The organism is Ancylobacter pratisalsi (assembly GCF_010669125.1).
GTDB classification, from domain to species: Bacteria; Pseudomonadota; Alphaproteobacteria; order Rhizobiales; family Xanthobacteraceae; genus Ancylobacter; species Ancylobacter pratisalsi.
Window position 1 is genome coordinate 1,902,827 of the sequence record NZ_CP048630.1, and the last position, 56,164, is coordinate 1,958,990.

The 56,164-nt window shown below is 66.8% G+C and carries 57 protein-coding genes (2 of these 57 cut by a window edge); 36 read left to right on the plus strand and 21 right to left on the minus strand.

From position 1 onward, the window contains the following. From dnaJ to G3A50_RS09045, 6 genes are all read right to left on the minus strand, one after another. Positions 1-728, minus strand: the 5' portion of a protein-coding gene (gene dnaJ, locus G3A50_RS09020) for a molecular chaperone DnaJ (RefSeq protein ID WP_163074926.1). Its footprint begins 418 nt before the window's first position; only the first 728 of its 1,146 coding nucleotides appear in the window; it begins with the start codon at positions 726-728; its stop codon lies beyond the left edge, outside the window. A gap of 190 nt (positions 729-918) precedes the next feature. Continuing rightward, positions 919-2,817, minus strand: a complete 1,899-nt coding sequence (gene dnaK / locus G3A50_RS09025; RefSeq protein ID WP_163074927.1) for a molecular chaperone DnaK — start codon at positions 2,815-2,817, stop codon at positions 919-921. Positions 2,818-3,089: 272 nt separating this feature from the next. Then, on the minus strand, positions 3,090-4,322 hold the full coding sequence (locus G3A50_RS09030) for an HlyD family secretion protein (RefSeq protein ID WP_163074928.1): 1,233 nt from the start codon (positions 4,320-4,322) through the stop codon (positions 3,090-3,092). Positions 4,323-4,325: 3 nt separating this feature from the next. After that, positions 4,326-4,739 (minus strand): hypothetical protein, encoded by a 414-nt coding sequence (locus tag G3A50_RS09035; protein WP_246252282.1) that lies wholly within the window; start codon positions 4,737-4,739, stop codon positions 4,326-4,328. A gap of 150 nt (positions 4,740-4,889) precedes the next feature. Then, on the minus strand, positions 4,890-5,813 hold the full coding sequence (locus tag G3A50_RS09040; protein ID WP_163074929.1) for a sugar phosphate isomerase/epimerase family protein: 924 nt from the start codon (positions 5,811-5,813) through the stop codon (positions 4,890-4,892). Between the two features lie 169 nt (positions 5,814-5,982). Continuing rightward, complete coding sequence (locus tag G3A50_RS09045) at positions 5,983-6,369, minus strand: VOC family protein (RefSeq protein WP_163074930.1); 387 nt, start codon at positions 6,367-6,369, stop codon at positions 5,983-5,985. Positions 6,370-6,588: 219 nt separating this feature from the next. Here G3A50_RS09045 and G3A50_RS09050 point away from each other — a divergent pair, with 219 nt between their 5' ends. The 3 genes from G3A50_RS09050 to G3A50_RS09060 all read left to right on the plus strand — a co-directional run bounded on the left by G3A50_RS09050 (position 6,589) and on the right by G3A50_RS09060 (position 9,521). After that, entirely contained in the window at positions 6,589-7,278 is a 690-nt protein-coding gene (locus G3A50_RS09050) for a glutathione S-transferase family protein (protein WP_163074931.1), read from the plus strand. Then, positions 7,254-8,435, plus strand: coding sequence for a tRNA epoxyqueuosine(34) reductase QueG (gene queG / locus G3A50_RS09055; RefSeq protein ID WP_163074932.1), 1,182 nt, complete (start codon positions 7,254-7,256; stop codon positions 8,433-8,435). The genes G3A50_RS09050 and queG overlap by 25 nt, the downstream gene beginning before the upstream one ends. A gap of 195 nt (positions 8,436-8,630) precedes the next feature. Beyond that, positions 8,631-9,521: an NAD-dependent epimerase/dehydratase family protein gene (locus G3A50_RS09060; protein ID WP_163074933.1), complete on the plus strand. Its 891-nt coding sequence runs from the start codon at positions 8,631-8,633 to the stop codon at positions 9,519-9,521. Positions 9,522-9,542: 21 nt separating this feature from the next. Here the strand turns inward: G3A50_RS09060 and G3A50_RS09065 are convergent, their stop codons facing one another. After that, positions 9,543-10,259: a TetR/AcrR family transcriptional regulator gene (locus tag G3A50_RS09065; RefSeq protein ID WP_163074934.1), complete on the minus strand. Its 717-nt coding sequence runs from the start codon at positions 10,257-10,259 to the stop codon at positions 9,543-9,545. Between the two features lie 655 nt (positions 10,260-10,914). Between G3A50_RS09065 and G3A50_RS09070 the strand changes: the two genes are divergently transcribed. Both G3A50_RS09070 and G3A50_RS09075 read left to right on the plus strand, forming a co-directional pair. Then, positions 10,915-12,792: a potassium transporter Kup gene (locus G3A50_RS09070; RefSeq protein WP_163074935.1), complete on the plus strand. Its 1,878-nt coding sequence runs from the start codon at positions 10,915-10,917 to the stop codon at positions 12,790-12,792. Positions 12,793-13,036: 244 nt separating this feature from the next. Next, positions 13,037-14,122 (plus strand): putative bifunctional lysylphosphatidylglycerol flippase/synthetase, encoded by a 1,086-nt coding sequence (locus G3A50_RS09075; RefSeq protein WP_163074936.1) that lies wholly within the window; start codon positions 13,037-13,039, stop codon positions 14,120-14,122. A 61-nt stretch (positions 14,123-14,183) separates the two neighbouring features. On the opposite strand, the gene G3A50_RS09080 is transcribed toward G3A50_RS09075, so the two are convergent. Both G3A50_RS09080 and ppk2 read right to left on the minus strand, forming a co-directional pair. After that, positions 14,184-14,927, minus strand: coding sequence for a hypothetical protein (locus G3A50_RS09080; protein ID WP_163074937.1), 744 nt, complete (start codon positions 14,925-14,927; stop codon positions 14,184-14,186). Positions 14,928-14,934: 7 nt separating this feature from the next. Continuing rightward, positions 14,935-15,963 carry a polyphosphate kinase 2 gene (gene ppk2 / locus G3A50_RS09085; protein ID WP_163074938.1) on the minus strand — a complete coding sequence of 343 codons (1,029 nt, stop codon included), beginning with the start codon at positions 15,961-15,963 and terminating at the stop codon, positions 14,935-14,937. Between the two features lie 200 nt (positions 15,964-16,163). On the opposite strand from ppk2, the gene G3A50_RS09090 reads away from it, so the two are divergent. The 7 genes from G3A50_RS09090 to phoB all read left to right on the plus strand — a co-directional run bounded on the left by G3A50_RS09090 (position 16,164) and on the right by phoB (position 23,027). Next, positions 16,164-17,483, plus strand: coding sequence for an ATP-binding protein (locus G3A50_RS09090; protein WP_163074939.1), 1,320 nt, complete (start codon positions 16,164-16,166; stop codon positions 17,481-17,483). Positions 17,484-17,636: 153 nt separating this feature from the next. Beyond that, complete coding sequence (pstS, locus tag G3A50_RS09095; protein ID WP_163074940.1) at positions 17,637-18,677, plus strand: phosphate ABC transporter substrate-binding protein PstS; 1,041 nt, start codon at positions 17,637-17,639, stop codon at positions 18,675-18,677. Positions 18,678-18,895: 218 nt separating this feature from the next. Continuing rightward, positions 18,896-19,873 (plus strand): phosphate ABC transporter permease subunit PstC, encoded by a 978-nt coding sequence (pstC, locus tag G3A50_RS09100; protein ID WP_163074941.1) that lies wholly within the window; start codon positions 18,896-18,898, stop codon positions 19,871-19,873. A 17-nt stretch (positions 19,874-19,890) separates the two neighbouring features. Next, entirely contained in the window at positions 19,891-20,724 is an 834-nt protein-coding gene (gene pstA, locus G3A50_RS09105) for a phosphate ABC transporter permease PstA (RefSeq protein WP_163074942.1), read from the plus strand. Between the two features lie 8 nt (positions 20,725-20,732). Next, on the plus strand, positions 20,733-21,554 hold the full coding sequence (pstB, locus tag G3A50_RS09110) for a phosphate ABC transporter ATP-binding protein PstB (protein WP_163074943.1): 822 nt from the start codon (positions 20,733-20,735) through the stop codon (positions 21,552-21,554). 22 nt (positions 21,555-21,576) lie between these two features. Further along, on the plus strand, positions 21,577-22,290 hold the full coding sequence (gene phoU, locus G3A50_RS09115) for a phosphate signaling complex protein PhoU (protein ID WP_163074944.1): 714 nt from the start codon (positions 21,577-21,579) through the stop codon (positions 22,288-22,290). A gap of 35 nt (positions 22,291-22,325) precedes the next feature. After that, complete coding sequence (gene phoB, locus G3A50_RS09120; protein WP_163074945.1) at positions 22,326-23,027, plus strand: phosphate regulon transcriptional regulator PhoB; 702 nt, start codon at positions 22,326-22,328, stop codon at positions 23,025-23,027. A 25-nt stretch (positions 23,028-23,052) separates the two neighbouring features. On the opposite strand, the gene G3A50_RS09125 is transcribed toward phoB, so the two are convergent. Beyond that, positions 23,053-23,817: an SDR family oxidoreductase gene (locus G3A50_RS09125; protein WP_163074946.1), complete on the minus strand. Its 765-nt coding sequence runs from the start codon at positions 23,815-23,817 to the stop codon at positions 23,053-23,055. 128 nt (positions 23,818-23,945) lie between these two features. On the opposite strand from G3A50_RS09125, the gene G3A50_RS09130 reads away from it, so the two are divergent. Continuing rightward, the gene (locus tag G3A50_RS09130; protein WP_163074947.1) at positions 23,946-24,848 is read left to right on the plus strand and encodes a LysR family transcriptional regulator; all 903 of its coding nucleotides are present in this window, start codon (positions 23,946-23,948) and stop codon (positions 24,846-24,848) included. Positions 24,849-24,851: 3 nt separating this feature from the next. Here the strand turns inward: G3A50_RS09130 and G3A50_RS09135 are convergent, their stop codons facing one another. Beyond that, positions 24,852-26,249, minus strand: a complete 1,398-nt coding sequence (locus G3A50_RS09135; protein ID WP_163074948.1) for a polyhydroxyalkanoate depolymerase — start codon at positions 26,247-26,249, stop codon at positions 24,852-24,854. A 243-nt stretch (positions 26,250-26,492) separates the two neighbouring features. Here G3A50_RS09135 and G3A50_RS09140 point away from each other — a divergent pair, with 243 nt between their 5' ends. Beyond that, positions 26,493-27,878 carry an ActS/PrrB/RegB family redox-sensitive histidine kinase gene (locus tag G3A50_RS09140; protein WP_425483460.1) on the plus strand — a complete coding sequence of 462 codons (1,386 nt, stop codon included), beginning with the start codon at positions 26,493-26,495 and terminating at the stop codon, positions 27,876-27,878. 118 nt (positions 27,879-27,996) lie between these two features. Beyond that, positions 27,997-28,545 (plus strand): ActR/PrrA/RegA family redox response regulator transcription factor, encoded by a 549-nt coding sequence (locus G3A50_RS09145; RefSeq protein WP_163074949.1) that lies wholly within the window; start codon positions 27,997-27,999, stop codon positions 28,543-28,545. Between the two features lie 68 nt (positions 28,546-28,613). Here G3A50_RS09145 and G3A50_RS09150 read toward each other — a convergent pair whose 3' ends face one another. Further along, complete coding sequence (locus tag G3A50_RS09150) at positions 28,614-29,612, minus strand: adenosine kinase (RefSeq protein WP_163074950.1); 999 nt, start codon at positions 29,610-29,612, stop codon at positions 28,614-28,616. A gap of 155 nt (positions 29,613-29,767) precedes the next feature. On the opposite strand from G3A50_RS09150, the gene murJ reads away from it, so the two are divergent. The 9 genes from murJ to olsA all read left to right on the plus strand — a co-directional run bounded on the left by murJ (position 29,768) and on the right by olsA (position 37,629). Next, positions 29,768-31,309, plus strand: a complete 1,542-nt coding sequence (gene murJ / locus G3A50_RS09155; protein ID WP_163074951.1) for a murein biosynthesis integral membrane protein MurJ — start codon at positions 29,768-29,770, stop codon at positions 31,307-31,309. 118 nt (positions 31,310-31,427) lie between these two features. Beyond that, positions 31,428-32,486, plus strand: a complete 1,059-nt coding sequence (gene trpS, locus G3A50_RS09160; RefSeq protein ID WP_163074952.1) for a tryptophan--tRNA ligase — start codon at positions 31,428-31,430, stop codon at positions 32,484-32,486. A 150-nt stretch (positions 32,487-32,636) separates the two neighbouring features. After that, positions 32,637-33,134 (plus strand): universal stress protein, encoded by a 498-nt coding sequence (locus G3A50_RS09165; protein WP_163074953.1) that lies wholly within the window; start codon positions 32,637-32,639, stop codon positions 33,132-33,134. 160 nt (positions 33,135-33,294) lie between these two features. Beyond that, positions 33,295-34,248 (plus strand): glutathione S-transferase family protein, encoded by a 954-nt coding sequence (locus G3A50_RS09170; RefSeq protein ID WP_163074954.1) that lies wholly within the window; start codon positions 33,295-33,297, stop codon positions 34,246-34,248. A 112-nt stretch (positions 34,249-34,360) separates the two neighbouring features. After that, a complete protein-coding gene (locus tag G3A50_RS09175; RefSeq protein ID WP_163074955.1) occupies positions 34,361-34,915 on the plus strand; it encodes a NifU family protein in 555 nt (184 codons plus the stop codon). A gap of 137 nt (positions 34,916-35,052) precedes the next feature. Continuing rightward, positions 35,053-35,736: a tRNA (adenosine(37)-N6)-threonylcarbamoyltransferase complex dimerization subunit type 1 TsaB gene (gene tsaB, locus G3A50_RS09180; protein WP_163074956.1), complete on the plus strand. Its 684-nt coding sequence runs from the start codon at positions 35,053-35,055 to the stop codon at positions 35,734-35,736. Between the two features lie 67 nt (positions 35,737-35,803). Continuing rightward, positions 35,804-36,298 (plus strand): ribosomal protein S18-alanine N-acetyltransferase, encoded by a 495-nt coding sequence (rimI, locus tag G3A50_RS09185; RefSeq protein WP_163074957.1) that lies wholly within the window; start codon positions 35,804-35,806, stop codon positions 36,296-36,298. A gap of 95 nt (positions 36,299-36,393) precedes the next feature. Next, a complete protein-coding gene (locus G3A50_RS09190) occupies positions 36,394-36,858 on the plus strand; it encodes a Fur family transcriptional regulator (protein ID WP_163074958.1) in 465 nt (154 codons plus the stop codon). 3 nt (positions 36,859-36,861) lie between these two features. Next, positions 36,862-37,629 (plus strand): lyso-ornithine lipid O-acyltransferase, encoded by a 768-nt coding sequence (gene olsA / locus G3A50_RS09195; protein WP_163074959.1) that lies wholly within the window; start codon positions 36,862-36,864, stop codon positions 37,627-37,629. 70 nt (positions 37,630-37,699) lie between these two features. Here olsA and G3A50_RS09200 read toward each other — a convergent pair whose 3' ends face one another. Then, complete coding sequence (locus G3A50_RS09200) at positions 37,700-37,891, minus strand: hypothetical protein (protein WP_163074960.1); 192 nt, start codon at positions 37,889-37,891, stop codon at positions 37,700-37,702. 3 nt (positions 37,892-37,894) lie between these two features. Here G3A50_RS09200 and miaB point away from each other — a divergent pair, with 3 nt between their 5' ends. The 11 genes from miaB (at position 37,895) to G3A50_RS09255 (ending at position 49,420) form a co-directional block, all read left to right on the plus strand. Continuing rightward, positions 37,895-39,319 (plus strand): tRNA (N6-isopentenyl adenosine(37)-C2)-methylthiotransferase MiaB, encoded by a 1,425-nt coding sequence (miaB, locus tag G3A50_RS09205; protein WP_163074961.1) that lies wholly within the window; start codon positions 37,895-37,897, stop codon positions 39,317-39,319. A 116-nt stretch (positions 39,320-39,435) separates the two neighbouring features. Beyond that, a complete protein-coding gene (locus G3A50_RS09210; RefSeq protein ID WP_246252285.1) occupies positions 39,436-40,464 on the plus strand; it encodes a PhoH family protein in 1,029 nt (342 codons plus the stop codon). Continuing rightward, entirely contained in the window at positions 40,461-40,979 is a 519-nt protein-coding gene (ybeY, locus tag G3A50_RS09215; RefSeq protein ID WP_163074963.1) for an rRNA maturation RNase YbeY, read from the plus strand. The genes G3A50_RS09210 and ybeY overlap by 4 nt, the downstream gene beginning before the upstream one ends. A gap of 5 nt (positions 40,980-40,984) precedes the next feature. Beyond that, positions 40,985-42,271, plus strand: a complete 1,287-nt coding sequence (locus tag G3A50_RS09220; protein ID WP_163074964.1) for a hemolysin family protein — start codon at positions 40,985-40,987, stop codon at positions 42,269-42,271. Positions 42,272-42,289: 18 nt separating this feature from the next. Further along, positions 42,290-43,888 carry an apolipoprotein N-acyltransferase gene (gene lnt / locus G3A50_RS09225; RefSeq protein WP_163074965.1) on the plus strand — a complete coding sequence of 533 codons (1,599 nt, stop codon included), beginning with the start codon at positions 42,290-42,292 and terminating at the stop codon, positions 43,886-43,888. A gap of 110 nt (positions 43,889-43,998) precedes the next feature. Beyond that, positions 43,999-44,409: a helix-turn-helix domain-containing protein gene (locus tag G3A50_RS09230; protein WP_163077475.1), complete on the plus strand. Its 411-nt coding sequence runs from the start codon at positions 43,999-44,001 to the stop codon at positions 44,407-44,409. 132 nt (positions 44,410-44,541) lie between these two features. Next, positions 44,542-45,735: a methionine adenosyltransferase gene (metK, locus tag G3A50_RS09235; protein WP_163074966.1), complete on the plus strand. Its 1,194-nt coding sequence runs from the start codon at positions 44,542-44,544 to the stop codon at positions 45,733-45,735. 80 nt (positions 45,736-45,815) lie between these two features. Next, entirely contained in the window at positions 45,816-46,562 is a 747-nt protein-coding gene (gene trmB / locus G3A50_RS09240) for a tRNA (guanosine(46)-N7)-methyltransferase TrmB (protein WP_210255256.1), read from the plus strand. Positions 46,563-46,657: 95 nt separating this feature from the next. Continuing rightward, positions 46,658-47,005, plus strand: a complete 348-nt coding sequence (locus G3A50_RS09245) for a hypothetical protein (protein ID WP_163074968.1) — start codon at positions 46,658-46,660, stop codon at positions 47,003-47,005. Further along, positions 47,005-47,448 carry a phage holin family protein gene (locus tag G3A50_RS09250; RefSeq protein WP_163074969.1) on the plus strand — a complete coding sequence of 148 codons (444 nt, stop codon included), beginning with the start codon at positions 47,005-47,007 and terminating at the stop codon, positions 47,446-47,448. The genes G3A50_RS09245 and G3A50_RS09250 overlap by 1 nt, the downstream gene beginning before the upstream one ends. 196 nt (positions 47,449-47,644) lie before the next feature. Then, positions 47,645-49,420, plus strand: coding sequence for a tetratricopeptide repeat protein (locus G3A50_RS09255; RefSeq protein ID WP_210255297.1), 1,776 nt, complete (start codon positions 47,645-47,647; stop codon positions 49,418-49,420). 19 nt (positions 49,421-49,439) lie between these two features. Here the strand turns inward: G3A50_RS09255 and G3A50_RS09260 are convergent, their stop codons facing one another. From G3A50_RS09260 to G3A50_RS09275, 4 genes are all read right to left on the minus strand, one after another. Further along, positions 49,440-49,865 (minus strand): DoxX family protein, encoded by a 426-nt coding sequence (locus G3A50_RS09260; RefSeq protein ID WP_163074970.1) that lies wholly within the window; start codon positions 49,863-49,865, stop codon positions 49,440-49,442. Between the two features lie 239 nt (positions 49,866-50,104). Then, on the minus strand, positions 50,105-50,590 hold the full coding sequence (locus G3A50_RS09265) for a hypothetical protein (protein ID WP_246252291.1): 486 nt from the start codon (positions 50,588-50,590) through the stop codon (positions 50,105-50,107). A gap of 191 nt (positions 50,591-50,781) precedes the next feature. Further along, the gene (locus G3A50_RS09270) at positions 50,782-52,008 is read right to left on the minus strand and encodes an MFS transporter (RefSeq protein ID WP_163074972.1); all 1,227 of its coding nucleotides are present in this window, start codon (positions 52,006-52,008) and stop codon (positions 50,782-50,784) included. Positions 52,009-52,123: 115 nt separating this feature from the next. Continuing rightward, positions 52,124-53,110 carry a LysR family transcriptional regulator gene (locus G3A50_RS09275; RefSeq protein WP_163074973.1) on the minus strand — a complete coding sequence of 329 codons (987 nt, stop codon included), beginning with the start codon at positions 53,108-53,110 and terminating at the stop codon, positions 52,124-52,126. A gap of 118 nt (positions 53,111-53,228) precedes the next feature. On the opposite strand from G3A50_RS09275, the gene G3A50_RS09280 reads away from it, so the two are divergent. Then, on the plus strand, positions 53,229-53,903 hold the full coding sequence (locus G3A50_RS09280; protein WP_163074974.1) for a L,D-transpeptidase: 675 nt from the start codon (positions 53,229-53,231) through the stop codon (positions 53,901-53,903). Between the two features lie 42 nt (positions 53,904-53,945). On the opposite strand, the gene G3A50_RS09285 is transcribed toward G3A50_RS09280, so the two are convergent. The 4 genes in view from G3A50_RS09285 to ygfZ are tightly spaced (at most 21 nt apart) and all read right to left on the minus strand, a layout consistent with a single transcriptional unit that may run on beyond the window. After that, positions 53,946-54,452 carry a tyrosine phosphatase family protein gene (locus G3A50_RS09285; RefSeq protein ID WP_163077479.1) on the minus strand — a complete coding sequence of 169 codons (507 nt, stop codon included), beginning with the start codon at positions 54,450-54,452 and terminating at the stop codon, positions 53,946-53,948. 16 nt (positions 54,453-54,468) lie between these two features. Further along, entirely contained in the window at positions 54,469-55,131 is a 663-nt protein-coding gene (locus tag G3A50_RS09290; RefSeq protein WP_163074975.1) for a YfbR-like 5'-deoxynucleotidase, read from the minus strand. 21 nt (positions 55,132-55,152) lie between these two features. After that, positions 55,153-55,737 (minus strand): DNA-3-methyladenine glycosylase I, encoded by a 585-nt coding sequence (locus tag G3A50_RS09295; protein ID WP_163074976.1) that lies wholly within the window; start codon positions 55,735-55,737, stop codon positions 55,153-55,155. Continuing rightward, a protein-coding gene (ygfZ, locus tag G3A50_RS09300; protein ID WP_163074977.1) for a CAF17-like 4Fe-4S cluster assembly/insertion protein YgfZ crosses the window boundary here: on the minus strand, positions 55,734-56,164 show its 3' portion. It continues 421 nt past the right edge of the window; only the last 431 of its 852 coding nucleotides appear in the window; its start codon lies off the right edge, out of view; its stop codon occupies positions 55,734-55,736. Before ygfZ ends, G3A50_RS09295 begins: the two co-directional genes overlap by 4 nt.

Below are 56,164 nucleotides of genomic sequence, written 5' to 3' on the forward strand. Positions count from 1 at the left end.
CCCGCCTCGCCCTCATTGCCGAGCCGGATGCGGGTGCCGTCCTCGACACCCGGCGGGATCGCGACCTGGAGCGTGCGCTCACGGGTGGTGCGGCCCGCGCCGGCGCAGCTCGGGCATGGATCCTCGATCACCTGGCCACGGCCCTGGCAGGCCGGGCAGGTGCGTTCCAGCGTGAAGAAGCCCTGCGCTTGGCGGATGCGGCCCGAGCCCGAGCAGGTGCGGCAGGCGCTGGGCTGGGTGCCCGGCTTGGCGCCGGAGCCCGAGCAGGTCTCGCACACCACGCTGGTGGGCAGGTGGATGGTCGCGTCCTTGCCGTTGAACGCTTCCTCCAGCGTGATCTCCATATTGTAGCGCAGGTCTGCCCCGCGCTCGCGCCCGCGTGCACCGCCGCCGCCACCGCCGCGCCGGCCGCCCATGCCGAAGAGATCGTCGAAAATGTCGGAGAAGGTCGAGGCGAAATCGGAGCCGAAGCCGGGGCCCGCGCCGCCACCGCCCATGCCGCCGTCAAAGGCCGCGTGGCCGAAGCGGTCATAGGCCGCCCGCCGCTGCGGGTCCTTGAGAATGTCGTAGGCCTGGCTGATTTCCTTGAAACGCGCCTCCGCCTCCCCGTTTCCGGGATTCTTGTCGGGGTGCCATTTCATCGCCAGCTTGCGGTAGGAGCTCTTCAGCTCGCCGTCATTGCAGGTCTTGCTGACCTCGAGGATCTCGTAAAAGTCGCGCTTCGACATGAGTCGTTCGGCCGCCCAGCGTTCGGACCGCCTTGCGCCCGGCGCGGAATGCACGGGCACGCGGTCAGGGTAGGCAGATCATGCAGGAATCTTGCCGCCCAAGCCGCGGCGGTCCACGCATCGATCCGAAATGCCAAAAAAGATTCCGCCCCCGGAACAGGTTCCGGGGGCGGGGTTAACGCGAAGCCGGTCAGGCCGACTTCTTCTTGTCGTCGTCGACCTCGGTGAACTCGGCGTCCACCACGTCGTCCTTCGGCGCCTCGCCGGCATCGCCGCCCTCGCCCTGCTGCGAGGCATACATCGCCTCGCCGAGCTTGAGCGAGGCCTGCGCCAGCGTGTTGGTCTTGGCGGCGATGGCTTCGCCATCTTCGCCTTCCAGCGCCGCTTTCAGCTCGGTGAGCGCGGTCTCGATGGCTTCCTTCTCGGGCGCGCCGACCTTGTCGCCGTGCTCGGAAAGCGCCTTCTCGGTCGAGTGGACCAGCGCCTCACCATGGTTCTTGGCTTCCACCAGGGCACGACGCTTCTTGTCGTCCTCGGCGTGGGCCTCGGCGTCCTTCACCATCTTCTCGATGTCGGAATCCGAGAGGCCGCCGGAGGCCTGGATGCGGATCTGCTGTTCCTTGCCGGTGCCCTTGTCCTTGGCGGACACGTTGACGAGGCCGTTGGCGTCGATGTCGAAGGCGACCTCGATCTGCGGCACGCCACGCGGCGCCGGGGGAATGCCGACGAGATCGAACTGGCCCAGGATCTTGTTGTCCTGCGCCATCTCGCGCTCGCCCTGGAACACGCGGATCGTCACCGCGGTCTGCCCGTCCTCGGCCGTGGAGAACACCTGGCTCTTCTTGGTCGGGATGGTGGTGTTGCGGTCGATCAGGCGGGTAAACACGCCGCCCAGCGTCTCGATGCCGAGCGAAAGCGGGGTCACGTCGAGCAGCAGCACGTCCTTCACGTCGCCCGCCAGCACGCCGGCCTGGATGGCGGCGCCGATCGCGACCACTTCATCCGGGTTGACGCCCTTGTGGGGCTCCTTGCCGAAGAACTGCTTCACGACTTCCTGCACCTTCGGCATGCGGGTCATGCCGCCGACCAGCACGACTTCGTCGATCTGACCGGCCGAAAGGCCCGCATCCTTGAGCGCCTTCTTGCAGGGCTCGACTGTGCGCTGGATCAGGTCGTCGACCAGCGCCTCGAACTTGGCGCGGGTGAGCTTCATCGTCAGATGCTTCGGACCCGAGGCATCGGCGGTGATGAAGGGCAGGTTGATCTCGGTCTGGGTCGCGGAGGAAAGCTCGATCTTGGCCTTCTCGGCCGCTTCCTTGAGGCGCTGAAGGGCGAGCTTGTCGCTGCGCAGGTCGATGCCCTGCTCCTTCTTGAACTCGTCGGCAAGATAGTTGACGAGCCGCATGTCGAAGTCTTCGCCGCCCAGGAACGTGTCGCCGTTCGTGGACTTCACCTCGAACACGCCGTCGCCGATCTCGAGGATCGAGACGTCGAAGGTGCCGCCGCCGAGGTCATAAACCGCGATAGTGCCGGCCGACTTCTTGTCGAGGCCATAGGCGAGCGCGGCAGCCGTCGGCTCGTTGATGATGCGCAGCACCTCGAGACCGGCAATCTTGCCGGCGTCCTTGGTGGCCTGACGCTGGGCGTCGTTGAAATAGGCCGGGACGGTGATGACCGCCTTGTCGACCTTGGCGCCGAGATAGGCCTCCGCGGTCTCCTTCATCTTCTGCAGAGTGAAGGCGGAGATCTGCGAGGGCGAATATTTCTTGCCGTCCGACTCGAGCCAGGCGTCGCCATTGTCACCCTTTGCGATGGCGTAGGGGACGAGCTTCTTGTCCTTCTCGATAATCGGGTCTTCGTAGCGACGGCCGATGAGCCGCTTCACCGCGAAGAAGGTACGCTCGGGGTTGGTGACCGCCTGGCGTTTGGCCGGCTGGCCGACAAGGCGCTCGCCATCCTCGGTAAACGCGACGATGGACGGCGTCGTGCGTGCGCCCTCCGCGTTCTCGATCACCTTCGGCGTGGTGCCTTCCATGACGGCCACGCACGAGTTCGTCGTACCGAGGTCGATGCCGATAACTTTAGACATATTGTTTCTCCTTCCGGCAGGCCGGCCGGACCTTCTTGAAGCACCCGGAGAGGAACGATTTGGCCGCAGCCACCCCGTCCCCCCGGACCGGCCCCCAAACAATAGGGCACGGCGCTATCCGCACCGTTCGTGGCCGATATAGGGGGCGCCCGTTTCCGCCGCAAGAAGGAGGCGACGGTTAAAAGCGGGAGGCAGGGGCTGGTTTTCGCCCATCCCCCGGATTCACCCGGTTTTCGCCGGTCCTGCGCGCGTCCGCACCCTCCCCGCCCGGCTCAGTGGCCGGTGAACACCAGGGTCTGGATCGGCAGGATCACCGCCTGCAACCGCAGCAGCAGCGCGTGGACCACCGCGACCGTGTCCACGACGTGAAGGTAGACCGCCTGCAAGCCCCCGACCTCTCCCGACTCCAGCCGTTCATGATTGCTGGAATAGGCGTTGGCGATGCAGCTTGAGCCCGGCGGCACGCCGGCAAGCCCGCCTTCATAAAGCGGTTCGAGGAAGACGGTGATGGTGCCCGGCTGGCCCACCTGCTGGGTGTCCTGAAGCTGGTCGAGGGCGCGCAGCTGGCCGGCGGCAATGAAATCCTGCACGCCGGTCACCACCATCGGAATCACGGTGAGCGGCTTGGAGATGCACACCGCCTCGGCGACCATTCCCACCTTCATCACCTGCGCTTCGATCTGGCCGAAGCCGGCGACCAGACGCTCGCGCCCCGCCCCGTCGGGAATGAGAACGCCGGCCGGCCGCAGCATGGGGTTGACCACGTCGCCGGGGCGCAGCGTGAACTGCTCGACCCGTCCGTCCGTGCCAGCGCGGATGGTGGTCTTGTCGAGAACGACCTGGGCCTGCGCCAGCGCGGCCTCGGCACTCGCCTTCTGCGCCGGCAGCAGCACATCGGCGCGGGCCTCGACCGACTGCTTGGTGGCGAGCGCCGCATCCACGCCGCCCTGGCGGCCGTCGACCACGACCTGCAGCCGCTCGATCTCGCGCGCCGACACGACGCCGGCATTGCGCCGCTGCAGTTCAAGCTTGGTCTCCAGCTCGTCCCGCGCCTGCTGCAGCGCCTGCTCGGCCTGCCGGACCTGACCGGCGCTCACCGCGATATCCGCCTGTGCCGACACCATGGCGGCGTCGATCTCGGTGATGCGCGCCCGCGCGGTCTCCACTTCGGCCTGCTGGGCGGCGCTGTCGAGCCGGAAGATCGGCTCACCCGCGCTCACATGGTCGCTGGTGCTCACAAACACCTCGGCGACCCGCCCGCCGGTTTCCGGGGCGATCGGCACGGCGCGGAAATAGGCCGTCACGTTGTTGGTCGAGGGGTGATTGTAGAAAATCACCGTGATCAGGCCGATGGTCAGCATCAGGCAGGTGGTGATGCCCCAGCGCAGCTCGAACCACACCGAATAGAGCGTGATCTCCCGCCCGAACCGCTTGTTCTGGACATAGCGGCGGTAGAGGTAATCGGGGAACACCGTGACCAGCGAGCACAGCAGCAGCTCAAGCATGGCTCAGCCCTCCCGATCCGGCACCGGCCCGTGAGCCGCGCGCGGCCCCGCCTCCGGCCGCTCGCGCTCCCCGTCTCCCGGCGCCATCCGTTCGGCGGCGCGGGCGATGCGGTTCAGCGGGCTGGCGAAATCGGGAAGGTCGATGAAGGCGAGCAGCAGTGCCGCCACCCAGAACATGTGAATGTGGGTGAACAGCGCGAGCAGGCAGAGCACCGCGACGACTTCCATCTGCAGCTTCTGCGACTTGTGAGCGATGCGCTCGGGCAGCGAGTGCAGAGCGAGGAACAGCACGCCAGCCAGCAGCACGGCGGCGAGCAGCGTGATGATCGCGACCCACAGCAGCACGTCGGTGTCACCCGGCGCGGTGATGAAGAACGGCAGATTCTTCACGGCGACGGCATGCTCGGACGGTGCCACGCGTTCCCCCCGGACACAGCGACCCGGGACGCGACGCTTGCGCGCCCCATCCCAAAGCTATGACACCGGAGCCGGCGCGCTGTCAAAGCCGCTGCGAGCACGCCTTGCCACGGCGCGCAGCCGGCGGGACGAACGGCCTCCGGCCGCCCCTCAGACCGGCGTGCCGGCAGGCTGGAAACGGGCGGCAAGCCGCTTGAGCACCCCGACCTGATCCTCGAGCTCGCGCCAGTGCCGCCCGTCCAGCTCCATGATGGCGAGCGCGCCGGGCGCGGGCCGCACGGCCTCCACCACCGCGTCCCAGTCGATCCCGCCCCAGCCGATCGGCAGGTGCAGGTCGCCCTCGCCGAACGCCACCGCCTCGGCGGAATGGTAGGTCCACAGCGTATCGGGCCGGCCGAAGGAATCGTGCAGGTGGAAATGAGCGACATAAGGCGCGAGCGCCGCGATCTCGGCGATCGGGTCGATCCGCGCGTCGGTGCAGCGAATATAGGCGTGGCTGACGTCGAGCGTCGCCTTCACCGCGTCATGCTCGATCGCGGCCAGCTCGCCGGCGAGCTTGGAAGGCGTCGCGGTCTCGCGGGCGCCGCTGAAGCGGAAGATGTTCTCCACGCACAGCCGCACACCCAGAGCGGCGGCCTTGTCGCCGGCCCGGGCAAGGGCGTCGCGCTGGCGCGAATAGGCCACCTCGACATCGTCGGCAGGGTCGGAGACGAAGCCGGTATGCATGATCAGGTGCTCGGCCCCGACCGCGGCGGCGATCTCGATATTGGCTTCCAGCACCTTCTCATGGCGCGGCAGGCGCTCGGCGATGTCCATCAGATTGATGGCAAGCGTGCCATGGACCGAATAGGCCAGGCGGCGGCCGGAAACGGCGCGCGCCAGATCCGCGACGCGGTTGTTCAGGACCCGGCCATCGACAATGAGGTGCCACGCATAGGCCGGCAGCTCCACCAGATCGACCCCGAGAGCTTCCGCTTCATCCAGGCCGGCGCCGATATCGTCGAATTCGGGGCTGCCTTCGCGAAGTGCGTAGCCGCTGGCGCGAATGGCGGTGACCGGAATGTGCATCTGCATCGATTGGCTTTTCCTGAACGTCGAAAAGAGTGGGAAGCCGGTGCCGCGACTCAGCGGCCCCGCCTTATGCGCGCATTTTATGGCACGCCGATTACAATTCGGCCGAATCCCATGCCACGCCAAGCGCTTAAGGCGCTTCCGGCACCGGCGGAGCCTGCCTTCCCATAGGTCACATATGCGGCGAGATCCATCCCGAAACCGCCCCTTCCGTATCGGCGACCACCGCGATCCGGCCGACGCCCGGCACCTCGAAGGCCGGCCGCAGCACCTCGCCGCCGGCCGCGACCGCCTTTTCCAGCCGGGCATCGAGATCGTCGACCGCGATATAGGAGAACCAGTGCGCGGGCAGCGCCTCGAACGACGGCCCGGCCAGCGGAAACAGGCCGGCGATCCGGGTCTGCCCGAGCCAGGCGACGAAATAGGCGCTGCCGTCCTCCATCGGCATGGGCTCGAAACGCCAGCCCAGCGTCGCGGCGTAGAACGCCATGGCCTTTTCGGGCTCGCGCGAGTTCAGTTCATTCCAGACAAAGATACCGTGCGCAGGATTTGTCGTCATGACAGGCGCCTCGAAGGTCACATGCTCAACCGAGCCGTGGGGTTGATCTTCGCCATCTTAACGATCAGGAAAGCATAGTGCGCGAATTCTGCCGCGTGGCGCCGCCATGGCAAAATCCCGGCGCCTTGATGCCGCCCCGATGGCTTGCGATGTCGCCTCAACCCTTCTAGACCCATGCATCAGGCCGCCCGGCGACGGCCACGGTAACCCCCCCGGAAAATGCAGCTTTATCATCACCCCTTCTGTGCCCATTCCCGGCTTGTGCGCCTCGCTTTCGGCGAGATGGGCATCGATCACCTGCTGATCGAGGAACGAGTCTGGGAACGTCGGCCTGAATTCCTGACGCTGAATCCCGCCGGCACGACGCCGGTTCTGGTGGAAGGCAACGGGCTCGTGGTGCCCGGCGTCGACGTCATTACCGAATATCTCGACGAGACGCGTGGCGCGGTGCTGGGTGATCGCCGCCTGCTGCCGCCCGACAGCCTGGCCCGCATCGAGGTGCGCCGGCTCGCGGGCTGGTTCAACCACAAGTTCTTCACCGAAGTATCCGAGCCGCTGATCCGCGAGAAGGTCTACAAGCGTTACATGCCCCGCGAGCTGGGCGGCGGGCCGCCGGACATGGCGGTCATCCGCGCGGCGCGTTCCAACATCCGCTATCATCTGCACTATATCGGGTGGCTGCTGAAGGCGAGGAACTGGCTTGCGGGCGAACGCATGAGCTATGCCGACCTTGCCGCCGCCGCGCATATTTCCTGCGTCGACTATCTGGGCGACGTGCCCTGGGATGAGGATGAGGGAGCGAAGATCTGGTACGCGCGCATCAAGTCGCGTCCCGCGTTCCGGCCCCTGCTGGCGCTGACCATGGCGGGGATGCCGCCGGCGCCGTGCTACGCGGACCTCGACTTCTAGACCCCGCCGCCGCCAAGGCCCTGCTGCTCGCCCTCGCGCGCGAGGAGGGTTTCGACGCCATGGGCGTCGCCGCGCCCGACGCCATCTCCCATGCCGGCCCGCGGCTGATGGAGTGGATCGCCCTGGGCGCGCATGGCGACATGGACTGGATGCCCCAGACCGCCGATCGCCGCGCCGCACCGGGTAATCTGTGGCCCGACATCCGCTCGGTCGTGATGCTCGGCCTCAATTACGGGCCCGACGAGGACCCGCGCGCGGCCCTGGCGCAGACATCGGGCGGGACCATTTCGGTCTATGCCCGGGGCGATGACTATCACGAGCTGATCAAGGGCAAGCTGAAGCGCATCTGCTCGCGCTTCGTGCCCCGTGCCGGCGGCGCGGTGAAAGTGTTCGTCGATACCGCCCCCCTGATGGAAAAGCCGCTCGCGGAGGCCGCCGGGCTCGGCTGGCAGGGCAAGCACACCAATCTTGTGTCCCGCACGCGCGGATCCTGGCTGCTGCTCGGGGCCATCGCCACCGATCTCGCGCTGCCCCCCGATCCGCGCGTCGAGGACCATTGCGGTTCCTGCCGCGCCTGCCTCGACGCCTGCCCGACCAACGCCTTTCCCGCGCCCTACCGCATCGACGCGCGGCGCTGCGTCTCCTATCTCACCATCGAGCATCGCGGGCCGATACCCCATGAGCTGCGCCCGCTCATGGGCAACCGCATCTATGGCTGCGACGACTGTCTGGCCGCCTGCCCGTGGAACAAGTTCGCCGTGCTCGGGCATGAGGCGCGCCTTGCCGCGCGGGAGGAAAACCGCGCCCCGGCGCTGGCCGAACTTGCCCGGCTCGACGATGCCCGGTTCCGCGCCCGCTTCACCAAGAGCCCGATCAAGCGCACCGGGCGCACGCGCTTCCTGCGCAACGTGCTCATCGCCATCGGCAATTCGGGAGAGCCCGCCCTCGCCGCCGAGGCCGAGAGGCTGCTGGGCGATGATGCCCCACTGGTGCGCGGGGCGGCGGTGTGGGCGCTCTCGCGCCTGCTCTCGGCGCCCGATCTCGCCCGGCTCAAGGCGTATCATGACGGGGAGCGGGATGGGCAGGTGCGCGAGGAGTGGCAGCGCGCCACCGCCCCAGCGCCCGCCGCCCCAGCGCCTACCGAACCGCCGTCCTGATGCCGCCCCGTTTTCCTCCCCGCGCCTCCCTTCCCGCGACGCGGCCGCGCGGTGAAATCGGCGACATGACATCGCGACGATGACGTCTCTTTCGGCGCGCGAAGCTGCGGCCGGGATTTTCCTTTAGAATGGAGGCGCGAACGTCCCGCGCCACATCCCGCGCGGCCCGAGAACAAGAGGTTCCCGACCCTGCCCATGACCACCACCGCCCCCACGCTTCTGTGCCTCGGTCTCGGCTATTGCGCCCGCCATTTCATCGCCCGCCATGGCGAGGGTTTCGCGCGCATTGTCGGCACCAACCGCACCGGCGCGCCCCATCCCGGCGCCGAAATCGTCGGCTTCAACGGCCGATCAGGCGAGGAGGGCGCGCTCGCGGCGCTGACGGCGGCGGCGGCGAGTGCGGACGCGGTGCTGATCTCGGCCGCGCCCGGCGAGGAGGGCGATCCCTTCCTCTCCCCGCTCGGCACCGCGCTCATCGCCGCGGGCCGGCGCGGCGCGCTGGTCTACCTCTCCACCATCGGGGTCTATGGCGACAGCGGCGGCGCGTGGATCGACGAGAGCGCTATTCCCCGCGCCTCGGCCCCGCGCGGCCTGCGCCGCCTCGAGGCGGAGGCCGGCTGGCGCACATTGGGCGAGCTGGCCGGGCGTCCTGTGGCGGTGCTTCGGCTCGGCGGCCTCTACGGGCCCGGCCGCAATGCACTCGCGGACGTCGCCGCCGGCACCGCGCGCTGCATCGAGCGCGACGGCCAGATGTTCAACCGCATCCATGTCGACGACATTGCCGACGCCATCGCGGCCGCCATCGCCAGCGGGCATGACGGCACGGTGAACGTGGTGGATGATGAACCCTCGCCCTCCTGCGCCCCGGTGCGCTTCGCGGCCGAACTTCTGGGCCGGCCTGCGCCGCGCGCGGTGCCCTTCGAGGAGGCCGCGCAGACCATGTCGCCCATGGCGCTCTCGTTCTGGGCGGAGAACCGGCGCGTGCGCAATGCCCGGCTCCACGCCCTGCTCGGGCGCGGCCTGACCCACCCGACCTATCGCGAAGGCCTCACCGCCCTGCTCACCGAAAGCAACGACGACGCCTAGACGCGGCCTCGCTCGCGGCCGTCAGCTCCGGGGCGCGAAGGTGCGCAGGAAGGTCGTGACGGTGTGGCTGACCACGCGTTCGATGCGTTCGGGCGCCGGCTCCGGCGCGCCGCCAAACAGCATCGGCATCACCACCAGCGCGTGACAGCCGATGATGAACTGCCAGGCGGCCAGTTCGACATCGTCGATCGCCAGCTCGCCACGATCGATCTTGGCATTGAGCCAGGCCGACAGCCGTTCAACCGCCGTCTCCTGCCCCGCCGCGAGATAGGCGCGGCCGATTTCCGGCAGCTTCTCGGCGATGCCGAGCACCATGCGCACCGTCGCGATGTGCTCGGACCGGACCATGGCCGCAACGTAGCGATAGCCGACACCGGTGAGCACCTCCCCTACATCGGCCTCGGGGTCGAGCACGAAGCAGCGCTCGGCAACGTCTTCGCTGGCCAACCGGACAAAGGCGCTGAACAGCGCTTCCTTGGATGGGAAGTAGAGGTAGAGCGTACCCTTGGAGACCTCGGCCGCGCGCGCGATCTCGCCCATGCTGGCGCCGTCGAATCCCTTTGCGAGAAAAACCTCGCGTGCCCCGTTCAGGATCTGCCGCCGCTTCTCGGGGCTGGATCCCGGCTGCGTCTCGTCGGCGGCGGGATCGGGCGGGACGGGCAGGGTGCACCCGGTTCCACCGGATGCAGCGCCCGAACAGCGGCTGCCAGGGTGAGCGGGGTTTTCGGAAGCGGTCATCAGGTGGAGATCATTCGAGCACGGCGACGGGTGGATGGATGAACGCGGATCGCGCGTCCGCAAGGCGGTCGGCTCAGGGCATGGGCACTAACAATGACATGAGCTCCGGTGTTCCCCAAGAGCGTTCCCCAAGAGCGCTCGCCGGTCGACCAAGAAAAATGACCAAACCGTTCGGTTTTTATTGCCTCGCGTTGCGCGTGGGCTTATATCCTCCCTACCTGCGGTCGCGCTCCAGAGGTTCCCGCAAACCTCCGGTCGGCTGCGCCGATAGGCGAGGGAGGAGGGTTATCCGCCCCCCAACTCTCCTCCCTCATCTCATTCTGCGCGTGCGCGCGGCGGTTCCGGTGCGTTTCTGCGCAGGGCGCCGCCGCACGGCAGCCCTCAAGCGTCACTCTTCAACCCGTCCTTCAGCCGCCCCGCGCGTGCGTTGGCGAAGGCTCCTTGCCCAAAGGCCCTGCCACGGCGCGGCCCGGAGAGAGGGAGCGGTGCAAAGGCCTTGGCGCGGGCACCCCGGCAGAGTATTGCTTGACCTCCTCTGTTCATGCGCGTGCGCTCCCGGCTCCCATGCCCCGATTTCCCCTGCCCCGATCAGGTCCCAGCCCCCGGCGGGGCAACGTAAGCCCGGCCGCCTCCGCGGTGCGGAACCGGGTCTGACATGGCGGCAGGAAAACCTTCCCGCACCCTGCCCTTCGCGGCGGAAACCGCTGCCCTTGGGGTGGTGTTCGGTGACATTGGCACCAGCCCGCTTTACGCCTTCAAGCAGGGCATGCTGGCCGCGAGCAGCACCGGCGATATCGACGCCAACGTGTTCGGCCTTCTGTCGCTGATCACCTGGGCCATCATTCTGTCGGTCACCATCAAATACGTCATGCTGGTGCTGCGTGCCGACAATGACGGCGAGGGTGGCATTCTCGCCCTGGTGACCTTGCTCGACCTGCAGCGCGGCGCCACCGGCAAGCGCCTGTTCCTTCTGGCCGCGGGGCTGATCGGCGGAGCGATGCTGATCGGCGACGGCGTGCTGACGCCGGCGATCTCCGTCCTCTCCGCGATCGAGGGTCTGGAAGTCATCGCACCCGCGCTCGACCACTGGATCGTGGCGGCCACGGTACTGGTCATCCTCGTCGTGTTCATCTCGCAGCGGGCGGGCACCGACCGCATCGGCGCGTTCTACGGGCCGGTCATGCTGGTGTGGTTCACCACGCTGGGCGGAATCGGCATCTACGGCATCATCCAGGCGCCCGAGGTCCTGCTGGCCTTCGATCCGCGTCACGGGCTGGCGCTGCTGATCGACCATCCGGGGCTGGCGGGCGTGGTGCTCGGGGCAACCTTCCTCGCCATCACCGGCGGCGAGGCACTCTATGCCGATCTCGGCCATTTCGGCCGGCCGGTCATCACAAGGGCCTGGCTGTTCGTCGCCATGCCGGCGCTGCTGCTGAACTATTACGGCCAGGGCGCGCATGTGCTGATCAACCGCGAGGCGGTCCGCAACCCGTTCTACGACCTCTCGCCGGACGTGATCGACGTGCCGCTGCTGGTGCTCGCCACCGCCGCGACCGTCATCGCCTCGCAGGCGATCATCACCGGCGTGTTCTCGCTGGCCAAGCAGGCGATCGAGCTTGGCTACCTGCCGCCGATGCGCATCCGCTACACCAGCGAGCACAATGACCAGCACATCTATATCGGCCGGCTGAACTGGATCATGATGGTGGCCTGCGCCGCGATCGTGGTGTCGTTCGGCTCCTCCGACCGGCTGGCCTCGGCCTATGGCATCGCGGTGGCGATGGCGATGGTGGCGACCACCATCCTCTTCGTCGCCTATGTGCGCCGGGCCTGGAAATGGCCGCTGCCGCTCCTCATCGGGCTGGCGGGCGGGCTGTCGGTGATCGACCTGTCCTTCGCCGCCGCCAACCTCACCAAGCTGCAGGATGGCGGCTGGCTGCCAGTGGCCATCGCCGGCGTGGTGCTGGTGGTGATGGTGTCGTGGCGGCGGGGCCTGGAAGGGCTCGGCATCCAGCAGCGCCGGTTCACCGAACCGCTGGAGGATTTCGTCGCCCGCGGCCGCCCGTCGGCCTGCGCGGTCAGCCCGCGCACCGCGATCTTCCTGTCGCGCGGGGCGGCGGTGACGCCGGTGGCGCTGGGGCGGCTGTCGGACCTTCTCAACATCCAGTTCAGCCGCTCGGTGATCGTCTCGGTGTGGATCGCCTCCCGCCCGCGGGTGCCGGTGGACGAGCGGGTGCGCGTCACCACGATCGATCCGGTCCATGTGCGGGTCGACGTGCGCTTCGGCTACATGCAGCAGATCGACGTCCCCTCGGTGCTGGGCCCCGCGCTCTACGCGCAGGGCATCGACCCGGACGAGGCGGTCTATGTGATCGGCCATGAGCGGATCATCCCGCCCGACGGCATAGGCGGGGTCCGGGACGCGCTCGCGCACATCTTCGCGTTCCTCGCGCGCAATGCCGAACGCTCGGTCGACCGCTTCGGCCTGCCGCGCCCGCGCACCATCGAAATCGGCTATCCGGTACGCCTGTGAACCGAAAACGTGATCGTCCCGAGCGATCACGCCCTTGCGAGCGTCGCGTCAACGTCACGCCTGCGCCTCTATCACCGTCGAGAAGCCCCGGCATGAATCGGCGGCGGCCGATTTTTACCGGCAAAACCGCAGCTGCGGTTTTGCGGCGCGCCTGCCCGATATGCGGTTCCGAAAGGTGCCGAGGTCTGCTAGGCGTCGCTTCGCATGGCCGGAGGGTAGTGGCAGGTATGACGGTGAAGGCGCGATGAAGGGCTTGAGGGCGATCTGGGGCTGGCTACGTGCGCATGTCGGCTGGCACACGCTCGGCCTGGTCGTGAGCCTCGTCATCATCGGCTTCGCGGTGACCGTGCTCTACGAGATGCTGCGCAACATCCACCCCGGCCAGGTGCTTGACGCGCTGACCGGGACCGCCCCTTGGCGGGTGGCGCTGGCCGCGCTGTTCGTCGCCGCGGCCTATTTCACCCTCACCTTCTATGACTGGTTCGCGCTGAAGACGATCGAGAAGCCGGACGTGCCCTACCGGGTGGCGGCGCTGGCGTCCTTCACTTCCTATTCCATCGGCCACAATGTCGGCTTCTCCGCCTTCACCGGCGGCACGGTGCGCTACCGCATCTATTCCGCGCATGGGCTCGGGGCGATCGACGTCGCCAAGCTGTGCTTCATCACCGGCCTCACCTTCTGGCTGGGCAACATCGCGATCCTCGGCCTGGGCATCACCATCGAGCCGTGGGCGGCGAGCGCGGTCGACCAGCTCCCGCCCTGGATCAACCGGCTGGTCGGCATCGCCCTGCTCGCCGGCCTTGCCGGTTACGTGCTCTGGGTCGGCCTGAAACCCCGCCGGATCGGCGTCGGCGAGGGCCACTGGACCGTGACCCTGCCGGGCTCGAAGCTGACGCTGATGCAGATCTGCGTCGGCATCATCGACCTCGCCTGCTGCGCGGCGGCCATGTATGTGCTGATGCCGCAGACGCCGTTCATCGATCCGATCGCACTCGGCGTGGTGTTCATTTCCGCCACACTGCTTGGCTTCGCCAGCCATGCGCCGGGCGGGCTCGGCGTGTTTGATGCCGCGATGCTGGTGGCCCTGCCGCAGTTCGAGAAGGAAGCGCTGCTCGGCTCGCTGCTGCTGCTGCGCCTCCTCTATTACATTACGCCTTTCGCGCTGGCCCTCGTCATCATGGGCGTGCGTGAGTTCCTGATCAGCCGCACCCGCCGCCGTGCCACCCTTGCCAGCGCACTGGAAGCCGCCGCGCGGGAAGAAGCCGCGCCCGGTCAGCCCGTCGACGCGGCGGCCAGCACGGAACGTCCGCGCCGCCGCGCCATCGGCTGAGTGACCGCGCCGCGAAACCGGGCGCCACGTCGCGGCGCCCGGTACCGGAAGCAAAGCCCCGTCAGGGCGCGAAGCCGCCTGGCACCATGTTCTGCAGGCTGCGCGGAATGCGCCGCACCTTCGTTCCCGCCGGCAGCTCAAAAGCGGCGGGATCCTGCGGCGCCCGCTCCAGCATCGTCGCCTCGAAGGACACGTCCACGCCGCCACGCGCGGTGGCACGGACGCGCAGCGGAATGCCATCCAGCGTGATGCAGCTCTCCACCGGCGTCGAGGTTTCGGCGTCGATGCCGCGCCAGACCTCGCAGGGCTCGGTGCCGACCGAGTCGAGCCCCACGCGGTGACTGCCGGCGGGCATGGCCGCGAAGCCGAACTCGGGCGGCAGGTCCATCTCGATCGCCAGCCCCTCCATGCCCGTCAGGTTCGGCAGCACCACGAGCTTGCGCGTCTTGGGGTCGATGAGCCCGACCATCACCGTGTTCGGCCCGTCGAAGATCTCCACGCGCATCCGCCCATCGCGATAGGAGAACGCCGCCTCGCCCTCCGGGCGCACCGTGCCGCGCACCGCGAAGTCGGCCATCGGCGTCGGCGGCCGATCGTCCGCGTGCGGTTCGGCCGGCGCGGTCGGCGACACGGGGGAGGCGGACGGGACCGCATTCTGCGGCGCGCTCTCCCGGGGCGCCGCCTGCGGCGCTGCCGCCGGCTGGGCCGGCGCGGCGAGCGGGGCCGCGACGCACAGCGCGAGCCCCATCGTGACCCCGGCCGCACCCCGGGCGAGAGCGCGGGATAGATCGGCGTGTATCATCATGGTCTATCTATTGACCCGCACCGTCATCCACGCTTGCCGTTCGCGCGAACTGATCCAGAAATGTGTGCCCGTCCAGTATGATGGCGGGATCGGGAACCCCGATGATCTTGTCGTCGCGCCGCTCATAGGGCAGATGCGCCAGCACCTGACGGATGGCCCCCAGCCGCGCGCGCATCTTGTCGTTGGCGAGGACGACCGTCCAAGGCGCGCTGGTGGTGTGGCTGGCCTCGATCATCACGTTGCGGGCGGTGGAGATGGCCTCCCAGCGCGCCGGCGCGGAGAGGTCGACGGGCGAGAGCTTCCAGCGTTTCAGCGGGTCCTGGTGGCGCGCATGCAGCCGCTTGAGCTGCATCTCGCGACCAATGTCGAGCCACACCTTGAACAGGCGGATGCCGTCTTCGACCAACATCTTCTCGAACACCGGCACCTGGTCGAGGAACTGCGTGGTCTGCTGCGGGGTACAGAACCCCATCACCGGCTCGACCACGGCGCGGTTGTACCAGGAGCGATCGAAGATCACGATCTCGCCGCGATAGGGCAGATGCGCGACATAGCGCTGGAAATACCATTGCGCGGTTTCGACGTCGGTCGGCTTGTCGAGCGCGACGACGCGTACGAAGCGCGGGTTGAGATGCTGGACGAAGCGATGGATGGTGCCGCCCTTGCCGGCGGCGTCGCGTCCCTCGAAGACGATGACGATGCGCTCGCCCGAACGCCTTGCCCAATCCTGGACCTTGAGCAGCTCGATCTGGAGATCGCGCAGATGGCTCTTGTAGGTCTTGCGCTTGGGCCGGTCGACATAGGGATAGTGGCCGCTGCCATAGGCACGGCTGGCGATGGCCGGCGCCAGCGGCTCGTCGACCGAGAACGCCGCGAGCGCCTTGGCGAGCTCGCGGTCCCCATCCGTCCCCTCGCCCTTCGATACGGGCGGCGTCGACGCCGCGGCGGCTCCGGCCTTTTTTGCTGAGGATGTCTTCGACGAGGCGTTTTTCCCCGACGATTTCTTTACCGACGACTTGCTCGGCTTCTTCGTCATATGGAAGCCTCTCATACGGAACATAAGGGAGAGAAGGTGCGTGCCCTGCCTCTTCCCTGAACGCGCATCCTCACGGTGTCGCCGGTGGCGGATGCCCCGACAATCCCGATTGGCGCAGGGCAAAGCATATCGAATAACGTGCGTAATGGAACGCTGGCGTGCAACGTTCGGCAACTGACACTCGCAGGAAGCGGTCCTCAATGGCCCCGGTGGAAACGACCTACCCGAACAAGGAGACGCTGGGGCAACGGCTTGCCGGCGCGCGGTGGATCCTCGCCATGGCCGTGGGCGGGCTCGCCGGGGCGGTGCTGGCCGAGGAGCTGGCGCCGGTTCCGGCGGTCATCATCGGACTGGCGATTCTGATCGGCGCCACGCTTCCCGTGCCTCGCCGTCCGATGGTGGTGCGCCAGAACGCGCGCGGCGGCGAGCCCAGCCCGGTGCGCCTGGGCGTGGAAGAGCGCCTCACCGCGCTGGTGCGTGCCCTGCCGGAGGCCGCGCTGCTGCTCGACCCGCGCGGCACCGTGCTGGTGGCCAATGCGCGCGCCACCGGCATCGCCGCCAGCGTGCGCGTCGGCGATCCGGCGTCATTCGCGGTGCGTGTTCCCGAAGTGCTGGAGGCGATCCGCGCTTCGACGAGCGATGGCATGCCGCGCCGGATCGAGTTCGCCGAACGGGTGCCGATCGACCGCTGGCTGCGCGCCGACATCGTCCCCATCCGCTCCGGCGACGGGCGCGAGGGCAAGGCGACCGAGGCGGTGCTGGTGAGTTTCGTCGACCTCACCCAGCAGCGCCGCGTCGAGCAGATGCGGGTCGACTTCATCGCCAATGCCAGCCACGAGCTGCGCACGCCGCTGGCCTCGCTGTCCGGCTTCATCGAGACCCTGCAGGGGCCGGCGAAGAACGACGTCGCCGCGCGCGAGCGCTTCCTCAAGATCATGGGCGAGCAGGCGCGGCGTATGTCGCGGCTCATCGACGACCTGCTCTCGCTGTCGCGGATCGAGCTGAACGCACATCTCATGCCCGAGGCCGAGGTCGACCTCGGTGCGGTGGTGGGCCATGTCAGCGACACGCTGAGCCCGCTCGGGCGCGAGCGCGGCGTAGAGATCGCGGTCCTCAACCAGGCCGGACGGGTGAGCGTGCGCGGTGACCGCGACGAGCTGATCCGCCTGTTCGAGAACCTGGTGGAGAACGCCATGAAGTATGGCGGCTCCGGCGGGCGGGTGGAAATCTCCATCACCCGCGAGGGGGGCGACGTGCTGGTGGGCGTGCGCGACTTCGGCCCCGGCATCGCGCCCGAGCACGTGCCCCGGCTGACGGAACGCTTCTACCGCGTCGACACCGCGCATTCGCGCGAACAGGGCGGCACCGGGCTCGGACTCGCCATCGTCAAACACATCGTGGCCCGCCATCGCGGCCGGCTTGGCATCGACAGCACGCCGGGCGAGGGCGCGACATTCTCCGTGCGGCTCGCGGGCGAGTTTCATACGGATGAAAAAAGCGACATGGGAACAGCGGCTTAAGGTGTCATCAAGACGTCATTCCGACGTCATAGAACCTTGGTGCCGGGGGGATAGAACTCCCGCGTACGCTTTTTCCGCCGCCCCTCCGGCCAACTGCGCGCCCCGCTTTCCGTATGTGGGCGCGGCCGGTCTCCCGATCCAAGGAGAAGACCTTTGAAACTTACCCACCTGCTCAGCGCTGCCGCGCTGTCGTTTGCCTTCACCGGCTCGGCTTTCGCCACCGACATCAACGGCGCCGGCGCCTCCTTCCCCGCCCCGGTCTATCAGGCCTGGGCCGCGGCCTATAAGGAGAAGACCGGCAGCGCCATGAACTACCAGTCCATCGGCTCGGGCGGCGGTCAGAACCAGATCATCAACCGCACCGTCGATTTCGGCGCCTCCGACGCGCCGATGAAGGACGACAAGCTCGAATCCAACAACCTGCTGCAGTTCCCGACCGTGATCGGCTCGGTGGTCCCCACCGTGAACATCGACGGCATCGCCGATGGCCAGCTCACGCTCTCCGGCTCGATCATTGCCGACATCTACCAGGGCAAGATCACCAAGTGGAACGACGCCAAGATCGTCGCGCTCAACAAGGACGTGAAGCTGCCTGACGCCGCGATTGTTCCGATCTACCGTTCGGACAGCTCGGGCACGTCCTTCGTGTTCACTTCCTACCTCTCGTCGGCCAGCGCCGACTGGAGCTCCAATGTCGGCGCCGCCACCTCGGTGCAGTGGCCGGCTGGCGCGGGCGCCAAGGGCAATGAAGGCGTTGCCGGCATGGTGAAGAACACCAAGGGCGCCATCGGCTATGTCGAGTTCGTCTATGCGGCCGCCAACAAGCTGCCCACCACGAACCTCGTCAACAAGGCCGGCAAGGTCGTGAAGCCGACCATCCCGGCCTTCATGGACGCCGCTGCTGCCGCTGACTGGAAGGGCGCCAAGAACTTCGCCGCCTCGATGATCGACACCGCCGGCGAGAAGGCCTGGCCGATCACCTCGGCGACCTACATCCTGCTGCCGAAGAACCCCGCCAGCGCCGAGCAGTCGGCCGCTGTCATCAAGTTCTTCGACTGGGCCTACACCGCCGATGGCGACGCCATCGCCGAGAAGCTGCACTACATCCCGCTGCCGGACTCGGTCGTCGGTGAGATCAAGAAGGCCTGGTCGAGCGACGTCAAGGTCGACGGCAAGGCCGTTTGGACCAACTGATCGACCCCTCCCTTCGGGAGCCCTGCACGATCCGGGGGCGGCCGTTACGGCGGCCGCCCCTTCTCGTCCCCGGTCGCTGACTGTAGCCTGACGCAGAGCGGACGCCTCCAGAAGCCCCGAACGCCTGATCTTGAACGCCGAGCCCTGAACGCCACGCCCTGAAACGCCGACCCCCGCGCCCCGCGCCATGGGGAAGACGGGTCCGAGGATCACACGACATGGACGCCACTCTCAGCGGAACGCAGGCCGACGCCGTCCTGAAAACCGCGCACAAGCCGACCGGACGCATCAGCGATCCCATCTTCGTCGGTATCCTCTGGAGCTGCGGCATATTCGTTCTGCTGCTGCTCGGCCTGATCATCGCCATGCTGTTCGAGGGCGGCTTCCCGGCGCTGCGCGAATTCGGCATTTCCTTCCTGTGGTCGACGGACTGGAACCCGGTCACCGAGAAGTTCGGCGCCGGCGTCATGGTGTTCGGCACGCTGTTCAGCGCCGTGATCGCGGTCATCGTCGCGCTGCCGCTGTCCTTCGGCATTGCCTTCTTCCTCACCGAGATCGCCGCCGGCCCGCTGCGCCGCCCGATCGGTGTGGCCATTCAGCTCCTGGCCGCGATCCCCTCGATCATCTACGGCATGTGGGGCTTCTTCGTCGTCGTGCCGCTGATCGCCGCCTATGTCCAGCCTCCGCTCATCGAATGGCTCGGCCCGATCCCGCTGATCGGCGCTCTGTTCCAGGGCCCCCCGCTCGGCGCGGGCATGCTGACCGCCGGCGTGATCCTGGCGATCATGATCCTGCCCTTCATCACCGCCATGTTCGTCGAGGTGCTGGAATCGGTGCCGCCGATGCTCAAGGAATCGGCCTATGGCGTCGGCGCCACGACCTATGAGGTCTACCGCAACGTCTCGGTGCCCTACGGCCGCACGGCCATGGTCGGCGCGGTCATGCTGGGGCTGGGCCGCGCGCTCGGTGAGACCATGGCGGTCACCTTCGTCATCGGCAACGCGACGCGCATGTCGGCCTCGCTGTTCGCCCCCGGCTCGACCATCGCCTCGACCATCGCCAACGAATTCCCCGAAGCCTCCATCGGCTCGCTCAAGCTGCAGTCGCTGATGCAGCTCGGCTTCATTCTTTTCGTCATCTCCTTCATTGTGCTTGCGCTCTCGCGCATGCTGGTCCGGTCGAAGCTCAAGGGCTGAGCGGAGGAACATCGGTCATGTCATCGCTCGCCCGTCGCCGCGCCACCGACTACACGGTCAAGGTCATCTCGACCGGCTTTGCCGCGCTCTCGCTGGTCCTGCTCGCCTGGATCCTGTGGACCCTGATCTCGCGCGGCCTTCCCGCGCTCGGCCCGCACGTCTTCACCCGCATCACCCTGCCCCCGGGCGCGGGCGGCGGTCTGCTCAACGCCATTGTCGGCTCGTTGATCCAGATCGGCGTCGCGCTGGTCATCGGTACCCCGATCGGGCTGATGTGCGGCACCTTCCTGTCCGAGAACGGGCGCAACACCCAGGTCGGCAACGCGGTGCGCTTCGTCAACGACGTGCTGCTGTCCGCCCCCTCGATCCTGATCGGCCTGTTCGTCTACCAGCTCCTGGTCGTGCCCTTCGGCGGCTTCTCCGGCTGGGCCGGCTCTCTGGCGCTGGCGATCCTGATCATCCCGGTGGTGGTGCGCACCACCGAGGACATGCTGAACCTGGTGCCGATCGGCCTGCGCGAGGCGGCCTTCGCGCTTGGCGCGCCGCAGTGGAAGGTGGTGATCATGATCACCTGGCGCGCGGCGCGCGCGGGCATCGTGACCGGCATCCTGCTTTCCCTGGCCCGCGCCGCGGGCGAGACCGCGCCGCTGCTGTTCACCTCGCTCGGAAATAATGGCTGGTCGATCAGCATGGACCAGCCGATGGCGTCGCTGCCGATCGCCATCTACCAGTACGCCGCCTCGCCCTTCGAGGACTGGGTTGCCCTGGCCTGGGCCGGCGCGCTGCTGATCACCGCCGGGGTTCTCGCCCTGAACATCGTTTCCCGCCTTGTCCTGGCGCAGATGAAGTGAGACGGACCATGAATTTCGCACCTGAAACGTCGATCGACATCGCCTCGGCCGTGAACCGGGCCACCGCCCCCTCGGCCGAGCCCAAGCTCAAGGTGGACAAGCTCAATTTCTACTACGGCGACAACCACGCGCTGAAGAACGTCAATTTCGAGATCCCCGAGAAGCGCGTCACCGCGATGATCGGGCCCTCGGGCTGCGGCAAGTCCACCCTGCTGCGCATCTTCAACCGCATGTACCAGCTCTATCCGGGCCAGCGCGCGGAAGGCAACATCTGGCTCGACGGCGTGGACCTGCTCGGCAAGGGCCTGGACTCGACCGTCGTGCGCTCGCGCATCGGCATGGTGTTCCAGAAGCCGACCCCGTTCCCGATGTCGATCTACGACAACATCGCGTTCGGCGTGAAGCTGCACGAGCGGCTCAACAAGGCGCAGATGGACGAGCGGGTGGAATGGTGCCTGCGCAAAGCCGCGATCTGGGACGAGACCAAGGACCGCCTGCACACCTCCGCGCTCGGCATGTCGGGCGGCCAGCAGCAGCGCTTGTGCATCGCCCGCACCATCGCGGTGCGCCCGGAAGTGATCCTGCTCGACGAGCCGACCTCGGCGCTCGACCCGATCTCGACCTCGAAGATCGAGGACCTGATCGACGAGCTGAAGCAGGAATTCACCATCGTCATCGTCACGCACAACATGCAGCAGGCGGCGCGCTGCGCCGACATCACCTCCTTCTTCTACCTCGGCGAACTCATCGAGGTCGCCGCGTCGAACGAGATCTTCACCAACCCGCGTGAAGCGCGCACCCGCGATTACATCACCGGCCGCTTCGGCTGAACCGGCGGCAGAGGATCATCCCATGCCCGAACATATCGTCTCCTCCTTCGACAGCGACCTGAAGGAACTCTCCCGGCGCGTCGTCGAGATGGGCGGACAGGCCGAGCGCCTGGTCGCCGATTCGGTCGTGGCGCTGGTGAAGCGCGACACCGAACTCGCCCAGAAGGTCATCGTGCTCGACGGGCCGATCGACCTGCTTCAGCGCGAGATCGAGGAAAAGGCCATCCTCACCATCGCCCGGCGCCAGCCGCTGGCGATCGACCTGCGCGAGATCGTGGCCGCGATGCGTATCGCCAACGACATCGAGCGCATCGGCGACCTCGCCAAGAACACCGCCAAGCGCGTTCTCGCGCTCACCGGCGAGTTCCACCCGCAGAAGCTGGTGCGCGGCGTGGAGCACATGTCGGGCATGGTGCTCGAGCAGCTCAAGTCGGTGCTGGATTCCTACGCCAGCCGCGACGACGAGCGGGCCATCGAGGTGTGGAAGCGCGACGGCGAGGTGGACGTTCTCTACACCTCCCTGTTCCGCGAGCTTCTCACCTACATGATGGAAGACCCGCGCAACATCTCGCTGTGCACCCACCTGCTGTTCTGCGCCAAGAACATCGAGCGTATCGGCGACCACGCGACCAACATCGCCGAGACGGTGCACTACCTGTCCACCGGTCAGCTGTTTGCCGACGAGCGCCCCAAGCAGGACACCAGCAGCCTGACCACGGTGCCGTTCCCGGCCTGAGGCCGGGCAGCGTCCGGGTCTGATCGAGGCAAGAAATGCCGACCAATATTCTGATCGTCGAGGACGAGGAGCCACTGACACTGCTCCTTCGTTACAATCTCGAGTCCGAAGGCTATGCCGTGGAGAGCGTCGCGCGCGGCGACGAGGCGGAGACGAGGTTGCGCGAGAGCGTGCCCGACCTCGTCATTCTCGACTGGATGCTGCCGGGGCTTTCCGGCATCGAGCTGTGCCGGCGCCTGCGCGCCCGGCCGGAAACCGAGCGCATGCCGGTATTGATGCTGACCGCGCGCGGGGAAGAGACCGAGCGCGTGCGCGGCCTCGCCACCGGCGCGGACGACTATGTGGTCAAGCCGTTCTCGGTTCCGGAGCTGGTGGCGCGCGTGCGCGCGCTGCTGCGCCGAGCCAAGCCGGACCATATCTCCACCTTGTTGCGGGCCGGTGACATCGAGTTGGACCGCGAGACCAAGCGCGTGCATCGCAACGGCCGGGAGCTGCATCTGGGCCCGACCGAGTTCCGCCTGCTCGAATTCCTCATGCAGTCGCCCGGCCGGGTCTATTCGCGCGAGCAGCTGCTCGATGGCGTGTGGGGCCAGGACGTCTACATCGACGAGCGCACGGTCGACGTGCATGTGGGCCGGCTGCGCAAGGCGCTCAACCGCCCGCGCCAGCCCGACCCCATCCGCACCGTGCGCGGCTCGGGTTACTCGTTCAACGAGATGTTCGCCCGCGCCCATTGAGGGCGCGGGACGCCAGCGTCGCCTCTCAGCTGCGGGTGATCGACAGCCCGCCATCGACCAGATGCGCGGTGCCGGACACGAAGGACGAATCGTCCGAGGCGAGATAGAGCACCGAATGCGCCAGTTCCTCCGCCCGGGCGATGCGCTTGAGCGCATGCAGCCCGGTGATGAAGGCCTGCGTTTCCGGCGTGTCGTTGGCCTCGCGGTACATCTCCGTCTCCACCGCGCCGGGGAGCACGGCGTTGACCCGCACGCCCTGCGGCCCGAATTCGGCGGCCAGGGCCTGGGTGAGGCCGATCAGCCCTGATTTCGACGCCGCATAGGCGGCGAGGCCCGGAAACGCCGTGGTGTGGCCGACAAAGGTCGAGGTGAAGATCACCGACCCGCCCCCGTTCTTCAGCATCTGCGCGATCTGGTGCTTGGCGCCGAAGAAGGAGCCGGTCAGGTTGATCGCCAGCGCGTCGTTCCAGCCCGCCGCCGAGATGCCGGTGCTGGGGCCCTTCTCGCCGAGCGTGCCGGCATTGTTGAAGGCGATGTCGAGCCGCCCGTAGCGCTCGCTCGCCAGTGCCACCAGCGCCTGCGCATAGTCTTCCGAGCGCACGTCGCCGGCCAGCGCCACCGCGTCGCCACCGGCGGCGGCGATCTCGGACACCAGCGCGTCCAGCTCGTCCTTGCGGCGGGCCCCGACCACCACCTTCGCGCCCTCGGCCGCGAACAGCTTCGCGGTGGCGTGGCCGATGCCGGAGCTGGCGCCGACGACCAGCGCGACCTTGTCCTTGATGCGTGGCATGGAAATTCTCCTCGATGAACGATTGGCCGCCGGGGAAACCGGGGCCTGTGTTGCGGGAGAGTATGGCGCTGCCGCTGCGTTCGGATTAGCCTCCCGCAAGTGGAATTCATGTCCGGAAATACCGAACAATGAAGCTTGATGGCATCAGCGCCTTCGTCGCCATCGCCGAGGCCGGCTCGATCAGCGAGGCCGCCCGCCGGCTGCGGCTGTCGAAGTCCGTGGTCAGCGACCGGCTGGCCCAGCTCGAACGCCGCCTCGGGGCCAGCCTCGTGCATCGCTCGACCCGCAAGCTGTCGCTCACCGAGGACGGGCTGGCCTTCCTGGAACTGGCGTCGGAATCGCTGCGCCGCCTCGACACCGCCGTCGCCGCGCTGGCCGAGCGGCGCGGGACGCTGGCCGGTCCCCTGCGGATCTCGGCCCCGGTGAGCTTGACCAACCTGCATATCGGGCCCGCGCTCTACCCGTTCCTGCTTCGCCATCCCGAGATCGAACTGACGCTTGAGCTCGACGACCGCCGCATCGACGCGCAGGCGGAGGGCTTTGACGGCGTGGTGCGCCATGGGCCGATGCATGATAGCCGGCTAATGGCTTGGCGCCTCGCCCGCAGCCGGCGGGTGCTGGTCGCCTCGCAGGACTATCTGGAGCGCCACGGCACGCCCCGCACCCTGAACGAGCTCGACGGCCATCGGGGCATTTTCTACACCCATCGCGGCATTGGCGACTGGCGGTTCGTGACGGCGCAAAAGGTGGTTCAGGTGCGCGGCAAGGTCGCGCTGCGCGTCAACAACGGCATGGTGATGCGCGACGCCGCGAGCGCCGGGCTCGGCATCACGCTGCTGCCGCTGTTCCTCGCCGGTCCCGACATCCGGGCCGGCACGCTTCGGGTGGTCGAGGTCGGGGCAGCCCCCGAGCCGGAATTCATCTATGTCGCCCATCCCGAGGGGCGGCACCCCTCGGCCAAGCTGCGCGCGCTGGCGGACTGCCTGCGCGCGGCGTTCGGCGACCCGCCCTACTGGGAGGCCGGTCTGTAACGCCTACGCCTTGGGGGCGGCGGCTTTCGGCTTTTCGGGCTCCATCGCGGCCTTGGCCGCGTTGTCCCCCTTGCGCGGCCAGTTGTGGCTGAGCACGAAGTCGGAGATGCGCGGGGCGATCTCGGCGCGGAACCGCGAGCCGTTGAATACGCCGTAATGGCCGACGGTGGGCTGAAGATAATGCGCGCGCATGTCGTCGGGCAGGCTGGAGCACAGCGTCTGCGCCGCCCGCGTCTGGCCCACACCCGAAATGTCGTCATTCTCGCCCTCGACGGTGAGCAGGGCGACGTTGCGGATCTTGGACGGGTCGACCTTTTCGCCGCGATGGGTCATCTCGCCCTTCGGCAGGGCGTGGTCGATGAACACGGTCTGCAGCGTCTGCAGGTAATATTCCGCCGGCAGGTCCATGACCGAGAGATACTCGTCATAGAACTCGCGGTGCTTGGCGGCGGAATCACCGTCCCCCTTCACCAGATGGCCGAACATGTCGGCGTGGGCCTGAAGGTGCCGTTCCAGATTCATCGCCATGAAGCCGTGAAGCTGCAGGAAGCCGGGATAGACCTGCCGCATCAGGCCGGCATTGGGCCACGGCACGGTAGTGATGACGTTGCGGCGGAACCAGTCCAGCCCGCGTTCCTGGGCGAAGTCGTTCACCGCGGTCGGGTTCTGGCGGGTATCGATCGGCCCGCCCATCAGCACCATGGACGCGGGCACGTCCGGATCGCCCATCGCTTCCATGCGCGCCACCGCGGCGAGCACCGGCACCGCCGGCTGGCAGACGGCAAGCACGTGCACGCCCCCGCCCAGATGTCGGAACATCTCGATCACATAGTCGATGTAGTCGTCGAGATCGAAGCGCCCCTCGCTCAGCGGCACGTTGCGCGCATCGGTCCAGTCGGTGATGTAGATGTCGTGATTGGGCAGCAGCGTCTGCACCGTGCCGCGCAGCAGCGTGGCGTAATGGCCCGACAGCGGCGCCACGATCAGCATGCGCGGCTGCGGCCGGCGCGGCGGGGTGGGGAACTCGCGCACGAAATGCAGCAGGCGGCAGAACGGGCGTTCCCATTCCACCTCGATGCGCACCGGCACGCGGGTGGCCCCGACCACGGTGTCCTCAATGCCCCAGTCCGGCTTGCCGTAGCGCCGCGTGGTGCGCTCGAACATCTCGCACGCCGCCGACATCGACTTGCCGAAGCTGGTATGGGCCAACGGGTTGGCGGGGTTCCGGTAATAGAGCCGGTTGGCGTCGGCCATCACCCGCAGGGGGTCGAGCGCCGCATGGCCCATCTCGAACATCCAGTACAGCGGCTTGGAGAAGGCGGACACGGCCTCAACCGCGATCTCCGGCGCTTCACTCACCTCTTCCGCGTCGGGCAATTCGCCGAAAACACCGATCGCCATGAAAGTCTCCCTGGTTGCGCGCCGTGCGTCACTCCCGCCGCCTGATCGGCTGCGGGCGCCGCCTGCGGGGCGCCTTGGGCACGCATCCGTTCACGCATGCCTTCCGGTACGTCATTCTCCGCGTACCGACCTCCGCACGTCTTGTGCGCTGCAACATAAATAAACCTTCGCGCGGCTTCGTCAATGAAGCCGGCCTCTCGCCCTTTCGTCGCATCTGCGGCTATAGAGGAAGTGCAGCACGGAATGACCATGACGCCCTCGCTCGACCGCCCCATCGGCGAACGCTATTTCGGCCTTCGGCTCGACACGCTGATCCGCCTGCGCTGGCTCGCGATTTCGGGCCAGACGCTGGCCATCGTGGTGGTGCACTGGGTGCTCGGCTTCACCCTGCCGATCGGGGCCTGCCTGTCCGTGGTCGCACTCTCGGGCTGGCTCAATCTCGCGCTGCGGCTGCGCAATCCCGGCGCGCGGCGGCTCTCCGATGTCGAGGCGGCGTGGCTGCTGGCCTATGACATCCTCCAGCTTGCCGCGCTTCTGTTCCTCACCGGCGGGCTGTCCAATCCGTTCGCCTTCCTCTTCCTCGCCCCGGTGCTGATCTCGGCGACGGCGCTGTCGCCGCGCACCACCATCCTGCTCGGCGTGCTGGCCGCGACCTGCGCGGCGCTGGTGGGGCTGTGGCAGATGCCGCTGCCCTGGGTCGATGGCGGGGCGCTGGGCGGGGCGCCGCTGCTGCCGCCGGTGTACCTCTCCGCCATCTGGTGCGCGCTCGCCATCGCCATCGCCTTTATCGGCGTCCATGCGTGGCGGGTGGCCGAAGAGACGCGCGAACTTTCCGAGGCGCTGGCCGCGACCGAGCTGGTGCTGGCGCGCGAGCAGCACCTCTCCGCGCTGGACGGGCTGGCCGCCGCCGCCGCCCATGAGCTGGGGACGCCGCTCGGCACCATCACCGTGGTCGCCAAGGAACTGGCGCGCTCGCTTCCTCCCGACAGCCCGATGAGCGACGACATCAGCCTGCTGGGCGAACAGGCCGAGCGCTGCCGCGCGATCCTGCGCACGCTCACCTCGCTCGGCGGCGGCGACGCGCCCTTCGACCGCATGCCGGTCTCCCACATCCTGGAGGACGTGGTCGCCCCGCACCGCAATTTCGGCATCGCCATCGAGGTCACCATGCCGGCCCGGGGCGGCGCCGAGCCGATCATCGCCCGCAATCCGGGGCTGCTCTACGGGCTGGGCAACATCGTGGAGAACGCGGTCGACTTCGCCAATGGGCGGGTCGACATCGTCGCCAACTGGACCGAGTCGGACATGACCGTCACCGTCACGGATGACGGGCCCGGCTTTCCTCCCGAGCTCATCGACAGCATCGGCGCGCCCTATGTCACCAGTCGCGGCCGCCATCGCTGGCGCCGGGAGGCGGAGGAGGAGGGCGAGGAAAACAGCGAGGGCCGGCGCGAGGGGCTGGGGCTCGGCGTGTTCATCGCCAAGACGCTGCTGGAGCGCTCCGGCGCCGAGCTCAGCTTCCTCAACCGCGCGTCTCCCGCCCATGGCGCCTCGGTCTCGGTGCGCTGGCCGCGCCGGGCGATCGACATCTCCGGCGAGGGCCCGGCCGGCGGGCGCGGAGAGGGTTGACCGGGGGCGGCAAAGCCTTCATCGGAAGCTGCTTTTTGCGCTCCCGCACACGGGCGTGTAATCTGTTCGCAAAACAGAACGAATTGGACGCCGGCCTCGGCGCTCGGGAAGACGCCACATGCTTGATACGACGTCGGAAATGATCGACCGCACGCTGCTCATCGTGGACGATGACCGCCCGTTCCTGCAGCGACTTGCCCGGGCCATGGAATCACGCGGCTTCACCGTGACCACGGCGGAGACGGTGGCCGACGGCCTCGCCAGCGTCGAGGGCAGCGCGCCCGCCTACGCGGTCGTCGACATGCGGCTGGGTGATGGAAACGGGCTCGACGTCATCTCCGCGCTGAAGCGCCGCCGCCCGGAAGCGCGCGGCATCATCCTCACCGGTTATGGCAACATCGCCACCGCCGTGAACGCGGTGAAGATGGGCGCGGTCGACTACCTCGCCAAGCCCGCCGATGCCGACGACATCTTCGCCGCGCTGAGCGCGCAGGGCGACTACAAGCCCCAGCTCCCCGAGAACCCGATGTCCGCCGACCGGGTGCGCTGGGAGCATATCCAGCGCGTCTACGAATTGTGCGGGCGCAACGTGTCGGAAACCGCGCGCCGCCTCTCCATGCACCGCCGCACGCTGCAACGCATCCTGGCCAAGCGCGCCCCGCGCTGAGCCGGGCGCCTGCGGGCGGGGCCGCCGCGCCTAGCGGCAGCCGCGCCGGGCTCTCGCCGACCTCCGCCTCACACCCGCAGACCGTTCTCCGCCGCCAGCGCCTTCAGCCCCTTCTCGGGGCGGGCGCCGATATGGCTGATGATCTCGGCGGCGCACAGGGCGCCGAGCTTCAGCGATTCCTCCGGGCTGAAGCCGCGCGCGAAGCCGTGGAGATAGCCGGCCGCGAACAGGTCGCCCGCGCCCGTGGTGTCCACCACCTTCGCCACCGGGAACGCGTCGACCGAGGCCATCTCGTCGCCGGCGACCGAGAGCGCGCCCTTTTCCGAGCGCGTCACCACGGCGCGGCGGGCCTCACGGCGCAGCGTGCCCAGCGCGGTGTCGAAATCGGTCTCGTAGAGCGACATCAGCTCCGCCTCATTGGCGAACACCAGGTCGACCACGCCCTCGCGGATCAGCTTCAGGAACTCGTCGCGGTAGCGTCCGACACAGAACGCGTCGGAAAGCGTCAGCGCCACGGTGCGCCCGGCCTTGTGGGCGATGTCGGCAGCCTTGAGGAAAGCCTCCTTCGCCGGCGGCGGATCCCACAGATAGCCTTCGAGATAGGTCACGGTGGCGCTCGCCACCATCCCGGCGTCCACATCGACGGGGGAAAGGTCCTGCGCCGCGCCGAGGAAGGTGTTCATGGTGCGCTCGCCGTCCGGCGTCACCAGAATGAGGCAGCGCGCCGTGGTCGGCCCGGCGGCGGCGGCGGGTGTGCCGAAGGCGACGCCGGCGGCGCGGATGTCATGGGCGAAGATGCCGCCCAGCTCGTCATCGCGCACCTTGCCGATGAAGCCGGCGCGCCCGCCGAGCGCGGCGATGCCGACCATGGTGTTGGCGGCCGAGCCGCCGGAGATCTCCACGCCCGGCCCCATCGCGCCGTAAACGGCCTCGGCGCGCGGCTCGTCGATCAGCGTCATGCCGCCCTTGCGCATGTCATGCGTGAGGAGGAACGCCTCCTCGGCGCGGGAGATCACGTCGACAATGGCATTGCCGAAGCCGATCACATCAAGCTGCTGGGCGGTCACAGGGCGGCCTTTCGCTGGAGAAAACGCACCCTTTGCCGGTAGCAGAGCGGGGCGCCTCCCGCAACGTCGACGGGCGGGGAAAACCTGAAGAGACGCCCCCCGGATGGCGGATGCGCGCGCTTTGCGGCGGCCGGGCAAGCGTCTATTGCTAGCCCATGGCCCTCCTGCGCCGCGCCTCGACCGTCGCTCTCATCACCCTCGGCTCGCGCGGGCTCGGCTTCGTGCGCGACGCGATGGTCGCGGCGCTGTTCGGCACCGGGATGGTCGCGGATGCCTCGGTGGCCGGGCTCGCCCTGCCCCAGCTCGCGCGTCGCCTGCTCGGGGAAGGCGCGCTCAATGCCGCCATCCTTCCGGCACTGGCGCGCGAGGAGGAGGACGGGCGCGCGCGGCTGGCCGGCGCGGCGCTGCTGCTGTTCGCGCTGGCCGCGCTGGCCGTCAGCGCGGCGCTGTTCGTGTTCATGACCCCGGTGGTCGGCGTGCTGGCGCCGGGCTTCGATATGGAAGGCCCGCGAGGGACCGGCGCGGTAATGGTGGCCCGGTTCGCCATCGCCTGCGTCCCGCTGGCGCTGGTGGCCGGGGTGCTGGGCGCCGTCACCAATGCCGGCGGGCGCTACGCCGCCCCCGCCTTCGGCCCGGTGGCGGGAAACCTCGCCGTCATCGCGCTGATCATCGCGCTCATGATGGCGGGCGGGCGCGGCATGGCGATGGACACCGCCCTGTTGTGGCTCGCCGGGGCGGCGCTCGCGGGGGCGCTGACGCAGTTCGCCCTGGTCGCCCTCGCCGTGCCGGCCGGCGCGCTGGCGGTGCCGCGCAGCGATGACCTGGCCCGGGCGTTGCCAATGCTGGGCGCGGCGCTGCCGAGTCTGTTCGCCAGCGCGCTGCCGCAGCTGCGCTTCCTCGTCGCCGCCGCGGCGGCCTCCGCCCTTACAGGGGGCGTGGCGGCCCTGTTCTACGCCACGCGGCTGGTCGAATTGCCGCTCGGCCTCGTCGGCGCCAGCGCCGGAGCGGTGCTGCTGCCCGCGCTGGCGCAAAACCCCGCCGGAAAGGGGGCGCGCGGCGGCACGCAGGTCGGCGCCCACGGCGTCGAGGCCGCGCTGGCGCTCTCGCTGCCGGCCGCGCTCGGGCTCGCCGTGCTGGCCGAACCCATCGTCGCCGTCCTGTTCCAGCGCGGCGCCTTCGATGCCGAGGCGACGCGCCTCACCGCTACCGCCATGGCGCTGATCGCCCTCACCCTGCCGCTACAGGCGTCCGAGAAGGTGCTGGCGGCCATCGCCTTCACCCAGGGGCTGTCGCGGCTGGTGACGCGGTTCGGCCTCCTCGCGCTGGGCATCGGCGCGGTGGTCGGCTTCAGTGCGACCCCGATGCTGGGCATTGCCGGCCCGGCGCTGGGCGTGCTCGCTTCCAGCCTCGCCAGCCTGTGCGGGCTGGCACTCGCGCTCGGCCGGCGCCGCCTCATCGTGCTCGACCGGCCGGCCTGGCGCCGGCTGCGCGGGCTCGGCGGCGCCGCTCTCGCCATGGCGGGGGCGATCGCGCTGGCACGGCTGGCGCTCGCGGGTCCGCTGGCTGGCGGCGGCGTGAGGGGCGCGGGCGCGCTGGCGGTGCTGGTCGCCGGCGGGGTGGTGGTCTACGGCGTCGCGGCCAGGCTGTTCGGCGGCATCGCCTTCGCGACCCTGCGCGCGGCCTTCGCCCGGCGGTGACGGCGCGGGCGCGGCCCCGGCCCGGCTTGCTCCCATCGGGCATGCATGCCATAGCCCCGCGCACGCGCGGTTTGGCGCACGGCGCCTTCGGGGCGCAGGGCTATCGGGACGTTACGACATGGGCTTCAAGGAACGGGTGTTTTCCGGCGTCCAGCCGACCGGAAATCTGCATCTCGGCAATTATCTCGGCGCCATCAAGCGCTTCGCCGAACTGCAGGAGAGCTATGAGTGCATCTACTGCGTGGTGGATATGCACGCCATCACCCAGGACATGCGCGTGTGGGGCGGGCCGGAAGAGCTGAAACGCTGCATCCGCGAGGTCACCTCCGCCTATCTCGCCGCCGGCATCGATCCCGCGAAGAACATCGTGTTCAACCAGAGCCAGGTCTCCGGCCATGCCGAGCTGGCCTGGGTGTTCAACTGCGTCGCCCGGCTGGGCTGGCTCAACCGCATGACCCAGTTCAAGGAAAAGGCCGGCAAGGACCGCGAGAACGCCTCGGTCGGCCTTTACGCCTATCCGACCCTGATGGCGGCCGACATTCTGCTGTACCGCGCCACCCATGTGCCGGTGGGCGAGGACCAGAAGCAGCACATCGAGCTGACCCGCGACATCGCGCAGAAGTTCAACAATGACTTCGCCGCCTCCATCACCCGTCTCGGGCTTGGCGACGCCGCGCTCGAAGGCGGGTACTTCCCGCTCACCGAGCCGCTGATCGGCGGGCCGGCGGCGCGGGTGATGAGCCTGCGCGACGGCTCGAAGAAGATGTCGAAGTCCGATCCGTCGGATCTGTCGCGCATCAACCTCACCGACGACGCCGACGCCGTGGCCTCGAAGATCCGCAAGGCCAAGACCGACCCCGAGCCGCTGCCCTCCGAGGCCGACGGGCTGAAGGGGCGGCCGGAGGCGGAGAACCTCGTCGGCATCTATGCCGCGCTGTCGGGCGAATCGCGCGAGAGCATTCTGGCCACCTTCGGGGGCGGGCAGTTCTCCACCTTTAAGGCGGCGCTGGTCGACCTCGCCGTCACCCGGCTGGGGCCGATCGGTGGCGAGATGAAGCGCCTCGTCGCCGACCCCGGCCATATCGACGCCATCCTGCGCAATGGCGCGGAACGCGCCCGGGTCATCGCCGACGAGACCATGGGCCAGGTGAAGGACATTCTCGGCTTCGTGCGCTGAACCGGGCGCCGGCCGGCGCGGGACCCACGTCCCGGCCGGGCGGAACGATCCGGGCGGGCACGAACGACGCTTGACCTGACCGCCCGGCACTGTCCTGTGCTATGAGGCGAAGGGGCCACGGCCCCGCCCGCCACCCAACGGGAAGCTGCCATGCCGCGCAGGCGCCAGAGTCACGAGCCCGGCCATCGCCGCAAGTTCATCGTGGTGATCGACGACACCGTCGAATGCGACCGCGCGGTGCATTACGCCGCGCGCCGCGCCGCGCGCACCGGTGGCGCCGTGGTGATGCTCAGCGTGCTCGAACTGGCGGACGTGCAGAGCCAGTGGCTCGGCGTCGCCGACCTGATGCGCGCCGAGGCCACCGACAAGGCCGAGCAGCGCCAGGAGCATTTCGCCGCCCGGGCGCGCGCCCTTGCCGGCGTCGAATGCGAGCGGGTGATCGCCGAGGGCAAGATCGACGAAGAGATCATGAAGCAGATCGAGGCGGACGAGGACATCGCGATCCTCGTGCTTGCCACGGGCACCGGCAATGAGGGACCCGGCCCGCTGGTCACCGCCCTTGCCTCCGGGAGCTGGGCCGGCCTTGCCGTGCCGATCACCATCGTGCCCGGCGGCCTCACGGACAGCGAGATCGACGCACTGGCGTAAGCGAGGTGAGGCCGCGCGGGCGTTTTCGGGCGCGGGCGCAATGTCGCGCATGCAGCAACGCTGGCAGCGCAAGGGCGAAGCCCAAGCTAGGTAAGGGTTGAGGCCGGACAAGGGCGGAGCCGGACGGGGGCGCCGACGCCTCAAGCCCCGAGGAAGAGCCATGCTTGTTGATGGAAAATGGGTCGAGAACTGGCAGCCGGTGCAGGGTACCGATGCCAAGGGCGGCTTCGTGCGGCAGACCTCGAGTTTCCGCCACTGGGTCACGCCCGACGGCGCGCCCGGCCCCACGGGCGAGGGCGGCTTTGCCGCGGAGGCCGGCCGCTATCATCTCTATGTCGCGCTGATCTGCCCCTGGGCCTCGCGCACGCTGATGGCGCGCAAGCTGAAGGGGCTGGAGCACGCGGTCGCGATCACGGTGGTGGAACCGGCGCTGACCGATCAGGGCTGGCGCTTCGGCACCTATCCCGGCGCGGATGAGGACAGGCTCAACGGTGCCACCTACATGCACCAGCTCTATACACGCGCCGACCCCCATTTCACCGGGCGCGCCACCGTGCCGGTGCTGTGGGACACAAGGCGCGGCACCATCGTCAACAATGAATCCGCCGATATCGTGCGGATGTTCAACACCGGGTTCGGCGCGCTGGCGCGTGCCGATGTCGACCTTTATCCCGCGGCCCTGCGCGCGCAGATCGATGCGCTGAACGCGGACATCTATCCGCACCTGAACAACGGGGTGTACCGCGCCGGCTTCGCCACCACGCAGCACGCCTATGAGGAGGCCTTCGCCGAGGTCTTTGCCATGCTGGACACGTTGGAGCAGCGGCTTGCCGGCGGCGGGCCGTTCCTGCTCGGGCCGGCCCTGACCGAGGCCGACATCCGGCTGTTCGTCACGCTGGTGCGCTTCGATGCCGCCTATCACGGCATCTTCAAGTGCAATCTGCGCCGCATCGCCGATTACGCCGCGCTCTCCGCCTATCTGGACCGCGTCCTCGCCGTGCCCGGCCTGCGCGAGACCGTGAACCTCGACCACATCAAGCGCGGCTATTACTCGATCAAGGCCCTGAACCCGACCGGCATCGTGCCGGTGGGCCCGGCACTGGCGTGGGCGTGAGGTTGGGGCGTGAGGCTGGGGCCCACTTCCCCTTCCCGCTCCGAGGGCTTATCTACATCCTAAACCCCTCTCGTCGTCGGGGCCTTGAACCCCGGTAGGCAAGGAGCAGCTCATGTTCATCCAGACCGAAGCGACCCCCAATCCTTCCACGCTCAAATTCCTGCCCGGCCGCAGCGTGCTCGGCGACGGCACGTTCGAGGCCCGCAGCGCCGAGGAGGCCGCCCGCTCGCCGCTGGCCGCCCGGCTGTTCGACATTCCCGGCGTGTCCGGCGTGTTCTTCGGCTCGGACTTCGTCAGCGTGACCAAGGACCAGACCGAGTGGGCGCATCTGAAGCCCGCCATTCTCGGCGCCATCATGGAGCAGTTCGTTTCCGGCCAGCCGCTGCTGCCCGAGGACCACGAGCACACGGCGGACGACGCCTTCTTCGAGGCCAAGGATGCCGGGCTGGTGGACACGATCCGCGAGTTGATCGACACGCGCGTGCGCCCGGCAGTGGCCAATGACGGCGGCGACATCACGTTCCGGGGCTACAAGGACGGCGTCGTCTTCCTCGCCATGAAGGGGTCCTGCTCGGGCTGCCCCTCCTCCACCGCGACGCTGAAGAACGGGATCGAGAATCTCCTGCGCCATTTCGTTCCGGACGTGGTCGAGGTCCGCCCGGTCTGAGACCGGCGGCAACGACCCGCGCCTCATCGCACTGACCGGCCCCACCGGTCTCATCGTCCGCCTCACCGCACCGATCGACCGATGACTTTTCTTATGCCGCCGGTCATGTGAAAGGTGAGGCGACGACAGGACGCCGCATGCTGATTCTCGCCATCGATACCGCACTCGAGGCCTGTGCGGTGGCCGTCCACGATATGGACATCGACAGCACGCTGGCGATCGCCCGCGTGGTCATGGCGCGGGGCCATGCCGAAGCGCTGGTGCCCCTCGTCGACGAGGTGATGACCGAGAGCGGCCGTCGTTTTTCCGACATCGATGCCTTTGCGGTGACCGTGGGGCCGGGCAGTTTTACCGGACTTCGCGTCGGGCTTTCTGCCGCACGCGGATTCGGGCTGGCGACCGGAAAGCCGGTCATCGGCATCTCGACCCTCGCCGCGCTGGCCGCGCCCTTGCTGGCGGAGGACGACGACATCCCGGTCGCCGCCGCGGTCGATGCCCGGCACGGCAATATCTATCTGCAGATGATCGGCCCCGGCGGGCGGGTGCTGGTGGGTGCGCGCGCCATGGCGCTCAAGGATGCCGCCCGCGCGGTGGCCATCGGCCCGGTGCGCCTGGCCGGGTCCGGGGCGGCGCTGCTGGCGGCGGCCTGGCCCTCGGGCGAGCGCCCCCCGCTCCGGGTGGATGCCGAGGCGACGCCGGACCCGGTATGGGTGGCGCGGCTCGCCAGCGTGTCCGATCCCGCCAAGGCGCCGCCACGCCCGCTCTATCTGCGCGAGGCCGACGCCAAACCGCAGACCGCCGGGCGGATCGCCCGCCGATGAATGCACGGCCGTGAGGGGCCGGTTTTGAGGATCACGCCGTGAGGCGTCCTGCCATGAAGGTCCTGCCATGAGCAACCTGTTCGGGCGTCTGGGTTTCGGGCACAGGGACGTCGCCCTTCGGCCGGCGCGCACGGGTGATGCCGAGGCGCTCGCCCGGCTTCATGCCGCCGCGTTCCGCGTCGGCTGGGACAGCGCCGAATTCGAACGCCTCATTGCCAACCGGCTGACACGCACCCAGGTCGCGACCGATGGTCCGGGGGGCAAGATGCTCGGCTTCATCCTGCTCAGCGGGGTATCTCCGGAGATCGAGATCCTGTCGATCGCCGTCGATCGCACGGCGCGCGGTCGCGGCATTGGCCTGCGGCTGGTGGAGACCGCCTTCGGCATGCTGGCGGCGGAGGGCTTCACGACGGTCTTTCTCGAAGTGGAGGAAGGCAACGCGCCCGCCGTGAAACTCTATGCGCGCACCGGCTTCCGGGAGATCGGCCGGCGTCAGGGCTATTACCGCAGCGAAACCGGCACGACCGTTGGCGCAATCACCATGCGCCGGGATATCGCGTGAGGATCGTCGCTGGACCGGGGATGAGCAGGGACGAATCGATTGCCCTCACGCCCTCCCATGGGCGATAAGGCAAAACGAGACGGAGACGGCCGCGGATGAGCGAAAAGCCTACTGCCATCGAGGAAGCGTGCATGACGCTGGGCCTCAGGATGACTGACCAGCGCCGCGTCATCGCTCGCATCATCGCCGATGCGCAGGACCACCCCGATGTCGAGGAGCTTCATCGGCGTGCGGCCTCGGTGGACGACCGCATCTCGATTTCAACGGTCTACCGGACGGTGAAGCTGTTCGAGGATGCCGGAATCATCGAGCGCCACGACTTCCGCGACGGCCGCTCGCGCTATGAGCCGGTACCCGACGAGCACCACGATCACCTGATCGACCTGCGCTCGGGCCACGTCGTCGAGTTTCGTTCCGAGGAAATCGAGCATCTCCAGGAAGAGATCGCGCGCAAGCTCGGCTACCGGCTGGTCGGTCACCGGCTGGAACTTTATGGTGTGCCCCTCGACAAGCCCAGGGCCGCCGAGAAGCCCAAGGCGCTCGACAAGACCAAGAGCTGAGCCGTGCGCGCCTGGCTGGTCCTGCTGCCGGTCGTGGCCATCACGCTCATCGGCATTCCGCTGCAGTGGCTTTCCGTGGCCCTGCAGCTGCCGACCCGTCGGACAATCCCCGTTCTCTATCACCGCATCCTCCTCGCCCTGATTGGCGTGCGGGTCACCGTGGTGGGCGCCCCCGCCGAGGTGCGTCCCCTCATGATCCTCTCCAACCACGTGTCCTGGCTCGACATTCCCGTGCTCGGCTCCCGCTTGCCGCTGTGCTTTGTCGCCAAGAGCGAGGTGTCGCGCTGGCCGGGAATCGGATTGCTGGCGAAGCTCCAGCGCACCATTTTCGTTGATCGCGCGTCCCGCACCGCCACAGGCAAGGTAGCGGGCGAGATGGCGGCACGGATGAATGGCGGCGACGCCGTGGTGCTGTTTGCCGAAGGCACGTCGAGCGACGGCAACCGTGTCCTGCCCTTCCGCTCGGCCCTGGTTGGCGCGGCGCGACAGGCGGTCGGCAGCGAGGCGGGGGCCGCGATCCAGCCGCTCGCCATCGCCTATGTCGGCCAGGGTGGCATTTCGCTCGGCCGCGCGCGGCGACCTCTCGTCGCCTGGTATGGAGATATGGATCTGGCCCCGCATCTGATGACCGTGCTGCGACGTGGCGCCATTGATGTCGAGCTGCATTTCGGTTCGGTGGTGGAGCCGGGCGAGCGCAAGAAGGCGACGCAGGCCGCCGCGCAGAGCGTCCGCTTGATGCTGGCGACGGCGCTCACCGGCCGTCCGCGTTGACGATACATATTCGCAGGCACGGGACGCCTCAGGCCGCATTCCCTTTTGAGGGGAATCCGGCTACACAGGATCAACAGGTGTCATCAGTGGAGACGTAGACGATCTCGACCTCGGCGATCTCGAGTTGGGAACGAACCGCGAATTGCGACGGCGCCTCGAAACGGGTGCGCCGGGTGCGCGCCGGGGTTCTAACGGGATGCGCCGTCGGTTGCCTTATCGAGGCAATGTCCTTGGTGGAATGGCGGCTGAGGTTGATCGACACGCAATGAGCGAGCCCCGCAAACTTTACGTCCGCTCCTTCGGCTGCCAGATGAACGTCTATGACGCCCAGCGCATGACGGATACACTGGCGCGGGAAGGCTTTGTCGAAGCCGAGACGGCCGAGGACGCTGATCTCGTCATACTCAACACCTGCCATATTCGCGAAAAGGCGGCGGAAAAGGTCTATTCCGAGCTTGGTCGCCTGCGCGTGGCGCAGGAAGAGGCCGGGCGGCGGCAGATGATCGCGGTCGCGGGCTGCGTCGCCCAGGCCGAAGGCGGAGAAATTCTCAAGCGCGCCCGCGGCGTTGACCTCGTGGTCGGCCCGCAGAGCTACCACAAGCTGCCCGAACTAATCGCCGATGCGGAGCGACGCGGCGGCAACCGCCGGGCGGGCATCGTCGAAACCGAGTTTCCGGTCGAGGACAAGTTCGACTTCCTCGCCCCGCCCACCCGTGCAGCCATCGCCAAGCGTGGCCCCACCGCTTTCGTCACGGTGCAGGAAGGTTGCGACAAGTTCTGCACCTTCTGCGTGGTGCCCTATACGCGCGGCACCGAGGTCTCGCGCCCCGTGGCCAAGATCCTCGACGAGGTCATGCGACTTGCCGATGGCGGGGTGCGCGAAGTCACTCTCATCGGCCAGAACGTCAATGCCTATCACGGCGCCGATGCGGGCGGGCGACCGTCCGGACTTGCTGAACTGGTGAGGCGCGTTGCCGAAGTGCCCGGCATTGCGCGCGTGCGCTACACGACGAGCCATCCGCGTGACATGGACGACGATCTGATCGCGGCTCATCGCGATCTCCCCGCGCTGATGCCCTATCTGCATCTTCCGGTTCAATCCGGCTCGAACCGCATTCTCGCGGCAATGAACCGCAAGCATGACCGCGAGCTGTTCTTCGAGACCGTGGAGAAGGTGCGCGCGGCGCGCCCCGACATCGCTTTTTCGTCGGATTTTATCGTCGGCTTTCCCGGCGAAACAGACGAGGACTTCGCGGATACGATGGACCTCGTGGAGAAGGTCGGCTTTGCCGGCGCTTTCTCCTTCAAGTATTCCTCGCGTCCCGGCACGCCTGCGGCGACCATGGACGCGCAGCTTTCCGAGGACGTGAAATCCCAACGGATCTACGCGCTTCAAGCCCTGCTGGACCGGCAGAAGGCTGCCTTCGACGCGGCCTGCCACGGGCGGCGCTTCGAAATCCTGCTGGAGAAGCCCGGTCGTTTTCCGGGCCAGCTCATCGGACGATCGCCCTATCTTCAGTCCGTCGTGGTCGAAGCGCCGCGCGAGGCGATCGGCACCCTTGCCATGGTAGAAGTGCGCGGGGTCAGTACGAAGAGTCTTTCCGGCGACATCATCGGTGGCGAATTCTATGCCGATGGTGCCGTCGGGCATACGCATTTCCCTGGGCAAAGCGAGACGGTGGAGGCGTGAGCGTGCGTCGACCTGGTTCCTCTGAGAACGAACGTGCCTTGCACTCCCCCCGCTCCGGAGGATCCGGCGGATCGACCCAAACCGCGCCGCGACCGGCAGCGCCGTCTCGGCCGACGGTGAACTGGGCGGATACTCCCGAGGACAGCCCAAGCCAGGTCGTGCTCGCCTTCGACGACAACCGCTTGGCGAGCCTGCTTTTCGGCCACTATGGTCAGAACCTCGCCCTGATTGAACGCCGGCTTGAGATCGTCGCCGAGCAGCGCGGAAACCATGTCACGCTCGAAGGCACGCGCGACGCCTGCGAGCAGGCCCGCCACGTGCTGGAAACGCTTTATGCCCGGCTGAAGAAGGGTGGCGAACTGGTGCCGGGCGACGTCGAGGGCGTGATTCGCGAGGCGGCCTCGCAGGGCTTCCTGTTCGATTTCGACCCAGCGACGCAGAAGCAGAGCTTCGACGAAATTCAGCTTCGCCGCCGTCCGGTGCGGGCGCGCACCGCCGCACAGGACGCCTATATCCGCGCCCTGAAGCGCCACACGCTGGTGTTTGGCGTCGGACCCGCCGGCACCGGCAAGACCTGGCTGGCGGTGGCCTATGCGGTCCACCTTCTGGAACGACGCGTCGTCGACCGGCTTATCCTGTCGCGCCCGGCCGTGGAGGCGGGCGAACGGCTCGGCTTCCTGCCCGGCGACATGAAGGAGAAGGTCGATCCGTATCTGCGTCCCATCTACGACGCCCTGCACGACCTGATGGATCGCGCTTTCGTCGAGCGCGCCCTCACCTCCGGTGAGATCGAGATCGCCCCGCTTGCCTTTATGCGCGGGCGAACACTGGCGAATGCCTGCGTGATCCTCGACGAGGCGCAGAACACCACATCTATGCAGATGAAAATGTTCCTGACGCGCCTCGGCGAGAACTCCCACATGATCATCACCGGCGACCCGACCCAGATCGATCTCCCGCCGGGACAAACCTCCGGCCTTGCCGAAGCCGTCGATCTGCTGGGCAATATCGAGGACGTCGAGGTCTGCCATTTCACTGCCGCGGATGTGGTTCGCCACGAGCTCGTCGGCCGTATTGTGGCGGCCTATGACAGCAAGGGCAGCGCTGGAAGGGCCAATGCCCCGCCAAAGGCTCCCGCTCGATGAATGATGGCAGTGGGATAGAGGTCGACGTTCTTGTGGAGGCTGGCGCGTGGTCAACCATCCCGGAGGCGACGAACATTATCGGTAGGGCCGTGATCGCGGCCTGTCTTGGGGCCGCCGAGGAGTTCGAGATCGACCTCGAAGGCGCCGAGATCGCGGTCAAGCTCACCGACGATGCGGCGATCCGCATGTTGAACCGCGACTGGCGAGGCAAGGATACCGCAACCAACGTGCTGTCTTTTCCCACGTCGGAGGTGGCGCGCACGGCCGGCACGCCCCATTTCGGCGATATCGCGATCGCCTATGAGACACTGGAGCGTGAAGCGGCGGGTGAGGGCAAGCCCCTCGCGGATCATCTGATGCACCTGGCCGTGCATGGCACGCTTCACCTGCTCGGCTACGACCATGAGGTCGCAGAGGAAGCCGAAGAAATGGAAGCGATGGAACGCCACGTACTCGCGGCACTCGGCGTGCCAGACCCCTATTCCGAAACCGAACCCGTTCACGAAGAACACTGAAGACAATGTCCGACCCTGTTTCCCATGCGCCCTCCACCTCTTTGAGCAGTGAGGGCCCAAGTAGTACCACCGGCGGCTCGAGTAGGTCCGCCGGGCCCAATGACCCGGCCGACACCCGTTCCGCCGCACCCGAACCTCGGCCGACCGGCATTTTCGATCGGCTGCGCCAGCTCATGAGCGGCTGGCGATCCTCTGGCTCGCTGCGCACCGACCTCTCCGAGGCCCTGTCCGCGCCCCATACAGACATCAGCACCGATCTTTCCGCGACAGAACGCACGATGCTGAAGAGCGTCCTCGGTCTGCGCGAATTGCGCATCGGCGATCTCATGATCCCGCGTGCCGACATCGTGGCAGTGCAAAAGGACATTTCGCTGGGTGAGCTGCTGACCGTTTTCGCCAATGCCGGACATTCACGTCTGGTCGTCTATGACGACACGCTCGACGACCCTGTTGGCATGGTGCACATCCGCGATCTCGTCGCCCATCTGACGCAGCGCGCCATGACCGCGCGAACGGCCAAAAACCGCGATACCGGGGTGCGCGTGGCGCGCCCCGAAGCCGAGACGGAAGAGGGCCGGGAAACCGTCCGGTCGACGAGCAAGGCCGTACCCGCCTTCAACCTCAAGGCGATCGACCTGAACACCACGCTGAGCGCGGCAAAACTGATCCGTCGGCTGCTCTTCGTCCCGCCTTCGATGCCTTCCATCGAGCTTCTGGCAAGCATGCAGGCCAGCCGCATTCATCTCGCACTGGTCATTGACGAGTATGGCGGCACTGACGGCATCGTCTCCATGGAAGACCTGGTCGAAGAGATCGTCGGCGACATCGAGGATGAACACGACGATGACGAGATGCCGATGATCGCCTTGCAGCCCGACGGCTCATATATTGCCGATGCCCGTGCCGGCCTGGAAGAGGTTGCGGAGACCGTCGATCCGGCCTTCGCGCTGGGCGAAGAAGCCGAGGAAGTCGATACGCTCGGCGGGCTGCTCGTGACGCTGGCCGGCCGCGTGCCGGTGCGCGGCGAGATCGTCTCAGGCCCGGACAATTTCGAGATCGAGGTGCTCGACGCCGACCCTCGCCGTGTCAAGCGCCTGCGAATCACCACTGCCCGCGATCCCAAAGCGGGTGACGCTTCGGGTCGCGATTCCGGCGAAGCACCTGCCCTTATGGGCGCAAGACGTGAGCGCCGCCGCGACGAACGGCCAGCCTCAGCCAGCCTTCCCCCGCCCGCAGAACAGAAGAACGGCTATGGCGGCCGGGCTGCACGCGATCCTGATGCGGCCGCCTGAACGACCGCGATTGAGATCATGACCCTTCCTGATCGCCTGCTGCGGCAGGCGCCACCTTCGCTACGCGCCTTTGCGGCACTTCTGGCCGGCGCTCTTTCCGCGCTCGCCATGCCGCCGGTTGGCGCGTGGCCGGTGCTGGCACTAACCCTGCCGGCTCTGGTCATGCTGCTTGATCGGGCGATCGAGGACGCCGGGACAGTCGGGCGGTGGCGGCGGATGCGCGCCGCCTTCGGCGCCGGATGGCTGTTCGGCATGGGGTACTTCCTTGCCGGTCTGTGGTGGATTGGCGCCGCCTTTCTGGTGCAGGCGGAGACCTTTGCCTGGCTGATACCCTTCGCCGTGCTGCTGCTGCCTGCAGGGCTGGCGCTGTATCTCGGCCTCGCATGCGCGTGCGCATCGCTGCTCTGGAGCCGGGGTTGGGAGCGTATTCTGGTCCTCGCAGTGGCGATAACGCTCAGCGAATGGCTGCGCGGCATCCTCTTCACCGGCTTCCCGTGGAACAATTTCGGGTACGCGCTGGCGAACGATCTCGCCTTCGCGCAATCGAGCGCCGTTGTTGGAATCATCGGGCTTTGCTTCGTGACGCTCGTCGCCTTCGCAATGCCGGCGGTGCTGTTCGACCCTCCCGGGCGCGCACGCTCCTGGCCGGTCATCTTCTGCGCGTTGACGTTGGCAGGGATGTGGGGCGCGGGAACCTGGCGCCTCACCACAACGGAAGTGGGAGACGTTCCCGGTGTGAAGCTGCGCATTCTTCAACCGGACCTGCCGCAGGACCAGAAGTTCCGTTACGACGCCCGCGACAGCGTCATGGACCTTTACACCTCGCTCAGCGAGGGAGACGACGGGCTTGAGGGGATCACCCACCTTTTCTGGCCCGAGGCCGCTTTCCCCTTCTTTCTGGAACGAGAGCCGAGCGCCATCTCGCGAATCGCCTCGATGCTGCCACCCGGCGCAACCTTGGTAACCGGCGCGGTGCGCCTCGAACCTCAGCCAGGCAAAGCACGGCCCAAGGCCTATAACAGCATCCGCGCGATCAGCAGCGAAGGCGCCTTCCTCGCCGTCGCGGACAAGGTTCACCTCGTTCCTTTTGGCGAATATCTGCCGTTCCAGGAAACGCTGGAGAGTCTGGGCGTCCAGCAGCTTACCCAATATCGCGGCGGCTTCAGCGCAGCACAAAAGCGTACGCTGATGCGCATTCCCGGGCTGCCCGCGGCTGTGCCATTAATCTGCTACGAGGCCATATTTCCCGCCGAAGTCATGCCCGATGACCTCCGTCCGGGCGAACGTCCGGGGGTTCTGCTCAATCTGTCCAACGACATCTGGTTCGGCCTGACCCCTGGTCCCTACCAACATTTCGAGCAGGCGCGCCTACGTGCGGTGGAACAGGGCCTGCCGCTGATTCGCGGCACGAACAACGGGATCTCGGCTATTGTGGACCCGCTCGGCCGCATCGAGGAAATGCTACCATTAGGTGTGCGTGGAACCCTCGATGGGCGCCTTCCAAGGGCGCTTCCCCCGACCTTTTATGCCAATTTCGGCAATTTAATACCGCTAGCTCTACTTCTAGCTGCAATATCCGTCGCGATCATGCTGCGCTGCCGAACAATACACGCCTAGATTGATCGACGATATCGCGACCTTTGCCTAGACTGCTACGCAGCCTAGGTATCGCTTCCCTCCATCTGGACGATGGGCGGGGAGTATGTTGTTCCGAGTTGGGGCCGATGATGACGAAGAAATCTCCCAATCCCATCGACAAGCATGTCGGTAGCCGCGTCCGTATGCGCCGGATGATGGTGGGTATGAGCCAGGAGAAACTGGGAGAGAATCTCGGCATCACCTTTCAGCAGATTCAGAAATACGAGAAGGGCACGAACCGCATCGGGGCCAGCCGCCTGCAGAATATTTCGAACGTCCTTGGCGTGCCGATATCGTTCTTCTTCGATGGCGCACCCAATGGTGGTACCAGCTTGGCTGGCTTCGCCGAGGATGCCTCGCCCGCGTTCGTCTCGGATTTTCTGGCGACGTCCGAAGGCATTGCACTCACGCGCGCATTTCTGAAGATCCCCGACGCCAAGGTCCGCCGGCGTATCGTCGATCTCGTAGAGGCGCTCGCCGGCACGCCGGAATCCAACTGAGCCTGTCGGGACACGGCGTTCTTTTTTCCGAACGAATTTGCTCAACATTCTTGACCCGTCGCCGCCATCTCGCCAAAAATGCGCGCGCTGAGTGCTGTTTGACGCGCTGGGCAATAATCGAGGAGCCGAAGCGTGTCGCGCCAAGCCTATCTTTTTACGAGTGAATCCGTTTCCGAAGGCCATCCGGACAAGGTCTGCGATCGCATTTCCGATGAAGTTGTGGACGCGTTCTTCAAGGCCGGCCCGGAATATGGCTGGGATCCCAGCCAGCTCCGCGTGGCCTGCGAGACTCTGGCGACCACGAATCGGGTGGTGATCGCGGGCGAGACGCGCGGCCCCGCGCAGATCACCAAGGATTTCATCTCCCATATCGCCCGCCTCGCGATCAAGGATATCGGTTACGAGCAGGAAGGCTTCCATTGGGAGACGGCCAAGATCGATGTCCACCTGCATGCCCAATCCGTGGACATCGCGCAGGGCGTTGATTCAGCCGATAACAAGGATGAAGGCGCCGGCGATCAGGGCATCATGTTCGGCTATGCCTGCCGTGAGACCCCGGAACTCATGCCTGCGCCGATCTTCTATTCGCACAAGATCCTGAAGCGGCTCGCCGAGGCTCGCCATTCCGGCGAAAGCACCGTGCTTGGTCCGGATGCGAAGAGCCAGGTCACGGTTCGCTATGAGGGCGGCAAGCCCGTCGAGGTCACGCAGATCGTGCTCTCGACCCAGCATCTCGACGCAGACCTTTCCTCGCACGACGTTCAGTCCATCGTCGAACCCTATATCCGCGAGACCCTGCCGCAAGGCTGGATCACCGAAGGTACGATCTGGCACGTCAACCCCACCGGCAAGTTCGTCATTGGCGGGCCGGACGGCGACTGCGGCCTTACCGGCCGCAAGATCATCGTCGATACCTACGGCGGTGCGGCTCCTCATGGTGGCGGTGCGTTCTCCGGCAAGGACCCGACGAAGGTTGATCGTTCGGCGGCCTATGCCGCGCGTTACCTCGCCAAGAATGTCGTGGCCGCGAATCTTGCCGAGCGCTGCACGATTCAGCTCGCCTACGCCATCGGCGTGTCCGACCCGCTCGCGGTCTATGTTGATCTGCACGGCACCGGACAGGTCGAAGAAGCCAAGCTTGAATCCGTTCTGCGGGAGGTGATGAACCTGCGCCCCCGCGGCATTCGCGAGCATCTTGGTCTCAACAAGCCGATCTACGCCCGCACCTCGGCCTACGGTCATTTCGGTCGTCGTCCGGAGGAGGATGGCGGCTTCTCCTGGGAGCGCACCGATCTCGCCGACGCGATCAAGGCAGCGGTCACCTGATCAAGCGCCATTGCGGCGGACCATTCTGTCGGAGATAAGGGGCGGACGGCGACGTTCGCCCCCTTTTGTTTATGCACCCGATGACCAATTCCGCCGACAATAACGACGCACAGTCGCAAACCAATCGCCATTCACCGCGCGAGGCGGCCTTTTACGGCCGGCGCAAGGGCAAACCGCTCCGGGCGGCGCAGGCCGGCCATCTTGCCGAGAGCCTGCCGCGCCTTTCCCTCGACCCTGCCTCCCTTGATCCGGCCGCCCTTGCCGATGGCTCGCTGGCCGCGCTGTTCGCTCACCCTGTCCGGGCAGTGCGGCTTGAAATCGGATTTGGCGGCGGCGAACATCTTTTCTCCGAGGCGCAACGTCACCCTGACATCGGCTATATCGGCGCCGAGGCTTTTCTAAACGGACTTGCCAAGCTGACCACCGCCCTCGCCGAAGCCGGGCTTGGCAATGTGCGGGTCCATGGCGACGACGTCGTGCCGTTGCTCGATCGCATGCCCGACCACTCGCTGGATCGAATAGACCTGCTGTATCCCGATCCTTGGCCCAAACGCCGGCACTGGAAGCGCCGCTTTGTCCAGCCGGACAACATCGACCGCATCGCGCGGTTGCTTATGCCCGGCGGACGGTTCCGCTTCGCGACGGACATCGAACACTACGCAGCCTGGACGTTGCGCCATATGCTCTCGGACGAGCGGTTCGAATGGACCGCGCAGCGAGCGGACGACTGGCGCCGGCCCTGGCAGGGCTGGCCGGGGACGCGATATGAGGCCAAAGCACTGCGGGCCGGTCGTGTACCGGGCTACTACGAGTTCCTACGCATCTGACTACCGCATATATTGGGAACCGAGGCGGTAGCCCGGACGTTGTCGGGATACCCTATCCGGCGGCACCGCCAGCACTTTGCACAGGAGACCGATCCATGGCCGACCCGACTCCCCAGGAAGATTTCGCCAAGCTGTCCGCTGATCTCGCTGTGCTGCGCGCCGATGTCGCGCGTCTGGCTGAAACGCTTACCTCTTTCGCCAAGGCAGAAGGCGAAGCTGCGGCGGAGGCGGTATCGGGACGCCTGCGCGAAGGTAAGGCACGGGCCGAGGCAACGGCTTCAGGCCTTATGGACGAAGGCGCTGCCGCGCTCGAGGAGGCCAAGCTTCGTGCCCAGGCGGCCGGCAACGACATTGGTGCAGCCATCGAACGCAATCCCCTGAGTGCGGTCGCTGCGGCTCTGGGTGTTGGCTTCGTTCTCGGCCTCCTGACGCGGGGCCGTTGATGTTCCGCTTCCTGATGGGCATCGCCGGGATCGAGCTTCGCCACGTCGCCCAGCGGGCGGCGATGACCGCGTTCCTGCTGATCTTCGCCGGCCTGTTCCTGGCAGGAGCGGTCCTGGCCTTGTTAGTCGCGGGCTTCGTCGTGCTGGCGGAGATCTACGGTCCGGCGGGCGCGGCGTTGATCATCGCCGGAATCTGCCTGTTCCTCGCCTTGATTTTTTTGCTGATCGTCTATGTCCGCACCCGTCGCCGTTCCAGACCAGTAGGCTATGGAGCTCTGGGATCCCTCGCCCCTCCGCCACCTCCGCCCAACGTTTTTGGGCAGGGAGCGGCTGGGCAAGCGCCGCAAACGCCGGCAGCCCCGGCAAGCCCCAGCAGTTCGACGGTGCTCGCCGTCGCGGCAGGCGCGGCGCTACTCGGCCTTATTCTTGGCCGACGTCTATGAAAAGGTGCGGCTTCGTCCCTTGGGAAGATTAGGTCCGCTGGAGCCCTGATTGTTGCGGGGTCGGCCAAAAAGGACCAATCTGACGCGAGGTGCGAAGCTGCGAGCCACAAGGCCGTGGTTCGTCCGGTTGCCGCTGGAGGTTTCCAACTTGACGTTTCGACGTGTGTCGCTGCGGCCCGGAGCGGCCGTTCTCGCCATGCTTGCCGCACTGGGAAGTGCGCCTGCGGCCTTTGCGGATGCCCCGCCCCCGGACGAAATTTCCCGCTCCTCTCCGGCCGGAAACTATCTCGCTGCACGCTTGGCGACCGCCGAACGCGACACGCCGGCTGCCGCCGCCTATTACCGCGCCCTGGTGCGCGTATTTCCGCGAAATGGTGAAGTGCTTGAGCGTGCCTTCCTGGCGCTGCTCGCCGAAGGTTCGATGGACGAAGCCACCGACATGGCACGTCGCATCGTGCGCATCGACGCCGAGCATGGCCTCGCCCGCCTCGTGCTTGGTATCCGCGCGATCAAGGACAAGAAATACGTCACCGCGCGGAGCAATCTGCGTCGGGCGGGGCAGGGTGCCATCGCTGAACTCAATGCCACGCTGATCAGCGCCTGGACTCAGTTCGGCTCCGGCAACCCGCGCGCGGGGGTCGCCGCCATCGACGCGCTGAAGGGACCGGAATGGTACGAGGGCTTCCAGGATTTTCACGCAGGCTTGATACTCGAAGCTGCGGGCGCCAAGCGCGATGCTGGCAAGCGGCTTGAGAGCGCGCTGGCTCTTGATCCGCGCACGCTGCGCGTTGTCGACGCCTATGGCCGGTGGGCCTCGAGGTCCGGCAAGAAGGATCTCGCGATCGAGACCTACGAGGCCTTCGACAAGCTGCTGCCGAACGATCCGCTGGTCGCGGAAGAACTCGACCTTCTCGAAAGCGGCAAGATCTTGCCTGCGCTCGTGACCACCCCGGCAGCCGGCGCGGCCGAGGTGCTGTATGGACTTGGCGCGGCGCTCGGCCGGCAGGGGGGCGAGGACCTGGCGCTGATCTATCTCCAGCTTGGCCACTGGCTCGACCCCTCGCATCCTCTTATCGAGATCACGCTCGCCGACCTGTTCGAGTCGATGAAGCGACACGATGAGGCCATCGCGCTCTATCGCAGCGTCCCGGCCGATTCACCCTTCCGGACCAGCGCGCAGATTCAGCTCGGGCTCAATCTCGACGCCGAGGGCGACTACAAGGACGCCCGTAAGACGCTGGAAGCCGTCGTCGCGAAAAATCCGAAGGAACAGCGCGCCCTGATGGCGCTGGGCGACGTGCTGCGCGCCAACGAGGAATATGCTGAGGCCGCCGCCGTCTATACCAAGGCGATCGATCAGTTGCAGGCACCGACCGGCAATAACTGGATGCTCTTTTATTTCCGCGGCACTTGTTATGAGCGCACCAAGCAGTGGGACAAGTCCGAAGCGGACCTGAAGAGGGCGCTGGAGCTGAAGCCCGAGCAGCCGCATGTGCTGAACTATCTGGGCTATAGCTGGGTCGATCAGGGCGTCCATCTCGATCAGGGAATGGAGATGATCCGCAAGGCGGTATCCTTGCGACCTGACGACGGCTTCTTCATCGACAGCCTCGGATGGGCCTATTATCGGCTTGGACGCTACGAGGACGCGGTACGCGAACTGGAGCGCGCGGTTGAGTTGAAGCCGAGCGAATCGGTGATCAACGATCACCTTGGCGATGCGTACTGGAAAGTCGGACGCAAGCTTGAGGCGCGGTTCAAGTGGAACCATGCCCGCGACCTGAAGCCTGATCCCGATGAACTTCAGCAGATCGATCGCAAGATCGCGCTTGGGCTCGATGGTGCGGAAAAGGCAAAGGACGCGCCTGCCGAGGTGCACAAGACCGAGATAAACACACCCCCGGCGCCCGCCCAGAAGGCAGCGGCGGAACCCGCTCTGCCTGAAACTGGCAAGACAGGTGGGGGCGGCTGAGCCGCCGCCCCTCACTTCTTCACGCGTTTACCGGCCGGCCGATGAAGAACAGCGGGCGCGAGCGCAGCGCGAACGCGCCATCGCCAATCAGCCAAAGCGCGAACGACGTAGCGATCAGGAATGCCGGATATTCCCAGCCGCCATTGGCTGCGGAAAACACCCAGCCATTGGGAATGTGCACACTCATGGCACCGGCCATCACCGGGATCAGCAGCAGCGCAACGTGGCGAGCATAAACGCCGGTGACGATCAGTATTCCACCGATCAGTTCGGCAAGGAAAATTGGCCAGGCGAGAGCGACAGGAAAGCCAAGGCTCCCCAGATACCCGGCAAATCCGGGAATGGTGAAGACAACGAACTTCAGCAGCGCATGCGAAATCCACATTGCGCCAAGCGACACGCGAAGCAGGAAGACGCCATAAGGCGCGGAATTCTGGTCGATCATGATAGCCTCCTGGGGTTGAGGGCGACACCGCCGTTCCCCGGAGTAAGGCTCAGTCAACTAAGCAATTCCATAGCCGCGATTGACGGCCAACAATTGCATTTATGCAATTCATCATATGGTTGATGCCGCCGGCTTGCCCTCGGGCGTCCTGGCGCGCTCACATCACAACACATGTGTGCCGATGATTCTCGCAGGCAGGCGCGCGATATCCGCGCTCTTGGGGAATGCGTCCGGAAGCGTCAGCGCGGATCGGAGGGGGCTTCGGCCTGCGCGGTCTTCGTGGACTTTACGTCCGCTCCGCGTTCAGCGAGCCGTGTACGACCGCTACCGCCACGCTTGAATTCGCACCACAGTCGGTTGGCTCCGGCCAGATTGCCGCGGAAGCTGTTCTTGCCGGTCTTTTCAAGATCGAAGCAGGGCTGAAAGGCGAGCCCCTTTAGCTTCGCGCAGACGGCCTCACCCTTTACCAAGATGGTCCCGGCCGGCAGCGTGACATAGCGTGCGCTGCCCCTGCCGCGCATCTGTATCGTACCTGCAACCGAGCCATCTTCGAGGATACGCCCGGAGCCCGCCGTTCCTTCGTAGCACGAGTAGGAAAAGGTCCTCCCCATGACGAAACGCTGAGCGGCGTCCGCCGAAAGCGGCTCGGCAGAAGCTGGTGACGCCAGCGCGACACCTGTGCTGAACAGGCACGCAGCGGCCAGATGAGTGGACGGAAGACGCATGCGGGTGTCCATCGATCAGGAGATGACGCTACGATGCGCTGCGACGACCGGGCCTTGTCAAGGCTGGCGCCACCGGGACGCGGCTCAACGGACCAAAGCGTTTCAGCCCTGTGGCACCAGCGCAACGCCTCTGGCACCACGACACCTATGGTGAATGATGAGAGTTAACGCCGCGCAAATGCCGGTGAGCGTCACGCCGGCTGAAGCCCACGTTGCACGGGTCGCTCGACGATCGGCAGGTTGATCGCCGCCGACGCAAAACTCAGCGCGACAGAAAGCCACCAGACGAGATCGTAGGAGCCGAGCTGCTCGTAGAGCAACCCACCCAGCCAGACACCGAGGAATCCGCCGACCTGGTGGCTGAAAAAGGCGAATCCGTAGAGCATCGCCAGATAGCGCGTGCCAAACATCAGCATGACCAGACCGGATGTCGGCGGCACGGTGGACAGCCACAATAGTCCCAACACAACGCCGAAGATGATCGACGTCACGGGCGATGCAGGCAACAGCACGAAGACGGCGATGGCGAGCCCACGAGCGAAATAGATGGCTGCAAGAAGATAGCGCCGCGGCATGCGCGACGACAGCCAGCCGGACCCGAGCGAACCGACCATATTGGCAAGCCCGATCACCGCCAGCGTCCAGCCACCCACGCTTATGGAGAGCCCACGATCAATGAGATAGGCCGGCAGATGGGTCGTCACGAAAGCGAGCTGGAAGCCGCAGGTGAAAAATCCGAGGACCAGCAGTACATAGGAACGGTGGCCGAACGCTTCCCCCAGCGCCGCAGCAATCGATTGCTGCGGCAGGTCGCCAGCCTTGGTCTCGACGCGCTCCCCTGCCAGGGCCAGCGAGAACGGCATCACCAGCAGCATGACGAAACCGAACACGATCAGTGTTTCATGCCACCCGATAGCCGCATTGAGTCCAGCCGCGAGAGGCGGAAACAGGAACTGGCCGAACGATCCTGCCGCCGTTCCGGCGCCAAAGGCCAGCGGCCGCCAGCGCTCCGGCAGCATCTTGCCGAAAGCCGCGAGCACGATGTTGAAGGAGCAACCCGACAAGCCGAAGCCGATGAGCGCGCCGGCGGAGAGCTGAAGCATCAGCGGCGTCGAGGAATACGCCATGAGAACCAGGCCGACCGCATAGACCACTGCCCCGACGCACAGCACCCGCACCACGCCGAACCGGTCGGCAACGGCACCGGCAAAGGGTGTACCGATCCCCCAGACGAGGTTCTGGATGGCGATGGCAAGGCCGAACGTGTCGCGCCCCCATCCATAGTCGCCTGTCATCGGCAGCATGAAAATGCCGGAAGAGGCGCGCGGTCCGAAGGTGACCATCGCGATCATGCAGCCGCACAGGACCACCAGAAGCGGCGCGCGGGTGGCGAGGGACGGACGGGCGGCAGCACTCATGTCAGACTCCCGATCGCCTCGCGGCGCGCTTTTCGGCGGAGCAGTCGACCGCCACGTGCCCTAGCAATAGGGCGGCTGAGGTTCTGCAGAAAACAAATTGTTCTACGAGTAAACATCAGAACTTTTGATGGAAAGTCTCGCCCGGCTCCCGCTGCCATCCCCGCCACGAGGAAGGCGACGCCGCGATGGAGGGGTCATTGACGTCCATTCCGGCCACCGCCTGCAGCGCCGACACCGCGAAATCGGTGAAGGCGCGTACGGCTGGCCGCATGTAGCGGATCGAGGGATAGGTCATGAACGCCTCAGCCGGCCGGGCATGATAGGCCGGCAGCACACGAACGAGCCGTCCGGCGGCAATGTCGTCGGACACAAGCAGTTCCTGCACCGCGCCCATGGCATGGCCGGATCGAAGAGTCTGGAGCAGCACCTGCGCGTCATTGGTGCGCAGCACGGGTCGTACCACCGGCTCGACGCTCTCAGCCCCATTGCTGAGAACGAGCCGGTCGCGCGGAGACAGAATGGACGGCGTCGTAACGAAAGGCAGGTCCGTCACCTGCGTCGGCGAATCGACCGGCCCGGTCCGGGCCAGCAGGTCGGGAGACGCGACGAGAATGCGCCGTACCGAACCGATCCGGCGGATAACCAGATCCTGCCCCTCCGGTCGCCCGTAACGGATGGCCAGATCAAAATTCTCGTAGACCAGATCAACGACCCGCCCCTCCAGAACCAGGTCGAAGGTCACGCCTGGATGACGTTCCTGGAACGTCATCATGATGGGATGGAGATGGCGGGCCCCGATGCAGCAGGGTGAATGCACGCGCAAAGGGCCCTCGATGGCCTGCATGTCGCGCCGCACGCCCTCGACGGCTTCATCAATGCTCACCAGTGCCGTGCGGCTGGCCTCGAACAGCGCCTGCCCATGCCATGTCGGCCGCACGAGCCGCGCCGAGCGCTCCAAAAGCCGGGCGCCGACATGACGCTCGAGATTTCTAAGATGTTTGGTAACGGCCGGCTGCGATATTCCGAGATCGCGCGCCGCAGCCGTCATCGACCCACGCTCGACTGTTCGGATGAAGGCCCGCAAGGCGACGGCGAGGTCCATTCATATCTCTTAGTTATGATCGAGATGCGTCCATAACATATAGACACATGGCAAGCCATGCACCTCAATGGCGCTTCGCCGAACACTCACACCTTGAGTCATCGAAATCAGGATTCGCATGTTGCTGGACCGCCGCCTATTTCTCCTCGCGACCCCCCTTGCCCTCGCGGGCTGCGCGACGAACGATTCCCCGCGCATGAGTGCGCTGCCACCCATGCTCGATCCGCAATATGTGAGGATGTACGCGGCGATCACCGACGAGCCCTTCCCCGTGCCCGCAGTCGACATCTCGCAGATCGACCCCCGTTTCCTCCGCCAGGAAGTGGCCTACAGCACGCGCGAGCAGCCTGGCACCATCGTGGTCGACCCCAATGAACGCTTCGCCTATCTGGTGATGTCCGGGGGCCGGGCGCTACGCTACGGCGTGGGCGTGGGCAAGCAGGAGGGTTTCAATTTCCGTGGGGAGGGAACCATCGCCCGCAAGGCGCAGTGGCCGCGCTGGACTCCGACGCCGGACATGATCAAACGCGAGCCGGAGCGCTATGGTCCCTATGCGGGTGGCCTCGCCGGCGGCGTCGACAATCCGCTGGGGCCGCGCGCGCTCTATCTCTACAAGGACGGGCGCGACACGCTCTACCGGCTGCACGGCACCGTGGAGCCGTGGACGATCGGAACGATGGTCTCCTCGGGCTGCATTCGCTTCATCAACCAGGACATCATCGACCTGTACCGGCGGGTGCCGGTTGGAACCAAGGTCGTCGTGCTGCCCGCCACCGGGGCTCCCGTCAGCTGAGGTCGCATGCCCGATGGGTTCGCGGGCACAGTCAACGATCGGTCAATCGACCGCCAGCTCGAAGGGCAGGTTTTCCATCGCCTCTTCGCCACGTCCGATCGCGGCGATTGCCGCGATCATGCGTCCTTCGCGCCCGAGCGCCGCGTCCGCATGCGCCACCAGAAGTGCGTTGGGTGTCGCGATTGGCGAAGCGGCACGCAGCGCACGGGCGATCACCGCCTCGTCGCGTCCCGGATTCAGCGCGCAGGCGGCGATATAGGCCGAGGCCGTGGAACGGCTGATGCCGGCGAAACAGTGCACCACGAGTGGGGCTTCGCGCGGCCAGCGGCGGGCGAAGCCGAGAATCGCCTCCACATGCTCGGCGTTGGGGTGAACCAGCCCCTCCTGCGGCGCCGTGATGTCGTTGAAGCCGACGAACAGATGGTTCTCCCGGGCTACGCTCGCGGGAAGGGCCACCGGCGTGGCGATATTGATGACGCTCAGAACATGGGCGGCGCCAGTGCGGGCTACCGTCTCTTCAAGCCGCGACAGCGGGCAGACATGGATCATCATTCACTCCGGGTCTTCACGCGCCGCTGGCGATCGCACGAGGCGCGGCCGCGCCAGCCGGGCCTTCCCCGATCAACTCCGTGAAGCGAGAGAGGAATCGGGAAGCGGCCTCGTCCGCGCTCCACGGCGCCAGATAAGCCTGCTCTTCCCCGGCGTCGAGGGGAAAAGGCCGACCGAAGAAGCTCTTTGCCTCGGCAAGCTCGAAACCTGCGAGACGCGTCGCCTCCAGGAACGCACTCGCTCGATCGGCTGACTTGACCAGCTTCGCCAGGGTCGCAGGCCAGTGCGCGGGAAGCCCAAAGCGCAGGCTGATGGCAGAAAGAAGCCGCTCCTCGACCTCACGATAATTGCCACCGAGGACCGCCTTGAAGGGGCTGATCATGTCGCCCACCACATATTCGGGCGCATCGTGCAGCAACATGGCCAGCTTCCACCGCCGGTCCAGCTCCACGCCCCGCGCGCCCGCCTGACGACGCCCGATGAGTTCGACCAGCACCGAATGCTGGGCAACCGAATAGATGTGCGGCCCTCGGGTCTGCCCGTTCCAGCGCGCGACGCGGGCGAGGCCATGGGCGATGTCCTCGATCTCGATGTCGAGCGGGGATGGGTCGAGGAGGTCGAGCCGACGCCCGGATAGCATCCGTTGCCAGACACGGGCGGGTTTCGTGCGGAACGTCATCGGCGGCGCTCTCCCGCCTTGTTACGTGCGCTTGCCGTGCCGGTGGCACGTCACGACATGGTCGTCCACCATTCCGACCGCCTGCATGAAGGCGTAGACGATGGTGGGTCCGACGAAGTTGAAGCCGCGCATCTTCAGCTCCTTCGACATGGTCATGGCGACGGGCGACGTGACGATTGGCGGATCGCCCGGCAGGCGATGATTGTCGAGGATGGGTCCGTTGATGTCCCAAAGCAGCCTTGAGAAGCCGGGACCACTTTCCATGATGTCGAGCCAAACCTGTGCTGAACGCACGGTCGAGACGATCTTGGAGCGGTTACGCACGATGCCGGTATCCGCCATCAGCGCATCGATTCTTTCGGTACCGTAACGAGCGATGATCTCGGGCTGGAAATTATCGAAAGCGGCGCGGAAGCCCTCACGCTTGCGCAAGATCGTGATCCAGGCGAGGCCGGCCTGGAAGCCGTCGAGAATCAGCTTCTCGAACAGCGCGCGGTCGTCATATTCGGGCACGCCCCATTCGCTGTCATGATAGTCGACATAGAGCGGATCCGTGCCGCACCAGGCGCAGCGGGCGAGGACATCGGGATGCTGGTGCTCACTCACGCCGCGCGCTCCGTTCCCGGAACCGCGAAGCGCACCCAGTCGGGTCGTTCGGCGACCAGGGCCAGCCCATCGGCCTCCACCACATGCCCGCCAGCCCGGGCCTCCTCCAGCCGATCGAGACGGACAAGACCCAGCGTGCGCCCGTCCACGCCCGAGCCCACCCGGCCGATGGTCTTGCCGCCGGCAAGGATGGGCGTGCCTTCCGCGGGAGGAGGGCCGCACACGGCGAAGGGAATGACGCGGGTGCGCGCCGTGCCCCGGTGCTGCATGCGGCTCACGATCTCCTGACCAACATAACAACCCTTGTCGAAATCGATGCCGCCGAGCTGGTCCATGTCCGCCTCATGGGGGAATGCATCGCCGTAAAGAAAGTCCGCCCCCCCTTCCGGCACACCAAGCGCGATACGATGTGCCTGCCAGACCTCTT

Coding starts and splice junctions, on each gene's coding strand:
- dnaK (WP_163074927.1), bottom strand. CDS start 2,817: ATGTCTAAAGTTATCGGCATCGACCTCGGTACGACGAACTCGTGCGTG.
- G3A50_RS09030 (WP_163074928.1), bottom strand. CDS start 4,322: ATGCTTGAGCTGCTGCTGTGCTCGCTGGTCACGGTGTTCCCCGATTAC.
- G3A50_RS09040 (WP_163074929.1), bottom strand. CDS start 5,813: ATGCAGATGCACATTCCGGTCACCGCCATTCGCGCCAGCGGCTACGCA.
- G3A50_RS09045 (WP_163074930.1), bottom strand. CDS start 6,369: ATGACGACAAATCCTGCGCACGGTATCTTTGTCTGGAATGAACTGAAC.
- G3A50_RS09050 (WP_163074931.1), top strand. CDS start 6,589: ATGCAGCTTTATCATCACCCCTTCTGTGCCCATTCCCGGCTTGTGCGC.
- G3A50_RS09060 (WP_163074933.1), top strand. CDS start 8,631: ATGACCACCACCGCCCCCACGCTTCTGTGCCTCGGTCTCGGCTATTGC.
- G3A50_RS09065 (WP_163074934.1), bottom strand. CDS start 10,259: ATGACCGCTTCCGAAAACCCCGCTCACCCTGGCAGCCGCTGTTCGGGC.
- G3A50_RS09070 (WP_163074935.1), top strand. CDS start 10,915: ATGGCGGCAGGAAAACCTTCCCGCACCCTGCCCTTCGCGGCGGAAACC.
- G3A50_RS09075 (WP_163074936.1), top strand. CDS start 13,037: ATGAAGGGCTTGAGGGCGATCTGGGGCTGGCTACGTGCGCATGTCGGC.
- G3A50_RS09080 (WP_163074937.1), bottom strand. CDS start 14,927: ATGATGATACACGCCGATCTATCCCGCGCTCTCGCCCGGGGTGCGGCC.
- ppk2 (WP_163074938.1), bottom strand. CDS start 15,963: ATGACGAAGAAGCCGAGCAAGTCGTCGGTAAAGAAATCGTCGGGGAAA.
- G3A50_RS09090 (WP_163074939.1), top strand. CDS start 16,164: ATGGCCCCGGTGGAAACGACCTACCCGAACAAGGAGACGCTGGGGCAA.
- pstC (WP_163074941.1), top strand. CDS start 18,896: ATGGACGCCACTCTCAGCGGAACGCAGGCCGACGCCGTCCTGAAAACC.
- pstA (WP_163074942.1), top strand. CDS start 19,891: ATGTCATCGCTCGCCCGTCGCCGCGCCACCGACTACACGGTCAAGGTC.
- pstB (WP_163074943.1), top strand. CDS start 20,733: ATGAATTTCGCACCTGAAACGTCGATCGACATCGCCTCGGCCGTGAAC.
- phoU (WP_163074944.1), top strand. CDS start 21,577: ATGCCCGAACATATCGTCTCCTCCTTCGACAGCGACCTGAAGGAACTC.
- phoB (WP_163074945.1), top strand. CDS start 22,326: ATGCCGACCAATATTCTGATCGTCGAGGACGAGGAGCCACTGACACTG.
- G3A50_RS09125 (WP_163074946.1), bottom strand. CDS start 23,817: ATGCCACGCATCAAGGACAAGGTCGCGCTGGTCGTCGGCGCCAGCTCC.
- G3A50_RS09130 (WP_163074947.1), top strand. CDS start 23,946: ATGAAGCTTGATGGCATCAGCGCCTTCGTCGCCATCGCCGAGGCCGGC.
- G3A50_RS09135 (WP_163074948.1), bottom strand. CDS start 26,249: ATGGCGATCGGTGTTTTCGGCGAATTGCCCGACGCGGAAGAGGTGAGT.
- G3A50_RS09140 (WP_425483460.1), top strand. CDS start 26,493: ATGACCATGACGCCCTCGCTCGACCGCCCCATCGGCGAACGCTATTTC.
- G3A50_RS09145 (WP_163074949.1), top strand. CDS start 27,997: ATGCTTGATACGACGTCGGAAATGATCGACCGCACGCTGCTCATCGTG.
- murJ (WP_163074951.1), top strand. CDS start 29,768: ATGGCCCTCCTGCGCCGCGCCTCGACCGTCGCTCTCATCACCCTCGGC.
- trpS (WP_163074952.1), top strand. CDS start 31,428: ATGGGCTTCAAGGAACGGGTGTTTTCCGGCGTCCAGCCGACCGGAAAT.
- G3A50_RS09165 (WP_163074953.1), top strand. CDS start 32,637: ATGCCGCGCAGGCGCCAGAGTCACGAGCCCGGCCATCGCCGCAAGTTC.
- G3A50_RS09170 (WP_163074954.1), top strand. CDS start 33,295: ATGCTTGTTGATGGAAAATGGGTCGAGAACTGGCAGCCGGTGCAGGGT.
- G3A50_RS09175 (WP_163074955.1), top strand. CDS start 34,361: ATGTTCATCCAGACCGAAGCGACCCCCAATCCTTCCACGCTCAAATTC.
- tsaB (WP_163074956.1), top strand. CDS start 35,053: ATGCTGATTCTCGCCATCGATACCGCACTCGAGGCCTGTGCGGTGGCC.
- rimI (WP_163074957.1), top strand. CDS start 35,804: ATGAGCAACCTGTTCGGGCGTCTGGGTTTCGGGCACAGGGACGTCGCC.
- G3A50_RS09190 (WP_163074958.1), top strand. CDS start 36,394: ATGAGCGAAAAGCCTACTGCCATCGAGGAAGCGTGCATGACGCTGGGC.
- miaB (WP_163074961.1), top strand. CDS start 37,895: ATGAGCGAGCCCCGCAAACTTTACGTCCGCTCCTTCGGCTGCCAGATG.
- ybeY (WP_163074963.1), top strand. CDS start 40,461: ATGAATGATGGCAGTGGGATAGAGGTCGACGTTCTTGTGGAGGCTGGC.
- G3A50_RS09220 (WP_163074964.1), top strand. CDS start 40,985: ATGTCCGACCCTGTTTCCCATGCGCCCTCCACCTCTTTGAGCAGTGAG.
- lnt (WP_163074965.1), top strand. CDS start 42,290: ATGACCCTTCCTGATCGCCTGCTGCGGCAGGCGCCACCTTCGCTACGC.
- G3A50_RS09230 (WP_163077475.1), top strand. CDS start 43,999: ATGACGAAGAAATCTCCCAATCCCATCGACAAGCATGTCGGTAGCCGC.
- trmB (WP_210255256.1), top strand. CDS start 45,816: ATGACCAATTCCGCCGACAATAACGACGCACAGTCGCAAACCAATCGC.
- G3A50_RS09245 (WP_163074968.1), top strand. CDS start 46,658: ATGGCCGACCCGACTCCCCAGGAAGATTTCGCCAAGCTGTCCGCTGAT.
- G3A50_RS09250 (WP_163074969.1), top strand. CDS start 47,005: ATGTTCCGCTTCCTGATGGGCATCGCCGGGATCGAGCTTCGCCACGTC.
- G3A50_RS09255 (WP_210255297.1), top strand. CDS start 47,645: ATGCTTGCCGCACTGGGAAGTGCGCCTGCGGCCTTTGCGGATGCCCCG.
- G3A50_RS09260 (WP_163074970.1), bottom strand. CDS start 49,865: ATGATCGACCAGAATTCCGCGCCTTATGGCGTCTTCCTGCTTCGCGTG.
- G3A50_RS09265 (WP_246252291.1), bottom strand. CDS start 50,590: ATGCGTCTTCCGTCCACTCATCTGGCCGCTGCGTGCCTGTTCAGCACA.
- G3A50_RS09270 (WP_163074972.1), bottom strand. CDS start 52,008: ATGAGTGCTGCCGCCCGTCCGTCCCTCGCCACCCGCGCGCCGCTTCTG.
- G3A50_RS09275 (WP_163074973.1), bottom strand. CDS start 53,110: ATGGACCTCGCCGTCGCCTTGCGGGCCTTCATCCGAACAGTCGAGCGT.
- G3A50_RS09280 (WP_163074974.1), top strand. CDS start 53,229: ATGTTGCTGGACCGCCGCCTATTTCTCCTCGCGACCCCCCTTGCCCTC.
- G3A50_RS09285 (WP_163077479.1), bottom strand. CDS start 54,452: ATGATCCATGTCTGCCCGCTGTCGCGGCTTGAAGAGACGGTAGCCCGC.
- G3A50_RS09290 (WP_163074975.1), bottom strand. CDS start 55,131: ATGACGTTCCGCACGAAACCCGCCCGTGTCTGGCAACGGATGCTATCC.